Source organism: Vibrio ruber DSM 16370, from assembly GCF_900163965.1.
GTDB classification, from domain to species: Bacteria; Pseudomonadota; Gammaproteobacteria; order Enterobacterales; family Vibrionaceae; genus Vibrio; species Vibrio ruber.
Map to the genome: position 1 here is coordinate 57,672 of NZ_FULE01000039.1, position 57,671 is coordinate 115,342.

A 57,671-nucleotide genomic window follows, 5' to 3' on the forward strand; every position below is an offset into this window, starting at 1 on the left:
ACACATTGCCGACTTTCCCGCTCCAAAGCGGATCGGTGGATATCTCCACAACCGGTGTAAATGTAAGTCTGGCATGTTGCGCTGCCAAATCACGTAATTCGTCTAATGCGTAAAGCTGAAGAACATCTTTTGCCCCCCAGTAAAGAAAAATATCCCGCTGAATATTCTGGTTCAGGCAATGATCCAGTATCGAACGGACATAACTGAAACCAGTTCCACCGGCAATCAGTAATAACGGACGGGTTGTATCTTCTTTGAGCCATGCGTCACCATGGGGTGCATCGATGGTGATCTCACCATCTTGCTGCAATGCAGCCTGCATGGCATCAACGACTTCACTGGCGTAGGCATTATGTTCAGCCGCACCAATATGCAATTCAAGTTCCCCACCTTGCCGGCATGGACTACTGGCAATCGAGAACGGACGTTTGTCTCCCTCTGCCATCACCACCATCAGGTACTGACCCGCGTGGAAATCAACGGGTGATTCCGGTTGGAGAAGAATACGGTACGTATTACTGGCTAAAGGCTGAACTGAGTTAACTTTACATGTTATGGTCATTATAATTCCTCTTCCTTACTCATCCCAAGTAAGGACTAAATGAGTTTGAGCATACGCCTGACAGGAAAATATCCATCCCTGAGACTGCTCTTCTTCTGTAAGCATCGGTTCGAGTTGGTAGGAAACTTCTCCCGAAAGTTTTTTGCACAAACACATCCCACACGCACCGACCCGGCACCGATATGGGAAAGGTATTTGCTGACGAATTGCCGCATCCAACACGGTTTGACCATGTTCTACGGTAAATTCAAGGTTTTCGGGCAGTAAGCGTACCGTAAAGGTCATAAGATTCCCAACTCATCCCAGATCGCATCGATCTTGCTGACAATTTCCGGATCTTTACGGATCTCTTTACCCCACTCCCGGGTTGTCTCGCCTTCCCACTTATTGGTTGCATCCAACCCCATTTTAGAGCCGAGCCCAGAGACGGGTGAAGCAAAATCCAGAGAATCGATGGGCGTATTTTCAACCATCGTCGTATCCCGGGCAGGATCCATCCGGGTGGTAATCGCCCAAATAACATCTTTCCAGTCTCGTGCATTAATATCATCATCACAGACAATCACAAACTTGGTATACATAAATTGTCGTAAGAAAGACCAGACCCCCATCATCACGCGCTTAGCATGACCGGGATACTGCTTCTTGATCGTGACGACGGCCATCCGATAGGAACACCCTTCGGGGGGAAGGTAAAAATCGACAATTTCCGGGAACTGTTTCTGTAGAATCGGCACAAACACTTCATTTAATGCTTCCCCGAGAACTGCCGGCTCATCCGGTGGTCTCCCCGTATAGGTACTATGATAGATGGGCTGCTTTCTCATTGTCACATGAGTGACGGTAAAGACATGATGGCGCTCAACTTCATTAAAATAACCGGTATGATCGCCATAAGGCCCTTCATCAGCATACTCACCGGGATCAATATATCCTTCGAGCACAATCTCTGCGCTGGCCGGCACTTCCAGATCATTGCTAATCGATTGAACCACTTCGGTCTTGCTGCCTCTTAACAATCCGGCAAATGCATATTCGGATAATGTATCAGGTACCGGCGTCACGGCACCGAGGATGGTTGCCGGATCAGCACCGAAAGCCACCGAAACCGGAAACGGTTCTCCGGGATGCTCAACCTGCCAGTCCCGAAAATCTAATGCGCCGCCACGATGCTGAAACCACCGCATAATCACTTTATTCTTACTGAGTTTCTGTTGCCGGTAGATGCCCAGATTTTGCCGTTTTTTGGTCGGCCCTTTGGTAATTGTCAGTCCCCAGGTCAACAGCGGAGCCACATCTCCCGGCCAACAACGCATGACCGGAATTTTATCCAAATCAACATCATCACCTTGCCAGATAACTTCCTGACAGGGAGCCTTTTTCAAACGCTTCACCGGCATATTCAAGACTTGCTTAAAAACCGGAAGTTTATCTATCGCATCCTTGAAGCCTTTTGGCGGTTCTGGTTCTTTGAGATAAGCAAGCAACTGACCGATTTCACGGAGTTCACTGACATCGACGCGCCCCATCCCCATCGCGACGCGTTGCGGTGTACCAAACAGATTTGCCAGTACCGGTATGTCATAACCGACGGGATTCTCAAATAAAAGTGCAGGACCACCCGCTCTTAAAGTCCGATCGCAGATCTCGGTCATTTCATATTGAGGGTCAATCGGATGCTGAATACGTTTCAATTGACCATGCTTTTCCAAATAGTCGATAAAATCGCGTAAATCCTTAAAAATCATAAGACTTCTGCCTGAATGTGATATCAGAGGCAGTATAACAAAAACGAAACAACTCTGAATTTTCTTTTTCTATTGTATTCATGCTTTTCAGTCGTGCTGCCATAAAACAGATACATCATAAAACGATGACGCTAAAAATAGCGGACTACCTCAATACCTGACTCAGTACGCGCAGCTTCATTTGACGATTTGCTTTGACTAATTCATCCAGCCAATTGCCATACCCTGCATTGACTAACACCTGTGCAACATAGGGGGCTTCTTCCTGACTCAGCTCCTGAACCAAATACGTTTTGACCTGTTCAGGCATTGGATTAAGACGAATCAGAGCCTCAATTGCCAGTGCCCTCAAACTCGGGTTCTTACTCGCCGCCATCACTTGCTGCACAGAAAAATCATCCTGTAAACCAGACAAGCGGGTCAATTCCGCTTCAGAGTTATTATCTGATTTCATCAACCACAATAACCGATAAATATCTTGGCTCTGACTAGTCCGAGCCAGCGCAACCATCACTCGCGTCGAAGGCAACCAGCTCCGAATACTTGCATCAACAACCTGCTTTACCAAATAATTCAGTCCCGACTCCGATAAACTCCCCAACTCCTGAATCAACAAGGATTCCCGGATATGTCCCTGACGTTTATTTTCGGATAGCCATTGTTGTAAAGACAGCTCATGCTGTTCAACTTTTAATACAAAGTCGAGGACACTTTTTTCCCGTTGCCAGGTTTTGACTAAACGGCTGGCAACTGAAGGGTAATCAAATGCTGGCGTGGAAAATTCGAACCCTTCACCTTGATTGGTAAGATAATAAACAGGTGGAATTCGACGTTGTTGCTCGACAAAACGTTCTACAGGGGCTGAAAGGATGGTTTTTTCTTGTTCGAGAGTCCGGAGTAACAAAAAGCGCACAGCTTCTTGCTGTGGCAACGCCAATCGTTGCAAGGCAAAGTTTAACGAATCAATTTTATCATCGGCAATCAGTTGTTTGAATGCTGCGACTTTGTGCTGGATCGTCGGTGCTTGTAGCAGTTGATTCCGACTTTTCTCATCCAATGATTGCGCAGAAACCGAAAAGCAAATGAAACTGAAACAGAGCAGGAGTTGCGATACCCACGTTCCCCGTGACATGTGTTAACCTCCGTGTAACATCTACTTTTCATTTTCGGTGCATCTTTGGTGAAATGCAAGAAAAAGCGCCACCGTTTCCGGTGGCGCTTTCACTATCAGAATACTCTGGTAACTGGCTTGATTACTGACGTCTCATCGCATCAAAGAACTCATCATTGGTCTTCGTCATCGCCAGTTTATCAATCAGGAATTCCATCGCATCGGTTTCTCCCATTGGGTGAACGATTTTGCGCAGAATCCACATTTTCTGTAACTCATCCGTTTTAGTCAGTAACTCTTCACGGCGCGTTCCTGAACGGTTGAAGTCAATCGCAGGGAAAACACGTTTTTCTGCAATCTTACGGTTCAGGTGTAATTCCATATTCCCTGTTCCTTTAAACTCTTCGTAGATGACTTCATCCATCTTCGACCCCGTATCAACCAACGCTGTGGCGATAATGGTCAAGCTGCCGCCTTCTTCGACATTACGAGCCGCACCGAAGAAACGCTTCGGACGATGAAGCGCATTTGCATCCACACCACCAGTCAAAACCTTGCCTGAAGAAGGAACTACTGTGTTATACGCCCGTGCCAAACGTGTAATTGAATCCAGTAAGATCACAACATCTTTCTTATGCTCAACCAGACGTTTCGCTTTCTCAATCACCATGTCGGCCACTTGAACGTGGCGAGATGCCGGTTCATCAAACGTAGAAGCAACCACTTCACCTTTGACCAAACGCTGCATTTCTGTCACTTCTTCCGGACGTTCATCAATCAACAGTACCATCAAAATACATTCAGGATGATTGTAAGCAATGCTTTGAGCAATGTTTTGCAACAGCATTGTTTTACCGGCCTTCGGTGGTGCGACAATCAATCCACGCTGCCCTTTTCCGATCGGTGATGCCAAATCCAGAACACGAGCGGTAATGTCTTCAGTCGAACCGTTACCACGCTCCATCACCATCCGCTCATTCGCATGTAATGGTGTCAGGTTTTCAAACAGAATCTTATTTCGAGCGTTATCCGGCTTATCATCATTAACTGTATTTACTTTCAGTAACGCAAAGTAACGCTCACCTTCCTTCGGAGGCCGAATCTTCCCGGCAATCGAATCACCGGTACGCAGGTTGAAGCGACGAATCTGACTCGGTGACACGTAAATATCGTCCGGACCGGCCAAATAAGAGCTGTCTGCACTACGCAAAAAACCAAAGCCGTCCTGGAGAATTTCTAATACGCCATCACCAAAGATGTCTTCACCACTTTTTGCGTGAGCTTTTAAAATAGAGAAGATAATGTCTTGTTTTCTTAAACGCGCGAGGTTTTCAAGCCCCAGGCTCTCACCCAGCTGCACGAGCTCAGACACAGGTTTGTTCTTTAATTCTGTTAAATTCATTGTGGTGGATACTTGTTTAGTCAAAATTAGGATCTGTTTAGTAGTGTTAAGATGGATTTGGCCTCAGGATTGACCAAGAAGTGAACATATGATTCATTAATGTGCGATAACCTAGCACTATTTATCAGACTAGTCTAGATTTTGTTTTATTTCCATGTGCAAAACCGTACATATCTCTATGTACGGTTTTCAGCCATTATAAATTGGCGTCTAAAAACTCTTTAAGTTGAGTTTTGGACAACGCACCAACTTTTGTAGCTGCCACATTACCGTTTTTAAACAGCAGTAATGTTGGAATACCACGGATACCGAATCTTGGGGGAGTACCCGCATTTTGATCGATATTTAATTTACCGATTGTGAGCTTACCTTCGTATTCATCAGCAATTTCATCCAAAATCGGCGCAATCATTTTGCACGGACCACACCATTCTGCCCAGAAATCGACAAGCACAGGGACTTCAGCATTGATTACACTACTTTCAAACGCGTCATCGGTGAGCTGCAAAATCTTATCACTCATCTTTAACTCCAATGTATTTTCTTGGACCAGTTGCATAACAACCAGTAATTTTGATGCTCTATTGGAATGTATTTACTTCCGTATTGCAAGCTTAAGCTGATATTCTATAGTGATGAAAAAGACGCATATCACAGAGCAAAAATTCGCCGACTTGGGATTAGACCCTCAAGTTACAGCAGGTTTGGAACAAAAAGGGTTTGCTTATTGCACCCCAATCCAAGCCTTGGCGCTGCCGGTAGTGCTCTCCGGCCGTGACATTGCAGGCCAGGCCCAAACAGGGACTGGTAAAACGCTTGCGTTTCTTACTGCAACCTTTAATCATCTGCTAACTGCACCTGCTCCAGAAGAGCGGGAGCCAACTCAGCCACGAGCAATCATTATGGCACCAACTCGTGAGTTAGCGATACAAATTTTTAACGATGCAGAACCACTCGTTCAAAGCACCGGCTTAAAAGTCGCACTGGCTTATGGCGGTGAAAGTTACGAGAAACAGCAATCCAAGTTAAAACAAGGTGTTGATATTCTTATCGGAACAACCGGTCGGATTATCGATTTCTACAAGCAAAAAGTATTCAATCTGGACCAGATTCAGGTCGTCGTCCTTGATGAAGCTGACCGAATGTTTGATCTCGGTTTTATCAAAGACATCCGTTTTTTGTTCCGTCGGATGCCGCCACCGAAGAATCGTTTGAACATGTTATTTTCCGCCACCCTCTCTTATCGGGTTCAGGAACTGGCATTTGAGCACATGAACAATCCGGAACATGTTGTCGTCGAACCGGCGCAAAAAACCGGACACCGAATTAAGGAAGAACTGTTTTACCCATCCAATGAGCACAAAATGGCTTTGTTGCAAACCCTCATTGAAGAAGAGTGGCCAGACAGAGCTATCATTTTTGCCAATACCAAACATAAGTGTGAACGGGTTTGGGGTCACCTGGCTGCCGATGGTCATCGCGTCGGACTGCTGACCGGTGATGTACCGCAGAAAAAACGGGAACGCATTCTGGAGCAATTTACGCAGGGTCAACTGGACATTTTAGTCGCAACTGATGTTGCTGCGCGAGGACTGCATATCCCGCAGGTCACTCACGTCTTTAACTATGATCTACCAGACGACAGTGAAGACTATGTCCACCGGATTGGCCGGACGGGCAGAGCCGGAGAGAGCGGTCATTCGATTAGCTTCGCCTGCGAAGAATACGCCATTAATGTCCCGGGGATAGAAACCTATATCGAACATTCCATTCCTGTTTCTGATTATGATGCATCAGCGCTATTGACTGACTTACCCAGCCCGTTAAAACTTGCGTCATCGAAAACATCGAGAAGAACGAATACTGGTGGCTCGCGGTCCGGACGTCAGAATAATGGACGGGGTAACAATTCATCCAGAAAACGTCCGCGGCAAAACAACAACCAGAGTAAAAATAGCTGAGTAAATCTATGAGCCAAGCCGTATCTTCACCCCTTTATGCTGCGATCGATCTCGGTTCAAACAGCTTTCATATGCTGATTGTCCGTCATGTTGAAGGCAGTATACAGACGATGGCCAAAATTAAACGAAAAGTGAGACTTGCAGCCGGACTCGATGAGAACAATGCACTCAGTCAGGAGGCAATGCAACGCGGTTGGGACTGCCTGAGTCTGTTCGCGGAACGATTACAGGATATTCCCAAAGAGAATATCCGCATTGTCGGCACCGCAACACTTCGGACAGCCATCAATGTCGATATATTTTTGCGTCGGGCCAATCAGATACTCGGACATCCGATCGAAACCATTTCAGGTGAAGAAGAAGCGGCCACTATTTATAAAGGGGTAGCTCATACCTCCGGCGGGAGCGGGCGTCGTTTCGTGGTTGATATCGGTGGTGCAAGTACCGAACTGATCATTGGTGAAGGTTTCGAGGCCAAAGCATTAACCAGTTTAAAAATGGGCTGTGTCACTTGGCTCGAAAAACACTTCAGAGATCGTCAGCTCTCTAAAGAAAATTTTGAGCATGCGATCGAAGACGCTAAAAAAATGCTCACGCCAATCTTGCAACAGTACCGGACAATCGGCTGGGACATCTGTGTCGGTGCCAGTGGTACAGTGCAAGCATTACAAGAGATTATGCTGGCTCAGGGAATGGATGAAGTCATTACCCTGACCAAGCTGAAGCGTTTGCAAAATCAGGCCATGCGCGCAGATCATCTCGAAGAGTTGGAAATCGAAGGACTCACGCTGGAAAGAGCGTTGGTTTTTCCAAGCGGCCTGTCGATCCTGATTGCCATATTTGAAGAGTTCCGGATCGAAGCCATGACTCTGGCGGGCGGTGCACTACGGGAAGGTCTGGTTTATGAAATGATCGACGGATTACGTCAGGATAATATCCGCGAGCGAACCATTCACAGTATCCAGAGTCGCTATCAAATCGATACGGTGTATGCCGCTCAAGTCTCTGAACTCGCCGGTAAACTATTTCACCAGTGTGGCGGTTCTGCCTGGATCATCGAACCACAGGCAGAAATACTACTCAGAGCAGCCGCACAGTTACACGAAATCGGCTTAGCGGTGGATTACAAAAAAGGCGGTGAACACAGTGCTTATCTGATCCAACACTCAGAACTGCCCGGCTTTACCCGAGCACAGCGTTATTGTCTGGGGGAGTTGGTGCGCCGCTATCGCGACAATATCACTGCCATGCCTGAACAATACGCCCTGTCGGGTACCAGTAGTAAACGCTTACTCAGGATTTTACGTCTCGCAGTGTTACTCAGCCACCGGCGTAATTCAGCACTCGAACCACATGTGAAACTGGAATCCTCGGAAGACACACTCCAGCTATCACTCAATGCTCAGTGGCTCGATGCCAATCCGCTCACCAAAGCAGAGCTTGAAATCGAAGCAAACCGGCAAACCGATATGGGATGGCCACTGGAAGTCATCGCCCACGCCTAAACAACCAGATGGTTTTTAGCTCCGGCTAAAAACCATCTCCAACCAAGCCCCGACTCACTGGTCCGTATTGAATCAACCCGCATAATCAACCCGCATTGTCGGCCTCGATATTACGTTCGGGTTTGCTGGCGCACACGATTGAGTACCGCTCGTAATTTCAATGGTTTTACCGGCTTGGGTAAAAAGCCGAACCCGTGTGACTGAATCGCATCCATCATCTCTTGGGTCCGATCAGCACTGATAATAATTCCTTCAAACTGACGGCCCAGGCGTAGACGACACTGTTGCAAAACTTCCAACCCGGTACGTCCCTGATCCAACCGGTAATCAGACAAAATAACGTCCGGTGTCCATGCATCATCCAATGCTCTCAGGCTCTCAACCAAGTTGGTTGAGGTACGGATATCGCATCCCCAGCGGGATAGCAGGTCCGACATCCCTACCAAAATATCGACTTCATTATCCACACATAACACTTTAATCTGCGACAAATCGGTCACATCACCCACCTCAGGGGCAACTTTATCGGCAACATCCCGGGGATGTGAGCGCGGCAGGGATAACGAAAAAACACTGCCATGTCCGGGCCATGAACGCATTGAGATTTCATGCCCCAACACATAAGCAATCCCTTTCGATATCGCTAATCCGAGCCCAAGCCCCTGCTCAGAACGAACCTGCCCGCCACGATTAAACTCTTCAAAAATTTCATGCTGCTTATCTGGCTCGATACCGATCCCGTTATCCCATACTTCAATCCGGATCTGCGTACCGACATGACGAATGCCGAGTACCACTTTGCCATGGGGAGCGTAGCGGAATGCATTGGTCAGGAAGTTCTGAATAATCCGTCTGAGCAATTTCGGATCCGACTGAACCACGACTGACGAAGGCACCATGGTAAAATCGATCCCTTGCTGTTGAGCAATCGCATCAAACTCCGCATTCAAATTCACCAGCACATCATGAATGGCGAAACTGTGGATATTGATATCCAGTTTCCCTGATTCGAGTCTGGAGATATCCAGCAAATCCCCGATTAATTCCTCGGCCGCCCCCAGTGCACTTGCAATATGAGCTGAAAGTCGTTGGACTTCGGCTTCCCGGGCGATCTCCGACAAAGAGGATGCAAATAGCCGGGCGGCATTGAGCGGCTGCATCAGATCATGGCTCACCGCTGCCAGAAACCGTGATTTTGAACGAGATTCGCGTTCCGCCCGTTGTGTCTCCTGCACTAACTGGCGATTCAGTTTTTCCAACTCCTGTGTTCGTTGATGGACACGCTCTTCCAGCGACTCGTTGGCCTGCTTGAGAGCATCTTCCGCTTCCCGGAATGCGGTGATATCGGTAAAACTCATGACAAACCCGCCACCGGGCATCGGATTCCCTTGCACTTCCACCACTCTCCCGTCCGGTCTGACCCGAGAGGAGGTATGCCGGGTACCTTTCTCTAAGTGTTCGACCCGCTTGCGAACATGAGTTTCCACATCTCCGGGGCCACACAACCCTTGCCGTGCATTGTGGCGAATAATATCAGCAATCGGACGGCCAACCTGAATCAAGCCCGGCGGATAAGAAAACAGCTCCAGATACCGCTGATTCCAGGCCACCAGACGTAACTGTTTATCGACCACCGCCAATCCCTGCCCGATATGTTCGATAGCACCTTGAAGCAGGCTGCGGCTGAAGTCATACAGCTCTGACGCTTCATCGACAATCGCGGCAACTTCTTCAAGGTGCATGTTTTTCCCCTGCAACGCAGAAGCAAGCACTAACTTCGCTGAGGACGCACCAAATACACCGGCCAACACCCGTTCAGCATGACGAATCAGTGTAGCTGGCGCCTGTTGATTGGGTAAATAACGCTTGTGCTGCTGAACCCAGAATTGCTCGAAAGCCGCTTTCATCCGCCCTCGCCCGACAAAACGGGCGACCAGCATTTCCAGTTCCGCGACTGACACCCGGCTCTGATAGAGCGTCATATTTTCGTTATCGGGGAATGGCGTACCGACAAATGTGGCAGACTGTAAGCGCTCACTCAGGCTCGGACGTGTGATGATAGAAATATTCCAATAACAGAGTGTATTGAGCACCACGCTGAGGATCATCCCCCAGTCAGACCTTGATATCCCTAAACCGGCAATCGCCTCCGGAGGACTAATCAGCCAAATGAGCGGGTTAGACTGCGCATCACCGGCCAATAAATGGGTCTGAACCATTAAGGTAATCAGCCAGAGTGAAAATCCGACCGCCAAACCGACATAGACGCCTTTTTTATTGCCGTCACGCCAGTAGATCCCACCGATCAACGCCGGGGCAAACTGCGCAATCGCAGCAAAAGAGAGAAATCCAATCGCAGACAGCGACGGTACGGCATCCAAAACACGATAAAATCCCCACGCACAAGCCAGTAAAACTAAAATCAAGCCGCGCCGGATTCTGAGTAACAAGCGGGAAAAATGACGATGGCCCTGATGAGAAAACCGCATCCGCCGGAGCAAAAAAGGCACCACCAAATCATTAGAAACCATAATAGTCAGTGCAATGGTTGAGACGATCACCATCCCGGTTGCTGCCGATGTTCCCCCTAAAAATGCAATCATCGCCATGAAATCAGAGTCAACCGCCTTGGGGATACTAATCACAAATGTATCCGCCAAGCTAGCATCCATCATCCCTTTGCCGACCCATGATATCGGCAGCACAAACAGCCCCATCAGAATCAGGTAAACCGGAAATATCCGCCGGGCCATATGAAGATCCTGCGGTTTTTCATTCTCAACCACCATGGTATGAAACTGGCGCGGCAGACAAATGATCGCCAGCATCGTCAACACCAGATGAATCATCAGGGTCGGCCAGTGCGGGGTAACGAACGATTCAAGCACGATATCGCTCAGTTTGAATGAAGTCTGATGCCAACCGATATAGACGATAAACAGGCCGACCCATAAGAAAGCCACCAGCTTGACCAACGATTCAAAAGCAATCGCCATCATCATCCCACGGTGGTGCTCGGTATTATCAATATGACGCGTCCCGAACAACATGGTAAACACCGCAAGTGCCACCACCACAAACCAAGAAATATGACTTTCCGTCAACTGCTCAGGGAAAGGAAAATCTGACGTCACGACATGGATTCCCATCGTCACACCACGAAGTTGCAGGGCGATATAAGGCAGAATGCCAACAACCGCAATCAGCGTTGCAGCCACAGCAAGCCCTTGAGATTTGCCATAACGTGCAGCGATAAAATCAGCAATGGAGGTAATATGTTCGCGTTTAGCAATCAACATCAGGCGGGCTAATATCCGCCAGCCAAAGACAAAGACGAGAATGGGGGCGAGATAAATCGGTAAAAATGACCAAGCATGATTAGTGGCCTGCCCGACTGTGCCGTAGAACGTCCACGAAGTACAGTACACCCCAATCGATAAGCTATAAATCCAAGGCCGGAAGCGTGCCAGCCAGTTCAGGTTTTTGTCACCATACCAAGCGATAAAGAACAGCAGTCCTAAATAAAGAAATAAAACCGGAATGACAATCCATGACTGCATGAGAACGATCCTTGTAATCAGGCCCTAATTAATGCTCGATCAAGGATAGACGTCTTGCCCGGTTAAGTCACTGATATTGACTTAATTTTGGGAACCGCCATCCACTCTCAGAGACCGGTTCCCTTGCTCAAAGCCAACCCGGGAGCCCTTTATCAGGAGGGACGCTTCGCCAGATCCATCTGACGTACAGATGGCGTCGGTTCGAGCCGGACAAACAGCGCCACAACCCCCATCAGCGCCATCACCCAGAAAACTTGAGCGCCCCAGTGCTCAAATCCCCAACCACTGATTGCCGTCATCGTCGCAATCACCGCTCCCAGAGGAATCGCATTGTACAACGACTGCAATGCGACCATTCTCTCCGGTACTGCTTGTTGAATGTAACGAATGGTCGCCAGATGTGCGACCGCGAATGTCAGGCTATGGAGTAATTGAATAAACACCAGTGCTGCAAGCTGCGTGGTGAAAGCCGTTAATCCCCAACGCACGGCAACCGCACAGGAAGAAAGCAAAAACATCGCGCGGATCGACCACAAACCGAACAGGCGACGACTGAGCGCAAAAATACAGATCTCCGCAATGACACCCAAACTCCACAGATAACCAATGATTTCTTCTGAATGTCCGACTGATTTCCAATACACGGAACTAAAACTGTAATAAGCCGCGTGGCTGCCCTGAATCAACGACACCAGCACTAAAAACTTAATCACATGTTTGTCTCTGAGCATTTCGATTAGTTTAGGACGTACCACCTCAGTTTCTGTTTGCGTCGCCGGATTAGGATTAGGCGCACGCAGGCTCATTAAAAACGTCACACTCATGCCCAATAAAGCCGTATACAGAATCCAGTCATTCCCCCAGTGCGCGACAATCCAGCCGACCACCAGCGAACCGACGATAAAGGCAACGGAGCCCCACAAACGAGTGCGGCCGTAATCGAGCATTTTCATATTGGTGTAGTAATTCGCTAACGTGTCCGACAGCGGAATGATCGGCCCGAAACAAGCATTAAACAGGACAGTTGCCAGCGCAATCCACAGCAAATGCTGTACAGCAAAAAGATGTGCAGCAATAAACCCGATTGCCAATAGCGTCAACACTCTCAGCATCGGCACATACCATTCAGCCCGGTGGACTCTCGGCGTCACCAGTAAATTGGCCAGACAGCGGGTACCGAATGCGAGCCCCATAATCAGGCCAATATCAGTTGATGCGACCCCTTCACTTTTGAGCCACAACGCCCAAAATGGCGTATAGATGCCATAGACAAAGAAAAAACCGAAATAATACTGAGAAATCCAGCGGAACGGAGAAATACTGAGCATAACGACCTACTGATGCAAAAAGTGACGGATGATGTAGCTAACCGCGCCTATTATGCTTTGAATGCCATATAAGAAAAAGGGAATATTGCTCAACACTCTGTTTCCTCGAAGCCTGATATTTCCCCCTCGCAATTCAATCCATTCAGACATCGTTGATGGCATTAGACCAAAGTCGTCTGGAGGCAAATCAGATTTCAGCCAAAATTAAATCAGATACCCTCGCCCAGAAAGGTTGCTATGCCGGATAAGTTCAATCTTCAGTCTCCCCCGTTTGATCGCCTGTCCCCGGCGCAACAACAGCAACTCCTCTCAGCGCTGGATGTCGCCTACTTTCGGTCGAGGGATACCTTGCTACGCTGCGGTGAGAGTGGACAATATCTGCATATTCTCATCAAAGGGGTGGTTGAAGAGCGCTCAGAAGATGGTCAGGAAATCTTTGCCCACTATGCAAGCGAAGATATTTTTGATGTCAGATCCCTGCTGGAAGGAACGGTCAAGCATCAATACGTCGCACTGGAAGATACACTGGTCTATCAATTACCCAAGTCGGTTTTTGTCGATTTTTATCATCAGAATGGTGAATTTGCCGCGTATTTCGACAGTAATCTCTCCACCCGTCAGGCACTGCTCGAAAATGCCCAACAGCAACAGAACCTCGCAGAGTTTATTCTGACCAAAGTGGATCGGGCGATTTATCATCCGCCGCTCATCGTCACTCCGGCACAAACCATCGCTGATGTCACCAAGCTGCTCAAAAACAACAATAGCGATGCGGCATTGGTGCAACTCCCAGAAAATGACGCGCGACTCACGCAAACCACCCATGCACATCCGTATGCGATTGTCACCCGGACGGACATGCTCCATGCTGTGACATTAGATGCTCAGCCGGTCAACACGCCGGTCGGTCAAATCGCCACCTTCCCGGTCTTGCATGTCAATGACGGGGAATTTCTGTTTAATGCGATGGTGATGATGATCCGCAACCGGATCAAGCGGATTATGGTATGTGACGGCAACCAAGCCGTAGGCATGCTGGATATGACCCAGATTCTCAGCACCTTTTCCACCCACTCCCACGTGCTGACCCTGAGCATTGCCAGAGCCTCAAGTATTGAAGAGCTGACCATCGCATCTAACCAGCAACACAAATTGGTCGAAAACCTCGTCAGCAACGGCATCAGAACCCGTTTTATGATGGAACTGATTGCAGCCGTCAATGAACAGATTATTGAAAAAGCGTTTGAACTCACGGTGCCACCGGTGATGCAACAACAGTGCTGCCTGCTGGTCTTAGGTTCAGAGGGACGCGGAGAACAGATTCTTAAAACCGATCAGGACAACGCGTTAATCATCAAAGATGATACCGACTGGCCGGATTGTCAGCGTGTGATGGACAAACTGACCCATACACTTCTCCAACTCGGCTATCCGGTCTGCCCGGGTAAAGTGATGGTCAACAATCCACAATGGGTCAAAACACAGAAGGGCTGGCAAGCGTCACTCTCCCAATGGGTGGAGCAGGCTAAACCCGAGCAAATTATGAATATTGCCATTATGGCGGATGCTCAGGCCGTCGCCGGCAATCGCGCACTGTTAAACCCGATTCGCCAACACCTGTCCGAACTGATGGCTGATCAAGAGCTGATCCTTTCCGCCTTCACCCGTCCTGCGCTCAATTTCTCCCTGCCGCTGACGCTATTCGGCAACGTTAAATCCTCCAAATCAGGACTGGATATCAAACAAGGGGGGATTTTTCCGATTGTCCACGGCATCCGGGCCTTGAGCCTTGAGTACCGCATTGCAGAGCAAAACACCTTTAAGCGGATCGAAACACTCACCCAAAAACATGTACTGGAACAACAGACCGCAGATAATCTGAGTGAGGCGCTGAAACTGTTTTTTAAACTCCGGCTCCGGCAACAGCTTGAACAACCGGAGCGCCATAACCATCTGGATATGAAATCGCTCGACAGCACCGAACGAGACTTATTGCGTCACAGCTTGCATATCGTTAAAAAGTTCAAGCAGTGGTTGTCGTACCACTATCAAATCAGAGAATAAGTCCATGAACCGAATTACACGCCGCTACTGGTACTACAAACTCAAAGATTCTCCTTACCGGAGCCTGTTTTTAGCACCGGATCATCAGGAATTCGTCTCACTGGATTGCGAGACAACCAGTCTCAATCCGCAACAGGCAGAGCTGGTTTCCATTGCCGCGACCAAAATTATCGGTAATCGTATTCTGACCAGCCAGTCCTTTGAAGTGAAACTGTGTGCGCCCAGAACGCTGAATGCCGATTCAGTCCGGATTCACCAGATCCGTCATCAGGATCTCAGTGATGGTCTGACCGAAGCACAAGCGCTGGCCCAGTTATTGGATTTTATCGGTAACCGACCTCTGGTTGGTTACCACATCCGTTACGATAAAACCATTCTTGATATCGCCTGTCGCAAACATCTGGGCTTTCCGCTGCCCAATCGTCTGATTGAAGTGAGTCAGCTCTATCATGAACAACTGGAAAAAATGCTGCCCAATGCCTATTGCGACCTCAGTCTGGAAGCGATTTGCCATCATTTAGATCTGCCACTGCAAAATAAACATGACGCCTTACAAGATGCGCTCTCTGCGGCGTTGGTGTTTGTCCGTTTGACTCAAGGTGATCTGCCCGCTTTCTCTTCCGCCTGAAGGTTGACGTTTTCCGCCGTAACCGCTCAGAACAGACAGCATCACCGCACATGTGACACCTTGAATCACAATGATTTTTTACTCACAGATCTCATTTAGCCTAAAGTCTAATTGTGCAATCTAGGTATCTGAACAAGAGTTATTACACCTAGGTAACCGCAAAGCACTCCGACAGGGTGAGTTCGAGTTCATTTGGGTACAAGAATTTCAGATCCTCCGGAAATCTTTATCACAAGCCCAATCAATTATGATGAACCGGAGCGGTCCCTGCATTCAAAAGGAGAAGAAGTTATGAGTGATGTTCATGTTTATCCGGTCAAGAACAATATTAAAGAACATACCCACGCGGATAACGACACTTACTTATCAATGTACCAACGCTCAGTGAGCGACCCGGAAGGATTCTGGGCAGAACACGGACAGATCGTTGATTGGATCACCCCCTACACCAAAGTCAAGCACACCTCATTTGATACCGGCCATGTGGATATCCGCTGGTTTGAAGACGGAACCCTGAATGTCTCAGCCAACTGTATTGACCGGCACCTTGCAGCACACGGGGATGACGTAGCAATCATCTGGGAAGGCGATAACCCAAATGACGATAAGACCCTCACTTTCAATCAACTCCATCAGGAAGTCTGTCGCTTTGCCAATGTGCTCAAAGATCAAGGTGTTCGCAAGGGCGACGTCGTTTGCCTGTATATGCCGATGGTGCCGGAAGCTGCGGTCGCGATGCTGGCTTGTACCCGTATCGGTGCGGTACATACGGTGGTCTTCGGCGGGTTCTCTCCGGAAGCACTTGCGGGACGCATCATCGACTCCGATGCAAAAATGGTGATTACCGCAGATGAAGGCATCCGAGGCGGACGGGCAGTCCCCCTGAAAAAAAATGTCGATGAAGCCCTCACTAACCCGGACGTCAAAACCATCAGCAAAGTGGTTGTTCTTAAACGCACCGGTGGCAATATCGACTGGCATGATCACCGGGATATCTGGTGGCACGAAGCCACTGCCAAAGCATCTGACCACTGTCCGCCAGAAGCGATGAAAGCAGAAGACCCGCTGTTTATCCTCTACACCTCCGGCTCAACCGGGAAACCCAAAGGCGTATTGCATACCACGGGCGGCTATCTGGTTTATGCCGCCATGACCTTTAAATATGTCTTCGACTATCAGCCCGGAGAAGTTTTCTGGTGTACTGCTGATGTCGGCTGGATTACCGGCCACACCTATCTGGTTTACGGCCCGCTGGCCAACGGCGCAAAAACTATTTTATTTGAAGGCGTCCCGAACTATCCGGATACCAGCCGGATGAGTCAGGTGGTCGATAAACATCAGGTAAATATTCTCTACACAGCACCGACAGCGATCCGGGCTCTGATGGCCAAAGGTAATGAAGCCATCGAAGGCACCTCACGCGACAGTTTGCGTATCATGGGTTCGGTAGGCGAACCGATTAATCCGGAAGCGTGGGAATGGTATTACCGAACCATCGGTAATGAAAAGTCTCCGATTGTCGATACTTGGTGGCAGACAGAAACCGGCGGTATTCTGATTACCCCGCTTCCCGGTGCGACAGAATTAAAACCGGGCTCTGCCACCCGACCATTTTTCGGTGTTCAGCCGGCACTGGTCGATAATGTCGGTAATCTCATTGACGGTGCAGCCGAAGGAAATCTGGTGATTCTTGACTCCTGGCCCGGCCAAATGCGCACAGTCTACGGTGATCATGACCGGTTTGAGCAGACCTATTTCTCTACTTTCAAAGGAATGTATTTCACCGGTGACGGTGCCCGCCGTGATGAAGACGGCTATTACTGGATTACCGGACGGGTCGATGATGTCCTCAATGTCTCCGGCCACCGCATGGGGACTGCGGAAGTCGAATCCGCACTGGTGGCATTCGATAAAATTGCAGAAGCGGCTGTCGTCGGGATTCCGCACGACATCAAAGGTCAGGCAATTTATGCCTATATCACACTCAATGATGGCATCTATCCCTCTTCTGAACTGCATAAAGAAGTCAAAGATTGGGTGCGTAAAGAGATTGGTCCGATTGCGACACCGGATGTACTGCACTGGACTGATGCGCTGCCTAAAACCCGTTCCGGGAAAATCATGCGTCGGATTCTGCGTAAGATTGCCACCGGAGACACCAGCAATCTGGGCGATACATCAACACTCGCTGACCCAAGTGTGGTTGATAAGCTAATCGCAGAAAAAGCAGCACTCAGCTAACACCAAACGAGTGTTTGTCAACCGTGAAGCCATCCAAGCGATGGCTTCACTTCTTTAAGCCCATCAACAGCATATCATCGGGCTGGCTCATCTGTTTCTTGATTATTTTCTGAACCCAAATCACACTTTATAAATTCAACCTCTCTTGAACAATCATTACAGCTTCATTTGCCGCTGAACATAAGCGGGACGGCTGATTCTGCTATTGCCATTCCTCCGGATACGACACATCTCTGACCCGACATATTCCGTCATTGTTGACTGTTTTAACCAAACCATTTCAGATCTTCATGGTCATAAGACAATAACGATATCATTATCAATTTTCCGCAAAGCACGTAACACTTGGGCTCGACACCATCTTTCATCATCCGAAACGGTGATTAGACCAGTAATTTGCTGCCATTTGTGTTGAATTAGCTATAATCGGAAGCTATTCACTCTTTTTTGATATTCTCGAAAAAAAATTGTGTGAAAAAACCTAAAATATGGGAATATGTAAATAAGACCTCATTATTGAGTAAGATGACGACACAATGACGACAAAATTACGCATTCTTGTGCTAAACGGTCCTAACCTGAATTTACTGGGTCTGCGTGAACCGGCACATTATGGTTCTCAAACGCTGCCTCAGATTATTGACCGGCTCCGTCAACAGGCTGATCAAGCGGGTGTTGAACTAGAGCATCTGCAATCGAATCGTGAATATGAACTGATTGAAGCCATTCATCAGGCATATGAAAACATTGACTTCATCATTATCAACCCGGCTGCATTCACCCACACCAGCGTGGCACTGCGGGATGCATTGCTGGGAGTCAATATTCCCTTTATTGAGGTACATCTTTCTAACGTTCATGCCCGGGAACCTTTCCGTCATCACTCTTATCTGTCAGACAAGGCAGAGGGTGTGATTTGCGGTTTAGGGGCTCAAGGCTATGAATTTGCGTTGTCGGCAGCCATTACGAAACTGCAGGCAAAATAAACACTCGACATCCCGCGGCAGTTGTTCGGGTTGTCTTATTCACAAGATCAAAGAGAAAAGACAATGGATATTCGTAAAATAAAAAAACTTATCGAATTAGTTGAAGAGTCAGGCATTGCTGAGCTGGAAATTTCTGAAGGTGAAGAATCCGTACGCATCAGCCGTCACAGTGCACCACCGGCACCAGTTCAATATGCACAATATGCACCTGCGCCAGTTGCTGCACCGGCACCTGCTGCAGCGCCGGTAGCAGAAGCCGCCAGTGCACCGGCAGAAGCACCGCAACCAACAGGTCATCAAGTGCTTTCACCAATGGTTGGTACTTTCTACAGCTCTCCAAGCCCGGAGTCAGCCCCATTCGTAAAAGTTGGCCAGAAAGTCGCTGTCGGCGAACCACTGTGTATCGTTGAAGCCATGAAAATGATGAACCAAATCGAATCCGATAAAGCTGGTGTCGTCAAAGCAATCCTCGTTGAGAACGGTCAGCCTGTCGAGTTCGATCAGCCTCTCGTTATCATTGAATAATTGAGGTCAGATTTATGCTAGATAAAGTTGTCATCGCGAACCGGGGTGAAATTGCACTCCGTATTCTTCGCGCCTGTAAAGAGCTCGGGATCAAAACGGTCGCTGTTCATTCCACAGCAGACCGAGACCTCAAACATGTCTTACTTGCCGATGAATCCATTTGTATCGGACCGGCACGTAGCATTGATAGCTACTTAAATATTCCACGCATTATCTCAGCAGCAGAAATCACGGGGGCAGTTGCCATTCACCCGGGCTACGGCTTCCTGTCTGAAAATGCAGATTTTGCAGAGCAAGTTGAAAAATCAGGCTTCATTTTCGTCGGACCGAAAGCAGAAACCATCCGCCTGATGGGGGATAAAGTTTCTGCAATCTCCTCCATGAAGAAAGCTGGCGTGCCTTGTGTACCGGGTTCAGACGGCCCGCTCGGGGACGATGTTGAGAAGAATAAATCCATCGCGAAACGTATCGGTTATCCGGTGATCATTAAAGCCTCCGGCGGTGGTGGCGGTCGTGGTATGCGTGTCGTTCGCAGTGAAGCAGAACTGATTCAGTCCATCACCATGACTCGTACCGAAGCCAAAGCAGCATTCAACAACGATATGGTTTACATGGAGAAATTCCTGGAAAACCCACGTCACGTTGAAGTTCAGGTCATTGCCGATGGTCAGGGGGGTGCAATCCACTTAGGTGAGCGTGACTGTTCAATGCAACGTCGTCACCAGAAAGTGGTTGAAGAAGCACCGGCACCGGGTATTACTGAAGAAATGCGTAAATATATCGGTGAACGCTGTACACGTGCCTGTATTGAAATCGGCTATCGTGGCGCAGGTACATTTGAATTCCTCTATGAAAACGGTGAATTTTATTTCATTGAAATGAACACCCGGATTCAGGTCGAGCACCCTGTTACCGAAATGGTCACCGGTGTGGATCTGATCAAAGAGCAGTTGCGTGTTGCGGCAGGTCAGCCATTGTCATTCACACAAGATGATATCAAGCTACGCGGTCATGCAATTGAATGTCGTATCAATGCCGAAGATCCGGAACGTTTTCTCCCGTCACCGGGTAAAATAGAGCGCTTCCACTCTGCCGGTGGAATGGGAATTCGCTGGGAATCGCATATCTACTCAGGTTATACCGTACCGGCGTACTATGATTCGATGATCGGTAAGCTGATTGCTTACGGTGAAAACCGTGACGTTGCGATCGCGCGGATGAAAAATGCCCTCAATGAAATGATTGTGGAAGGGATCAAAACCAACATCCCACTTCAACTGAAAATCATGAATGATGAGAACTTCCAGCATGGTGGTGCCAACATCCACTATCTGGAGAAAAAACTCGGCATCAATCACTAATCCGTTTGGCAGATGAACAAAAGTCTAAGCCTCCCTTCGGGGAGGTTTTTTGTTCAGGGCGAGCCCTATTCAAAACATGAATATCTGCTACACTCTCGGCCATTCAACCCACGGAAAGAGTCAATCACATGCCTTGGATTCAAATAAAACTCAATGCCAACAACGACAACGCCGAAACTATCGGTGATATGTTGATGGAAGACACAGGCGCGTTATCCGTCACATTTCTGGACGCGAAAGACACCCCCGTCTTTGAACCCCTGCCGGGAGAAACTCGCCTCTGGGGAGATACCGATGTGCTCGCGCTCTATGATGCAGAAGCGGATACCGATACCATCGTGGCACAAATCAAAGCCAGTCAACTGCTGCCTGAGAGCTTCTCTTATAAAGTCGAACAGATTGAAGACAAAGACTGGGAACGGGAATGGATGGATAATTTTCACCCGATGAAATTCGGCAGCCGTCTGTGGATCTGTCCGAGCTGGAAAGAGATCCCAGACCCGGATGCGGTCAATGTGATGCTTGATCCCGGCTTGGCCTTCGGCACCGGTACGCACCCGACAACCGCCTTATGTTTAGAATGGCTGGAAGGGTTGGATCTCAGCGGAAAAACCGTGATTGATTTCGGCTGCGGCTCCGGCATTCTGGCGATTGCTGCCATCAAGCTAGGCGCGAAGCAAGTGATTGGTGTCGATATTGACCCACAAGCCTTACTCGCTTCCAAAGATAACGCTCAGCGCAATGGTGTTGAAAACCAGCTAGAGGTCTACCTGCCACAGAATCAACCCGACAACCTTAGCGCTGATATCGTGGTGGCAAACATTCTGGCCGGCCCGCTCAAAGAGCTTTCTCCGGTGATTCAGTCTCTGGTTCGCCCGGGCGGACAACTGGCGATGTCCGGCGTGTTAGAGACACAGGCCGAAGACGTTGCCAATTTCTATCGCAACCAGTTTGATATCGACCCCATTATTGAGAATAACGAATGGTGCCGAATTTCTGGTCGAAAAAAATAACCACCGCGAATGTGACTGACTAATTGACTGAAAAATCGACGATTTACAAAAACAAATTGTAAATGCTCAAATATTAGTCTTTTCACGCCGCAAAAAAATGCGTAAAATGCGCGCCCTTGCTGCCTTATAACTGTAATGACGTGTTAAAAATCGGAAACCACCAACTCAAGAACAGTCTGATCGTTGCTCCTATGGCTGGCGTCACCGACAGACCTTTTCGCGAGTTATGTCTTCGCTATGGTGCCGGCATGGCTGTCAGTGAAATGATGTCATCCAATCCGGCATTGTGGAAAACGTCAAAGTCGAAACAGCGCATGGTCCATGAGGGCGAATCCGGGATTCGTTCGGTTCAAATCGCAGGTTCCGACCCACAGTTAATGGCAGAAGCTGCGCAATTCAGCGTTGAGAACGGTGCGCAAATCATCGATATCAACATGGGTTGCCCGGCAAAGAAAGTGAATAAGAAGTTGGCAGGTTCCGCCCTGTTACGCTACCCAGATTTAATTGAGGATATCCTCACCACGGTAGTTCAGGCCGTTCGTGTGCCTGTGACGCTAAAAACACGAACCGGTTGGGATACAGCGCATAAGAACTGTGTTCACATCGCAAAGCTGGCCGAAGATTGCGGCATTCAGGCACTGGCGCTTCACGGCAGAACCAGAGCCTGCCTTTATCGCGGCATGGCAGAATATGACAGCATTAGAGCGGTAAAAAAGGCCATCTCGATTCCGGTGATCGCCAATGGTGACATCGACAGTCCGGAAAAGGCTAAATATGTACTGGAGTACACCGGTGCAGACGCATTAATGATTGGTCGCCCGGCACAAGGACGACCATGGATTTTTCAGGAAATCCAACATTTTTTGGAAACCGGCACCACAATGCCCGCGCTTCCGGTTAAGGAAGTCAAAAGCATTTTGCTTGGTCATGTACAAGCGCTCCATCAGTTTTACGGAGCGTATCTGGGGCCACGAATCGCACGGAAACATGTGGGGTGGTATCTCAAAGAGCATGAACAGGCAAGTGGGTTTCGACGGACCTTCAATGCCATAGAAGCAGCCCCGCTGCAGCTGGAAGCACTCGAAGGTTATTTTGATAACGTTGCATCATAAAATTAAGAGAAGAGCTAGACCGAATATGTTCGAACAAAATCTGACTTCAGAAGCTTTAACCGTTACTACCGTTACTTCACAAGACCAAATCACTCAGAAGCCTCTGCGTGACTCCGTTAAAGCATCTCTTAAAAACTATCTTTCCCAGTTAAATGGCCAAGAAGTAAGTGAATTATACGAATTAGTTCTAGCTGAAGTTGAGCAGCCGCTGCTCGATACAATCATGCAGTACACTCGCGGTAACCAAACCCGCGCAGCAACCATGATGGGTATCAACCGCGGAACACTTCGCAAGAAACTGAAAAAGTACGGCATGAACTAATCACTGTTCATTAACCATTTGAATTTAAAGCCCGAAGTAGAGAAATCCGCTTCGGGTTTTTGTTTGGGTAGAATACGGCTGATTACCAAGAATTAGGTTTGCGGAGGCGGTTACATCTACACACCGAATTTCTTAATCCGTGCAGCCAGAAACAGAAAAATAAAGCTTTAAAACCAAAGACAGTTCAACCACACCATCAGTCTGAACACCTTTGATTCAGTACTCACACGACCACATATAAATGGGTAGGTCATACAATACTTTGTGAACCGAGTACCGATATCAAACGAGGTCATACTATGGTATTGCTTCGCTTTGCCTGATGAGAACTGTTCACCGATGAACGGGATGTTTTTAATATTCCCAAGAGACACTTTCATCGATTGATACGTGCAAGGTATGCCCCAAAGAATAAAATAGCTGCCAAGTATCACGATAAGCCAGTCAAATACGCTATTCATAAATTAAAAATCTTCAATCTCTGCACTATCAATTTTTCCCTTTTTCAGTGCAGCAAGTGCGTTATCTGATACAACAAGTCGATAATCGTCAGCAATACCGAAATCATCCTTTCCAGCAATGCCGAGAACCTTCAACCAATAAAATTTTGGCAATTTTATCTGTGGATACAATGCCTCAAATTGCTCTGATGTAGATATGACCACCTCGTCGAGCACGTAACCATTTAGCTCTGATGATTCAATCACTTCAGCCAGAAATGATGTAACGATATAGCACGGAAAAGTTTCCAATAAATCATCACCTAACCAGCCATCAAATCGATAGTGTAATTTTGATACTTCTGGTGGGTGTACCGCTGTATCTACAGTAGATTGTTCTCCAAATCCACCACTAACTTCTGGTTCAATATAAAAGTACATGTTCTGCTCCTAAATCAATCTCTAACGGGTGGAACAAACTGAGTACCGAATTTATTATCGATCTCGGTTGCTTTATCAAGTAATTGTTGCTGAGTCGGGTTGGGATTCTGTCGATAAAATCGGTTCCACTCTTTTCTAATCTGGCTTAAGTGAACATCTGAATTGATCACTTTTGGAATACCTCGTAGATTTTCAAGAGAATGCATCTCTGAATCACTGACTAATCCCGGATAGCGCTTTTGTACTTGTTGTTCTACGGCATGATGGACAACAACATTTCCTTTAGTCTCTGGATAGGCATTAAAGAAAGTTCGTTTGTAGTCAGTTGACGTAGAACTGCCAAACCGTGCGGATAAGTTTTTGATTTTATTCTGATACACAACATACAACGGCTGGATACCACTTTCTACCGGAAAGGTCAGAATATAGTCCTTTGTATCCGCGTCATGAATTGGGGTGGTGTATGGTTCATTTGCCCTAGCTAATTCAGCCTCACCATGCTCTGGATGTATCCAGATATGATAACTGTCTAAGGCTGGGATTGGCGACGTGGTGAGATGACTGTCTTTGTCTTCTGGATACATTGGCACCCATTCAAGCGTGTGTCCGGTTTCCAACTCAACCACAAACTTATCACCAGCCTGATCGACATGGCGCACAGGGATGTCAGCCCCTTTTACATGATAGCCGTAAATCTGCCCAGACTCGTTGAAACCTAAACGGATATTAGTATTGACAACCGCCATATTACGCAAGTCTTCATCACTGTATAAAGTTCCGTCTGCCACTTTAGTCGGCATAAACAACGCAAGCACAGCCGTCGCTGGAGAGAGACCAACCTTGGTAACCTTCAGTGCCAAGTCACTCAAGGATTTTAATGCTGAGCCACCAACTTCGACAAATGTGGCCTCCCCAGCTATCGCAGTTGTGTTATTCATTGCAACGGAACTATAAGCGGTAATCTGACCAATGTTAGCAAGTGACTCTTTCTCCGTACCGATATCACAAGTACCGCAGGAGACAAGCGATGATTTGGCAAACACCTGTTTTGTTTTAGGCGCTGATTTGGCTGGCGTTTTTTTAAACGCATCTTGCCATGATGACGAAGGTAGTTGGATTTTTTCCAACGCTTGAAAACGCTCCTGACGCTGTTTTTCAAGCCGCTCTTTGAGCGAAAGTTTCACTATCTCACGTTCAACATAAGGCTTAAAAGAAACCGACGCATTCACACTCCCGGAATAGGATGAACCAATGCCATGATTCACCAGCTCAACTCTGGCTGTATAAGCTCTATTAGCCAACAAGTCGATATTAGATTCAATCGCAGGATTGACCCGCCAGTATTGATTGCCCCACTCATCCCGATCCCGGTTCAATAAGGGAATTAATGGAATATCAGTAAGCAATACCTGATGACCTGTGCGAAGCTGTTCGAGAAAGGCTGGAAATGATACCCCGGAAGGAATTACGGATTTCACATCGGATTCTCGCAGGGATGCAAAATCTCCTTCAACCTGAGCGAATTCATAAGCCATCAGGTTGTAGACTTGGATAGTTTTGTAACTCATTGACGTTGTTTGTTTTTGCTGAATTATTATTAAAATGAGCGCGTATTATACAGTGGCAACAAGTGAGATGAAGTTGTAGATATGAAACTAGGGGATTAATTTGATTTTGGTTCCATTATAGAATCATTATCCTGCCCATATAGTCAGTACGGCACGACTGACTCGTTTATGGACATTTCTGTGTTATAGGATCTCCTAAATTAGGAGGAAATGAATTAGCGTAGATATTGCTAACTTCAAATTAACTCAATGTCGGTGGTTTGAATCGAAGAGAAGACATTTCATAGTGTTTGATCTCTCCACTATTTCGACAATAATATGCCTGATAGAATTTAAAATCATAATGGTCATTATCTTTAACCTTACTCTCTATCACCTTTATTATTTGAATCTTATCTTTATCAGATGTATTGATTCCGAAAATAATTCCTTTCAAAGATTTAAAATCATATTGGAGAGTTGTATCTGATAATGAGTAACTTCCAAGCATATTACATATCAATAATCTATGTTCATTTTCATATTTCCAGTCATTGGTTTTTTTTGTAACTGATTTGTAGAAATTATTCCAATGCTGCTCTCTCCAATCATCGGTGTATTTCTGAGCTAAAGGACTAGCTACCCCATTCCACGAAAACCAGTTTTTGTAGACAGCTGGTTGTGGAAGCTGAGCAATAGAGTCAAAGAAGTTGATTGATTCATATTTATGCTCATATTCAATTGGGTAAAACTTGAACGGCGATTTGCCTTTAATAGCTCCCTCTCTCCCCCACCCATGAATCGCGCCATCGAGCAGGAGATTACTATTTCCATGGCTATCGACTTCAGCTGTGAAAACCATACAAACACCCGTATGGTTCTTTCCATAATTTCCCCACACAGATGAATTAGTACATTCGCTCATAAAGCATGCTGTAAACCAATCAGGGAACATCAACTGTTCTAGCTTTTGAATATATAAACTAGCAAATGCAGCAGTAAATAAACTCCTACGAAATTCAGACATACCACTCTGAAAAGCAAGTGCTACATTATCTTGCTCAAAAAAGAAAGTGTTTGAGTTTTGAAACGCATTCACTTTATCTTTTCCATGTTCACTTTCTAACTTTTTAAGGTCAGAAAAATACCCGTCACTGATTTTATTAAGGAATGAGAAGTCTATATTTTTAAATGGGTTATCGGTGACGGCAGATTTTTCTTCTAGTCTTTCATAGATGCAATTCAGTGCGAATGGATGAATTGCCCTTAAGTAACTTTTTAACTCATTTTCCCCAACTTTATCTCTGTGAGATGATATCCCTCTTATAAGGTTTCTCAGGCAATCATGCCCAATAAACTTCTCTGAAACTGCTGAAAACTCTTCTTGGAAATTCTCGTGCAGATCATCGACTGTCACACATGCATCAAAGTGTCTTTCCAAGCCAAAATCATCTCCAATTATATAAAATTCAATGCACAATTTCATCAGACACAGAAGGTAGTGGTTAAAGAGATTCGTCCATAGAATTTTATCACCTTGCCAGTAAATATCCTTGAACCCTTCAACTGGGTCATTCAACAACGCTGGAGGGGCAAAAAAGATAGATTGCTTTTCAAGCTCACGATGGTCTCCGAAAAGATTTTCAATAGCTCGAAAACGATAAAATGTCGCAGTTGGCATAAAGGATATATTCTCAGGTATGCAGATCAAAGAATTATAAAAATACCACTAGTTGCAGATGTGTGAAAGTGCATAATGGTTGTATATGCCCTGTTAAAAGAAGCATATTCATGATAGTTCAGCCATTAGCTTATGTATGGAAAATAATCTTCAGCAAAACCAGTTACTCAGCATGCGTAGCTTATAAAGGGGCAAAACCGTTTTACACACTCCGCTTTTCTCCCCCAAATACACTTATTCACAGAACTCCAAGTTAAAAGAATGTGCCAAGCTGGACTCGATCCGCCATGAAAAGACACGGGTGATCAATTCACGTCCGGCGGTTATAACGCCTTTCAAAGCCCTTATGAGTTCATTTTCACAGTATAGACTGTTTTTTACGGTTCCGATCTCTTGGTCAACAGGCGCGAGATAACGCGATACTCAGGGCTGATGCGGCAGAAGCAAAACTAAAACAACTACGAAATAATACTGACAAATAATTTAAACAATGGAATAGGCGGACATCGGGGGTCTCTACAGAACCAACCCGAAGCCGCCTTTCAGATTTATTGGTACCTCACCTCATAAATTCCCGACACCGCCGTCAACAAGCAGTTCAGACCCGAGCATATAAGAAGACTCATCAGAGGCGAGGAAAACTGCTGCTTTTGCCAGTTCAAGTGGTGTTCCTAAGCGCTTCAATGGCACCAACTCTTTAACTTGATCGATCAGAGCCGCCTGTTCATCTTCCGGTAAGCCAAATTTGTCAAACGCCTCTGTCAATGTGGGCCCCGGACTCAGTGTATTCACACGAATTCCCAGATGTTTCAGCTCTCCCGATAATGTCCGGGCAAGCGAGATAAGCCCGGCTTTACTGGCAGCATAAACGCTACTTTGCGGTAATCCGATTTGTGCTGAAACGCTTCCGCATAAAATGATCGAAGCTGAATCAGACAATAACGGCAATAATGCCCGGATGAGAAAGAAAGGCCCTTTTAAATTGGTGTTCATAACCCGATCAAAAACCGCTTCATCCCATTCATCGAATGGCTTGTGTGTCACATCTCCGGCATTGATATAAATCACATCGAGTCTCGGGAACTGTCGTTTGATTTCATCCGCTAAAGCTTGCTGCTGTTGTATATCGGCAGAATCACTTTGAAGCGTAATGGCACTGTCACCCAAATGGCTTTTTGCACTTTCCAAACTGGCTTCATTCCGCCCCGTGATGGCAACGCGAGCGCCTTCTAAACAGAACTGCTTTGCCGTTTCCAAACCAATCCCGGCAGAGCCTCCGGTGATCAACGCATATTTATTTTGGAGTCTTGGTGTCATGATGTCCTCGATTGTATTTACCTTCATTCAAGGGCATTATGACGACCATAGTTTCAATTAAATAGTAGGTACCAAATGGATACTAAGGAAAAAGATTTAAATAACGCTGCAAATCGCGAGTCATCCTGCCCTATGGTTGATTTTGTAAATATTGTTTCAGGGAAGTGGGCGATCCCAATTCTCTATCGGCTGATTGTGACGAACGATATCATACGGTTTGGGGCGTTACAGAGAGCAATCGGCCCAATCACCCAAAAGGAATTAACCAAGCAACTGAGGTCATTTGAAAATCTGGGGCTCGTGACGCGGACTGTCTATCCGGAAATGCCGCCCAGAGTCGAGTATTGTGTAACGGATTTGGGGAGAACCCTGAAGCCGACTTTAGATTCTTTAGCTCACTGGATGACAGAACACAGAGAACAGCTGTTTCAGACATCCAATCAAGAGCCACTCTGATGTTTAACCTGCATTCATCGCGTAGATACGGTCTGACCAATAGCAATAACCACGTATCGAACAGGTCGCTCACCTCTCCCCAACCTCAGCCAGCCGCGCGGCTTAATCGATCCCAGATATCGGCCCACTCAGGTAAACGAGGCGGCGCCTCGACTAGCAGTTGCTCGGCTCCCGTCTGATCTAAACGATGCAATGCGGCATAAAGCGCCTTGCGATAGTCATGGTGATTACCGGCAACGACGATGCGATGGGGGCAATCGAGCTGACGGAGTGGCGGTGAATAAACTAAAATACCGGTGGTCTGCGGTGCCGCTTGCAACAGGGTTGCCAGAGACTCGGTCGGGCAGATGATAACTTTGGCATTGGGTTGATAATGCACTTTCTGATTGCCCGACACGGATTCGGTGTGGCTGTGCGGCACACTGACCGGAAGCGGCAAATAAGGCTGGAGATCTGCGGCGGATAACGGCCCGCAACGTAAAATTTCAGCCTGATGCTCACCAACCCGCAAGATGGTCGATTCAGTCCCGATGTCGCAGTTTCCCCCATCAAGAACGGCTGCGATTTTGCCGTCCAAGCCGAGGATCACCTGTTCCGCACTGGTCGGGCTCAGCTTTTGATAAGGATTGGCCGACGGGGCTGCAACCGCCATATCGAACTGCTGTAACAACGACAGTAACACCGGGTGATTGGGCATTCTGACCCCAATGGTCGGCAGCCCGCCGGTGATCACATCGGAGACCGAAGGATGGCGTTCAAAAATCAGCGTCAGCGGGCCGGGCCAGAAAGCATCAGCCAACGGTGCCACCCAATCCGGCACATGTTTGACCCACCGTTCAAGTTGCTCCAAATGACCGATATGAGTAATCAGCGGATGATTTCTCGGCCGCTGTTTGGCGGTAAAAATCTGCACAACTGCCTCCGCGTTACTCGCATCAGCCGCCAGTCCGTAAACGGTTTCGGTCGGCACAGCGACCAGTTCACCGGCCTTTAAAAGTTCTCCGGCACGCTGTAGCGCTGCCGGAATTTGTGCGTTGAGGATCTCTGTTTTCATGTCCGGTCTCTCACAGTCCATACACCATTATCGAAGAAAGCGAGTTGGTGTTGGTCAAACCGGGCAAGATAAAGCCACTGGTTATCCACCAGTTGTTTGACCATCGGATGGCGGCTCATCACCGACTCAATCGCTGCTTCCGGCGCATCGATCACCACCGTTAAGCGCAACGGCTCATGTCGCCACTGTTGACCATCGTGCAGCGACTGACGAGACAGGCCGATGCGCAAATCTCCGCCGTTGCCCTCAAATACACCCAGTCTCCCTGCAACCACGTTATGTAAGGTTTTATTCCCGGAACCATAGCGGTGATGATCCACCGTTGAAGCGTAATACTGCATGTTAATCCAGTTGGTGACGATCATCGGTGCGGTCATAATCTGCGCCAGCCCGCTTGCATCCGGATCTTGCTCATAGTGGTATTCATGGAGAAAGGTTCGTCCGTCGAGTTTGATACCACGAGTCCTTTGTCTCGGAGCAACAATAAACGCCGCGTTATTGACCAGCCCCCATTCAGGCCGCGTCTGAGCCCAGTCATTAGCGCGTCGGTTGATCCGATTTTCAATCGAGTGCAACGATTGATGCGTTAATCCTAACTGCGGTGCCCGTTCCATCCGCGCTGCAAGGGAGGGTGCGTCCAGTTGGGTTTGTAATGTTGCCAGCGTGCGTTGTATCTGCTCGTCAAAAACATCGGTATCGTACAGCGACAGCGCTTCTGTGGTGGTGTTGTGTAATCCGGCCACAAAGCGGGTTGAACCAGGTATTTGAATACCACGTTGCGCTAAACCTTCACGCACGTTCGATAGGTTCAGCAATTGCGCTAAAGCCCGGACATTCACCTCCCCGGTTTGACCACAACACGCACCGCAGTCCAGACCGGCACGGTGTGGGTTATTGGCGCTTTCGCTGCCATGGCCGATCAACAGAACAATCGGTGCAAACTCAGTGGTCAGCCCCATCCCTTTCAATATGTTTTCCGCCAGCGTCACTTGCTGCTTTGGCGCTGCGAGCAATATCGGGCGCAGCTGCTTGGCATTAGCGGTCGACAGCCCCGGTGCTTTAGCCGAGTGCCCGTGAAGCGGCAGAGCCCGTTTAATCAGTTTACCGACATAACCTACCCCCAACGCCTCAACCAGTGTGAAGGTGGAGGCCGGCATGGTATTGAACCACGACCAACCCGATTCGCGCTGCAATGCCGCCTGTCTTTGCCCGGCCAGCTTCGCATCTTGTTCACCACAGCCGACACTCTCGCCTATGGTCAATGACGGAGCCAGCAATCCGGGCAGCTGCGGACGTTTTATCTCGGTGCCAAGCGGGGTAAAACTGACCGGCAAACCGAAAAATCCTGCAAATCCAAGGGTGTGAATATCCTCCCCTTGTGCTTCCAAATGACGCCGAATCACTTCGGAACGCACATCAATACAGAATGCCGCCTGAACTTTCGGGGCATGTGCGCGCATCAGGGTTGGCCGGGTGACGGCTTGGCTAAGCTGACGCTGATAGCTGATTTCATGCGCCCGTTGCCAAATCAGCCGTCGGTTGATGGCCTCTGGCTGATATTGCTGAAAATGCTGGTGCCAACGGTGCTGCCAACGCTGCCAGACTGAGCCGGAATGGCGTGCCTGATCATCCACCAGCCACTCCCAGCTTAAGCGAATTGCCAGTAAATCAATCAGCGTCTCGTCATTTTGTTGCGATAACTGCGCCTGCCACTTGAGATAAGCACACCATGCCGCCCAGCCACTGACCCGGTAAATCACCGCTTGCAAATAGTCTTGCCACTGTTCAGGGGCAATATCCAGCAGTGTTAACACCTGACGGATCTGCTCACGCGGGGTGGTCGCCATCTCTGTAGCCCGATGAGGAATATGAGCCGCTTTCATCAGTAACGCAACGCTGTGATCGTGACACAGGGTATCACGCCAGCTTTGATACAATCCCACCTCACTATGCGGGTGCCAGTCGGCCTGATCCTGATCGAAATAAGCGGCACAAAACTGAGCAATCTGATGGGTGATGGTATCGCACCACGCAGGCTCGTGGTTCAGGTGGCGCTGGCTGTCAAGCATATCGCACAGCAAAGGTGCCGGCGTCGGAGGAAGATCATCGCCTTGCAATGCAGCGGTTGCTGCTGCAACGTCCCAACCTTCGGCCAACTTGAATGATGCCAGCGCTTGCGTCAGATCCGCATGAGTAATGGTGCCGTTTTCCCAGCGCTCGCGGTAATAGTCCAACGGCATTGCCATCGGTGAGCCCGCAAACTGGGCAAGATGATGTGCCACCTCCGAGAAAGAACGGTCAATCCATGACCAATATGGGTTCACAGCAATCATCCGATCCAGCGGCCAGTTGGGCGCAATACTGTCGCACGCCGTCTCAATCGCTGCATTGAGCGTATCAGTTATCATAGGTTCGTGTTCATCACCAAGTAATGCTGTCATACGGGTTCTCCGACGATGGAATGCTTGCGGTTGACCTGCGTCTGAGCTTGTTCAAGCGTCAGTTTTACCGGCCAGACTTTGAAGGTGAAACGGGTAAACGTCTCATCGAGATAAAATCCGTTGTAGACCCAGGGATAAAGGCGTTTCACTATGCGGCTGTGCGGATAACAACGAATCCCGATCTGACCGAGGTATAATAAAGCGAAGACCACCACGACAAACCCGAGCAATCCAATTTGTTCGGGACCGGCCTGTGGCGCAACATGCGCAAATACGCTGTGCCATAACAGGTACAGATGTAAGACCAAGCTGCTGCGCAGCACACCGCTCACCATCCCCGCTCGTGCCGTATTGCCTGCACACCAAAACAGCGGTGCACAGCCCAAGATCAGAATCACGCTGGCAGAAAGCGGTAACGACAAACCCGGCAGCCACTGCTGCCATAACATCGGGATGCCGATAACCACCGCAGCCGAGAGTAATACCGACCCGAAAACACCGTGAATGCGGACCGCTTGCGGGAAGTAATCCCGGTACACCGTCTGGGCAACCACCTCTCCCGCACTGAGAAAGCTATATGCTTTGTAAACGGAGTGGGCAATCAGATGGAGCAGTGCCAGTTCGTACAGTCCAAGGCCGATTTCCATCAGCATGAATCCCATTTGCGCGCATGTTGACCATGCCAGACGCACCTTGATACTGATGCGTGTCATCATCACCCAGCCGGCCAGTAAAGCCGTGGTACTACCGACAATCACCAACATTGACTGTGCCAACGGGGCAAGATTCAGCAGCGCTGCCAGTGAAATCAGCACGAAGCCGCCCATGTTCACCACCCCGGCATGAAGTAAAGCTGACACTGGTGTCGGTGCCTCCATCACCTGAATTAACCAGCCATGCAAGGGTAATTGCGCGGTTTTGAGAATCGCAGCAACAGCAAATAAGCAAGCCGCAATATTTAATTCCGGCGGGAGTGTCGTCATCTGCCCAAGTTGTTGGTTGAGTATCGGCAGCGAGAAGCTCCCCAGCGTTTGATAAATCAAGACTAGTGCGGTGATTAAACAGACATCGGCCATACGGCTGACCAGAAACTTTTTATGTGCCACGATTTTTGCCGCTTTACGATCCCGGTAGTGTGTGAGCAAAAAATGCAGACTGAGACTACTTGCACTCCATGCCAGCATCATCAATAACAGATTGTCACTTTGCACCAGTAAGGCGACCGAGCCGAGTGTAAATAACATCGCCCGCACAAAGCGACGCTGGCCGGAGTCTCCTTCGAGGTAACGGGAGGCATAATCAATAATCACCCACCCGAGTAACGTAATCAGTAACTCCATCAGGGTCGATAAAGCCGGCGGTAACGTTTGAGTCAGCAACCCTGAGCCCAAAGTCACACCGATACTCGTGAGCAATGCAAGGCGTGACGTAATACGGGCAACCGCCCAATGATGCGTACGGGTAATAAAGCAGCCCAAGAAACCAAGTCCGTACAGGGCGGCAATGCAATAGCCGCCCAGTGTCGAATCTATCAAACCATCTCTCCTGAAAATATTCATCGAATGGCGCGTATTGTTGCAGCAAGCGAAATGAGATGTAAAATAGATAGATATTGATAAAACGTTCTTTTTAAGTGAACAATAGAATGAGAAACCTCAACTTTCATCACCTGCACTACTTCTGGACTGTCGCCAAAGAGGGACATCTGACCCGCGCTGCACAAAAACTCAACGTCTCTCAATCAGCCCTCTCCTCGCAGATCAAACAGCTCGAAGGACAACTCGGTCATCACTTATTTCATCGCCAAGGGCGCACACTATTACTGACTGATGTGGGACATCTGGTGCTGGAATATGCAGAAAGTATTTTTAATCTCGGCAGTGAGTTACTGTCGATGATGGAAAGTGGTGAACACCAACACGTTCAACAGCTCAGAATCGGTGCGGTAGCAACGCTTTCGCGGAATTTTCAGGAGAACTTTCTGCATCCGATACTGGGGCAGGACAACGTCAAACTGGCTCTGTGCTCTTCCAATTTTGATGATCTGCTTGAGCAGCTTCGCGTGCACAAGCTGGATTTAATTCTCTCCAACCGTCCTGTGGCGTCCGACTCGACGACACCGTGGCGCTGTAAGTTGATTGCCCAGCAAGGCGTCTGTCTGGTCGGGCCGAATATGCCTGAGTTCGAGGCATTACGCTTTCCACAAGATCTGATGCACACCAAATTACTGTTACCGGGGCCGGACAGTGAGATCCGAACTCAGTTTGATTTGTATTGCGAGCAACATGGGTTGTCAGTCACCCCTTATGCAGAAGTTGATGATATGGCGATGTTGCGACTGCTGACCCGGGATGCCGGAGCTGTCGCGGTGATTCCCGAAGTCGTGGTACAGGATGAAATTCAGGCCGGTACTCTGAAAAGCTATGCCACCTTAGATTCTGTCATCGAAAGCTTTTATGCCATTACGGCCAAACGCCATGTGGAACTGCCGATCCTGAAAAAGTTATTTAAAATTCTTTAACACACAACCAGTGATATCGCGATGAGATGAAGAGGTTGAATCAACTTAAATGTATCAAAGTGAATCAGTTCGCTACCCGCTTAACAAAAAAGTAATTTATTTACATTTACATAACAATTTTCTGATATACCTAAATTGGAACACTATTTCTATCCAAGAGGAATTGTTGTTATGTTTTTCAGCCTACGCCAAACCAAAATAAGAACACGCCTGTATCTGCTACTCTTCGCAAATATTTTATTAATCATAATGTTATTTACCAAAATCTTAATAGAATATAAGCATGATCTCATGGAAGATAAGCAAATTAAGACACAACATTTAATTGAAAGCACCTATAGCCTGCTCTCTTACTATCACCAATTAGAAACTGAGGGAACGCTGACCCGTCAAGTTGCACAACAACAAGCACAGCAAGCCATCAAACATCTTCGCTATGGCAAAAATGATTACTTCTGGATCAACGACCTCACTCCCACAATGATCATGCATCCCTTTAAGCCGCAGCTGGATGGCAAAAACCTTTCTCAAGTCAAAGATCCGACCGGAAAAGCGCTCTTTTTAGAGATGGTGCAAGTTGCCAAGAATCAAGGCGGTGGCGTAGTTCATTATATGTGGCCCAAACCCGGTTCAGAGACCGATGTAGCAAAGGTATCTTACATAAAACTATTCAAACCTTGGGGATGGATCATCGGTTCAGGGATTTATGTGGATGATGTCGAACAACTGGTTGCAGAGAGAACAACAATGGCCTTGTGGTCTGGATTGTTAATTGTGTTGATCCTGAGCGTATTATCAGCATTGATCATCCGCAGTATCACGCGCCCCTGCGATACAACCCGTCAAGCCCTGGATGATATTTCCCAGGGAGAAGGTGATTTAACCCGCCAGCTCCCCGTCAATGGTAAAGACGAATTCTCTCAGATTGCCGCAGCATTCAACCGGTTTACGATTAAAATTCGTGACGCGATCCAAAACATCACTCCGATTTCGAGTCACCTCACCCATTCCGCAACCGAACTCAACACCGTTGCCGAACAGTCGATCGAGAAGTCAGAACAGCAGTTACAAGCCGCAAATTCAGTGGCCTCGGCGATGAATCAGTTACAATCCAGCACACAAGATATGGCAACCGCTGCCGATGAAGCCGCTCGCGCAGCACAAATTGCCAGTCAAAAGAGCCAAGACAGCCGTCAGGTACTAATCAGTGCTACCCAATATATGACCTCGCTGTCTGAGATCCTGACTGAAACCGAGCACAATACCCAACATTTGACGAAAGATGCAGATAACGTCGGTGAAGTATTGAACGTCATTCGGGGGGTCGCAGAACAGACCAATCTGCTGGCACTCAATGCCGCGATTGAAGCCGCTCGCGCAGGTGAACAAGGGCGAGGATTTGCCGTTGTCGCTGACGAAGTGCGAACCCTTGCAACCCGAACGCAAAAAAGTACCGATGAAATTGAAACGATCATTACCGCCTTGCAACAACGTGCGAGTCAATTAAGTGCCTCCATGGAGCAGACCAAACAGCAGTCACTCGAAACACAACAAGAAACGCGTAAGGCACAAGAGATGCTCAATGACATCAATGAGCAAATCCATACCATTCAGGCACTCAACGAAAATATTGCAGCAGCCTGTCAGCAGCAATCTTCGGCAAGTCAGGATATCAGTCATAACATAACCGATTTAGCCGAGCACAGCCGACAAATCACCGAAAGTGCACAGGATATTGGCAACACCAGTCAGAGACTGCTGCAAGACAGCCAATCCTTAAGTCAGAGTTTTAGTGTTTTCAGAACCTGAGCCATTCGCGGCGGTCAAGGGGCAAAACATTCGGTATTGAATCGGCCAATCATCACTGAAACCGAGTACAATTGATACGCTGATGGTCTGTTCCGATATCTCGCACCAAAAATGTCTCTGCAACTGATTAGCATACATTTGATACAAGTACAAAACCGGATAACATAAATATGATTCAATACTTGGGGTCTAAACCAGTCACTTATTCAGGATGACCATGAACGATAAAACTCTGCTCCCCTTCTATTTAATGCAGAATGTGATTCAACATTATGCTTGGGGCAGTACACAATCCATCCACAAACTATTTAATATCCCAAATCCGGAAAATTGCCCTCAGGCTGAAATCTGGATGGGGGCTCATCCGGGTGGGTGCTCTCAGCTTATCGACGGTAATCAACAGGACTCGCTTGCTGAGTTCATTCTGCGTCATCCAGATGCATGTTTATCCGCCCAAATTCATCAGACTTATGGGGAGCTGCCGTTTTTATTTAAAGTGCTCGCGGCAGACAAAGCGCTTTCAATTCAGGTGCATCCATGTAAAGCCGATGCGGAGATAGGATATGCCCGCGAAAATCAGCAGCACATCCCACTCAATGCGCCCGAACGCAACTATAAAGATCCGAACCACAAACCAGAGCTGGTGTATGCTTTAACCCCTTATCATGCGCTCAATGGGTTCCGTCCGTTAGATGACATTATTCAGACGCTGACCAAAATGAATCTGCAGCCGATTGAACCGTTGGTCAAGCAACTGCAAGCGGACACAAGCACAACCGGATTTCAGTCATTCTTTATTCGTTTACTGTCATTGTCCGGGGAACAGAAAACACAGGCAATTGCGGCATTACTGGATTACGCAGCACAACATCAACAAGATGATCCGCTCGCTCAGTTGGTTCTCGATTTGGCACAAGATTATCCCGAAGACATTGGGTTGTTCTCTGCACTTTTGCTCCATTATGTGATTTTACAACCGGGCGAAGCGATGTATCTGGATGCCAAAACCCCTCACGCCTATCTAAAAGGCACAGGTTTAGAAGTGATGGCCAGTTCAGATAATGTACTCCGCGCAGGGCTGACCCCCAAACACATTGATGTTGAAGAACTGGCGAAATGCACGTCCTTCGCTCCCAAACCGCAAGAAACACTGCTGATTGCACCGGAAAAATCTGCGGATGTCTGTCATTATCCGGTTCCGGTCAATGACTTTAAATTCTCAATTTATCCGGCGCCGAGTGATATCACCCTCACTACCACCAGCGCAGAAATCGTTTTTGCAATCGATACAGATGTTCACTTACAGCATGAAAGTGGTCTGACGCTGACGCTGCACAAAGGTCAGTCGGCGTTTATTCCGGCCGCTGCCCGCAGCTATCGGATCAACGCATCCGGTCGGGTTGCAAGAGTGTATAACTAGCCCCAAACATGTCTTAATCGCATCATCTCTGGCATCAGTCTGATGCCAGATCCCCCAGAGCCATCAGTAAAAAATCAACGAATTGAGAATTATTTTGCTCATGCCAAACGATTGCGCGAGCTTTTTAGTGATTAATTCGCTAGAATGTGCGCCACAAAATTTGACATCTATTTCGTTCAATCAACTCTGTGAATTTGAGGAAGAAGGAAGCATGAATAACGCTCGACCTATTCGCCGTGCGCTTATCAGCGTATCAGACAAAACTGGTATTGTAGAGTTTGCCAAAGCACTGGCTGACCGTGGCGTTGACATTCTGTCAACCGGTGGCACCGCCCGCCTTTTAGCTGAACAAGGAATTTCTGTGACTGAAGTTTCCGACTACACCGGATTTCCTGAAATGATGGATGGTCGTGTCAAAACCCTTCATCCCAAAGTTCATGGCGGTGTATTAGGCCGTCGGGGACAAGATGACGATGTCATGGCTCAGCACGGTATTCAGCCCATCGATATGGTGGTTGTTAACTTGTATCCATTTGCCGCCACTGTAGCTAAAGCAGACTGTTCGCTGGCTGACGCAGTTGAAAACATTGACATCGGCGGCCCGACAATGGTGCGTTCGGCAGCGAAAAACCATAAAGATGTCACCATTATCGTCAATGCCGCTGATTATCAGCGCGTGATCACTGAGATGGATACAAACAGCAATTCACTCACGCTGGAAACACGCTTTGATCTTGCGATTGCAGCTTTCGAGCATACCGCTGCTTACGACGGTATGATCGCCAACTACTTCGGTAAAATGGTTCCTTCTTATGGTGAAAACAAAGAAGGTGACGCCGATTCGAAATTCCCTCGGACATTCAACATGCAGTTCGAGAAAAAGCAAGACATGCGTTACGGTGAGAACAGTCACCAATCTGCGGCTTTTTATGTTGAAAGTCATCCTGAAGAAGCGTCTGTTGCGACGGCTCGCCAGATTCAGGGCAAAGCGCTCTCCTACAACAATATTGCCGATACGGATGCAGCATTGGAATGTGTCAAAGAGTTCTCCGAACCGGCTTGTGTGATCGTCAAACACGCCAACCCTTGTGGTGTTGCTTTAGGAGATTCAATTCTCGAAGCCTACAATCGAGCGTATCAGACCGACCCGACCTCTGCTTTTGGCGGTATTATCGCATTCAACCGTGAACTGGATGCAGCCACGGCTCAAGCGATTGTCGAGCGTCAGTTTGTTGAGGTGATTATTGCCCCGACCGTGGCTGATGATGCCATCGAAGTTGTAGCAGCGAAGAAAAATGTCCGCTTGCTGGTCTGTGGACAATGGCAGGATAAAACCACCGGTTATGATTTCAAACGCGTCAATGGCGGTTTACTGGTTCAGGATCGCGATCAGGGTATGGTCAACATTGATGATTTGAAAATCGTCTCAAAACGTCAGCCTTCCGCAGCAGAGCTAAAAGATGCGCTGTTCTGCTGGAAAGTTGCTAAGTATGTCAAATCGAATGCGATTGTTTACGCAAAAGGTGACATGACGATCGGTGTTGGTGCCGGACAAATGAGTCGCGTTTACTCAGCGAAAATTGCCGGTATTAAAGCCGCGGATGAGAATCTGAAAGTCGAAGGTACAGTGATGGCTTCCGATGCATTTTTCCCGTTCCGTGACGGTATCGATGCCGCTGCTGAAGCGGGTGTTACTTGTGTAATTCAGCCGGGTGGCTCGATGCGCGATGATGAAGTCATTGCTGCTGCCGATGAACACGGTATGGCGATGATCTTCACGGGTATGCGTCATTTCAGACACTAAATCAGACAGTCAATCCGATTCAGTGCCCGCGCTCAGGGTACTGAATCACATATTCTAAACGTGCTGCCTTTAATTGAGGCAAACAACTTGAACACAGGAATTCATCGTTATGAACGTACTTGTTATCGGTTCTGGTGGACGTGAACATGCACTCTCCTGGAAAGTCGCGCAAAATCCACAGGTCGAAACGGTCTTTGTCGCTCCCGGTAATGCCGGAACGGCACTGGAAACAAAAGTAAAAAATGTCAGTATCGATGTCGAAGATATTGATGGCTTGGTTGCTTTCGCGCAACAAAATGCGATCGACTTAACCATTGTTGGTCCTGAAGCTCCGTTAGTCATTGGTGTTGTTGATGCCTTCCGTGCTGCCGACCTGCCGATTTTCGGTCCGACGAAAGGCGCGGCACAGCTTGAAGGCTCAAAAGCCTTCACCAAAGATTTTCTGGCACGCCATCAGATTCCGACCGCAGATTATGCTAACTTCACCGAAATCGAGCCAGCACTAGACTATGTCCGGGAAAAAGGTGCGCCAATTGTCGTCAAAGCAGATGGTCTTGCCGCAGGAAAAGGCGTGATCGTTGCCATGACGCTGCAAGAAGCTGAAGATGCGATCAAAGATATGCTGGCCGGTAATGCATTCGGTAATGCAGGCAGCCGGGTGGTGATCGAAGAATTCCTCGAAGGTGAAGAAGCCAGTTTCATTGTCATGGTTGACGGTAAGAATGTCTTGCCGATGGCGACCAGTCAGGATCATAAACGGGTGGGCGATCAAGATACCGGGCCAAACACCGGTGGTATGGGGGCGTACTCTCCGGCTCCGGTCGTCACTCAAGAGATTCATAACCGCATCATGGAACAGGTTATCTATCCCACAGTAGAAGGCATGGCAGCAGAAGGCTATCCGTACACCGGATTTTTGTACGCCGGGCTGATGATCGACGGCCAAGGAAACCCTAAAGTGATTGAGTACAACTGCCGCTTTGGAGATCCGGAAACCCAGCCGATCATGATGCGTCTTCAGTCAGATTTAGTTGAACTCTGCCAGAGTGCAATTGCCGGTAAACTTGATCAGGCCGAATCCAAATGGGATTCTCGCGCATCAATTGGCATTGTTTTAGCTGCGGGTGGCTATCCCGGAGATTACAACAAAGGTGATATCATTTCAGGCTTGCCGCAAACCGACACAGAAGGTGAAAAAGTCTTCCATGCCGGCACAAGCGAAAAAGATGGTCAGGTAGTCACCAATGGCGGACGCGTCCTGTGTGCAACCGCACTAGGGAATACAGTCTCTGAGGCGCAGCAACGCGCTTATGCATTAGCCAAGCAAATCCAATGGGATGGTGTTTTCTACCGCAGTGACATCGGCTACCGGGCCATTGCCCGAGAGCAGCAGTAATTGCATCCATATCAAGAGAATCATTCAGCCGCTGTCAATATCAGATAGTGCTGACATTCGTTGATTCATCTTGCAATGATAACCACCGCCCCAAAGCGGTGGTTTTTTATGTCTGAATAAAAAAATCGGCCTGTCAAACAGGCCGGTTGGCAATGTCAATCATCTAGCGGTGACTAAACAGTAAAGCGGTCTACCAGCGATTTCAGCTCTTGCGTCTGGTCGCGCAAATCACGACTTCCTTTACGGTTTTCATCGGTCACGCCAGCCACTTGTAAGCTTTGCTCGGAGATAATCACAACGCGTTCAGAAATATTCTGACCCACCTGACTCTGCTCTTCAGTTGCCGTCGCAATCAATGTATTCATATCCATGATCATACTGACAGAATCGAGGATCTCTGCCAGTGCATCGCTTGCCTGGTGTGCTTTTGCCACAGTATCTTCGCTTTGAGAACGGCTATCTAACATCGACTGAACTGCTTCTTGAGTCGCCTTTTTCAACTGTTCAATGATGTGATGAATATCGCCGGTACTCTGTTGTGTCCGGCTGGCAAGTTTTCTCACTTCATCGGCTACCACCGCAAATCCACGCCCTTGTTCTCCTGCCCGGGCCGCTTCAATTGCGGCATTGAGTGCCAGTAAGTTGGTCTGCTCAGCAATATCCTGAATCACATCCAATGATGATGAGATATTGCTGACGTTACTTTCGAGCTTATCCATCACCATATTGGCTGATTCTAGTTTTCCGGCTAATACGGCGACAGAATCAACCGCCGAACCGACCGTTGCCATTGCTTCTTTTGCTTTACCATCAGCAGACTGTGCAGCCGCCGCAGCGCTCGAGGCATTCTGAGAAATATCATGAGCCGTCGCAGTCATTTCTGTCACGGCTGTCGCGACCTGTTCCGTTTCTTCCCGTTGCGTGTTCGATAACCGATCGACTTGATTAGAACGCTCAAGCATTCGTCCGGTTTCATGACTAATCTCATCACTGTTGGCTCGCAACTGGCGGATGATATTTTGGAGATTTTCGACGAAGCGGTTAAAGTTCTGACTCAACGAAGCATATTCAGGAATATGATAAGCTTCCATACGAGCCGTCAAATCGGCATCACCATTGGCAAAACGGGCAATCGACTGATCAAATCTTTGTAATGGCCCCAAAATGCCGCGACTAAACAAGATCGTGAACACAGACACAAGACATAACATACCGATCCCGACAGACGCCATCCACATAAAACTCCGCTTCATTTCACGCTCAGACTTTGCCGCCATCTGCGCGGTGATTGCTTCAACGTCGTCAATATAAAAACCAATCCCGATGATCATGTCCCACTGAGGCTCATAGAGAGAATAACTCAGCTTTTCAGAGGCGACTTTTTCTCCGGGTTTCGGGAAAAAATAGCTCGAAAATCCACCACCGTTTTTGCCCTGTTCAATCAAATTCTGAATCAGAAAGTTACCTTTACTATCTTGCATATCCCAGAAATTTTTACCAATCCCCTTCCCGGTGTCTCCCAGGAAAAAGCGGTTACCTTTGCTGTCGTATCCAAACACATAACCACTGTCACCAAAACGAATCTGGGAAAGTTTCTTAACGACATCTTGTCGGTCAGCATTGCTTTCTTTCAATGACGTCAAAGAAGAATCAATAATATCAATGTACGCTTTCAGTTCAGCACGTTTCTGCTCGGAAAGGCGTTTATGAATTAACTGCTGCTGGGTGTGATTCAGGTTAGAAATTTGTTGATAGGAGATAAAAATCATCCCAAAACTAATTAATAACAAAGGGAGTAGAGATAGTGCATAAACGCGCGATTTAATAGTCAATTTTGACATAATGCTTTCCTCAGTATTCTCGCTGACAAAAGCCGACGACGTTGGATGTTATTTTTTATATGGATGATACTACACCACATGAATAGAGCATATGAATATTTATTAACCGCTTCCTCCCTTCTTTTATATAAAAAATGTGTAACAAAAACGCCGGACAATCTGCACATTTAAGACGGAGCACGTCAAGCTTTCGTCATCTCAAACAAACAACCATTAACCTTTCTGCTATTTTTCGCTAAGGTATAGCCCCATAAACGAATACTATCTGCGATGAATCACCACTGATGAAAACCAACTTGATTACCCGTGAAGGCTATAATCGCCTGAAACAAGAACTCGATTTTCTCTGGCAACAGGAGCGCCCTGAGGTCACCAAGAAAGTGACTTGGGCAGCGAGTCTGGGTGATCGAAGTGAAAATGCGGATTATCAATATAATAAAAAGCGCCTGCGGGAGATTGACCGGCGTGTCCGTTACCTGCGTAAACGGCTGGAACAAGTCAAGATCATTGATTACTCACCACAGCAAGACGGCAAGGTCTTCTTCGGTGCGTGGGTCGAAATTGAAAATGATGAAGGTGAGATTAGATGTTTTCGCATTGTCGGCCCGGATGAGATTTACGGAGATGCTAAAAACTACATTTCTATCGATTCACCGATGGCCCGTGCGCTGCTCAAGAAAGAACCCGATGATGAATTCACCGTTGAAACGCCTCAGGGGCAAAAAGCGTGGTTCATCAACCGAATCGAATATAGACAAGATTAACGACATCGAGAGAGAAAATTACGGATGAGCCAAGCTATCTGTCATACGATTGCTTCAGAGCTGAATGTGCGCCCTGAACAAGTTATTGCCGCTGTAAACCTGATTGACGACGGCAGCACCGTCCCTTTTATCGCCCGTTACCGGAAAGAGGTCACCGGCGGACTAGATGATACTCAACTACGGACGCTGGACTCGCGGCTTTCCTATTTACGTGAAATGGATGACCGCCGTCAGACCATTTTGAAATCGATTCAAGAACAGGGAAAACTAACGGCTGAGCTGGAACAAGAGATTCTTCAGGCTGACAGTAAAACCCGTTTGGAAGATCTCTATTTGCCTTACAAACCCAAACGGCGTACCAAAGGGCAGATTGCTATTGAAGCTGGGCTGGAGCCACTCGCCGATCAACTCTGGGAACAACCGCAAACCGAGCCGGAACAAGCAGCGCAAGCTTACCTGAATCCCGATCAGGGCATCAACGACACCAAAGCGGCTTTAGATGGGGCTCGGGCAATTCTGATGGAGCGAATCGCAGAAGATGCCAATCTACTGGAAAAGCTGCGCCACTATCTGCTCAAACATGCGGTACTCATTTCGACCGTCATCGACGGAAAAGCGCAAGAAGGCGAGAAATTTAAAGATTACTTCGAGCATCAGGAGCCAATCAGTAAAGTCCCTTCCCATCGCGCACTCGCGATGTTACGTGGCCGTAACGAAGGGATTTTGTCATTAGCACTCAACGCAGATCCGGAACAAGAGGAAGGCCGTCGCGGCTCTTACTGTGAAACACTGATTGCACAGCACTACGGACTGCATCTCAGTGATGCACCGGCCGATGCGTGGCGTCAGCAAGTCATCAGTTGGGCATGGCGGATTAAAGTCTCCATGCATATGGAAACTGAACTGATGTCCGCGATGAAAGAGCGGGCAGAAATTGAAGCCATTGATGTCTTCGCTACCAATTTGAAAGATCTGCTGATGGCGGCTCCGGCCGGGCCAAGAGCAACGTTGGGTCTGGATCCCGGTTTGCGTACCGGCTGTAAAGTGGCCGTTGTCGATGCCACCGGCAAGGTACTGGCAACCACGGCTATTTATCCCCATCAGCCGCAAAAACAGTATGAAAAATCTATTGAAGTCATTGACGGACTGGTGCGCAAATTCAATGTTGATTTGATTGCCATCGGCAACGGCACCGCTTCGCGTGAAACCGACCTGTTTGCCGCAGATCTGATTAAACGCGGCAACCTGAAAGTGCAAAAGATTGTCGTCAGTGAAGCCGGAGCCTCAGTCTATTCTGCATCCGAACTGGCGGCCAAAGAATTTCCGGAGATGGATGTATCACTGCGTGGCGCGGTTTCGATTGCCCGGCGGTTACAAGATCCATTGGCAGAATTAGTGAAAATCGACCCGAAATCAATCGGGGTGGGTCAGTACCAGCATGATGTCAACCAATCACTCCTTGCGAAACGTCTGGACGCAGTGGTGGAAGACTGTGTTAACGCGGTTGGTGTTGATGTCAATACTGCCTCTCCGGCACTGCTGACCCGCGTTGCCGGGCTCTCTGCGACACTGGCGGACAACATCGTGGCTTTTCGCAATGAGCATGGTCGTTTTGAGAGCCGTACGACTTTGAAAAAAGTCCCCCGTCTCGGGCCGAAAGCGTTTGAGCAGTGTGCCGGTTTTTTGAGAATTATGGATGGTAAAAACCCGCTGGATGCTTCGGCTGTTCACCCGGAGGCTTATCCGGTGGTTTCTGCTATCGCCAAAAACAATCAACAAGATATGAAAGCGTTGATCGGTAATACCGAATTTCTCAAAGGCCTCAATGCGAGAGATTACACTGACGATCACTTTGGGCTGCCGACGGTCACCGATATTATCAAAGAACTCGACAAGCCGGGCCGCGATCCGCGGCCTGAATTTAAAACTGCCACATTTGCCGCCGATATCCACGCAATCTCCGATCTGGAACCCGGTATGGTACTTGAAGGCGTGGTCTCCAATGTTGCTAACTTCGGGGCATTTGTCGATATCGGTGTTCATCAGGACGGATTAGTTCACATCTCCGCCCTGACGGATCGGTTTGTCTCTGATCCGCGCGAAGTGGTCAAAGCCGGTGATATCGTCAAAGTCAAAGTGATGGAAGTTGATGTGGCGAGAAAAAGAATCGGCCTCTCGATGCGCCTGTCTGATGAGGTAGGTCAGGGGCAAAGCCGTTCCGCACCACGCAACCAGGCTGCACGTCCGGCGCACAAAAAACCTCGCGGTGATGCGGCGGCGCCCAATAACGCCATGGGAGGCGCTTTTGCTGCGGCTTTTGCCAAAGCGAAAAAGTAATCCATTCCCCGCAGGAAATGATGTTTCTCAGGCATTTATCCCGGCCATAAAAAAACCCTCACTTCATCATCTGAAGTGAGGGAGTTAAGCACCGCAATATGACTTCCTCGATGACGCTGAGATTTACAATATTGCAATTACCTCCGAAGGTGTGTTTGGTGCGATGGCATGGCCATAATGATATTTGATGACCGTTCGCCTTCGCGCCATTTTTCCCTCGGTTATCGCGGCATCAATGATGTGTTTCGGTAACCGGAACCGAATTGTATAACCTTTGCCCTGATCTTGGCTGTAGGTCGATAACGCTAACAATTTGAAAAGCCGTTCAAGTTCACTTTGTGCTTCTTCCTCATGGGAAGAGACAATGTCCTGTTCCTGCTCGGAATCAATCTCATAATGAGGGTGATCCGCTGCATCCCAAGACGATCGCTTGCGCTGCTTATCATCGGATTTCAACCGCCGCTCTGCGTTGGTTTTTTCCAGTTGTACGGTTGGTACGACAGGCGCCCTGACACGATTATCATGCTCTGCCTGTTCCGTCGGCACATTCACCGATGGGGCGATAAGTGGCACACTGATATTATTTGGTGACACAATCATTGCCGAAACCTCCTTCAGCATCGCCCAGCCCATTCAATGTTCAGACACCAAATGAGTTAGAACTTATATCGACTCAACCGTTTAAATATTTAACAATATATGCTGATATTTTAAACAATATGACAAAAAACTGACAATCGCCAAACTTCAACTACTGTGCGAACCTCCGAATTTGCTGACAAAACTGTTCAGTTTCGGTCATAAATGGCGCATGAGACGATTGCGTAAAAATGTGACAGTGACTATCTGGTGCTATCTCGTCCAGTTGCGCTGCAATCTGCACCGGCACCAGACCATCGAGCCGGCCGTAAAGACGCAAAACAGGGACAGCAATCTGTGCAATATGGTCACGTAAATCAACATTGGCGAGCATATGTAACCCTGCCATCAACGCTTGCGGCTGTGGTGCCGGGCGAGAAAACACCATCTGCTTGAGTTGCTTGACATCTTGTCGCGCGGTCGGGCTGCCCATTGCTTGCAGCGCCATAAAACGCTCAATAGTCAGTTGAAAATCATCAACCAGTTGCTCCGTAAAAGCAGATAAAACCTGAGGCTGAATCCCTTTCCACCCTTTTTCAGCAGCAAATTTAGGCGAACTGGCCACCGTGATCAGCCGATTCACATAATCAGCGTGATGCAACGCCATATGTGTCGCCACCAATCCCCCGAGCGACCATCCGACCCAAACCGCATCTTTCGGTGCCTGCCGGATCAGTAATTGAGCAATCTCTTCCAACGTGTCCGCATGAATGTCGGCACTATGTCCATATCCCGGCAAATCAACAACATGGACTCGAAAGTTCTGTTTGAGACTCTCAACAGTATTATGCCAAACGCCCCCATTCATCCCCCAGCCGTGGACCAGCACCAGATCTTTGCCACAACCTTCAACTTGCCAATACAAAGATGCAACCATGTTCACACTCTCTCCTACAAAACTCATACTTTTGGCGCCTTGCTCAACCATACAATATAACGTCTTTCCCAAGAACAGGAACAACAGCACATGTTATTACACGCTCTTCAACACGCTTTTCGTCGCCATATTCCCCGATTATGCGCACTCTGTGAGCTGCCGTTAACCGCATGGGAACATCACTGGTGTACCAGCTGCCTGACCTGTTTTCAATCAACATCCCGTTGTACTCGCTGTGGTCTGGCGATGCCATTTCCCACCAGCCGGTGCGGGGCTTGTCTTCAGTCTCCGCCGCTTTGGAATGCTCTCTATTGTCTCGGAGATTATGCCTATCCGTTAGCACCGATGATCCATCAAATTAAATACGGGCGGCAGTTCTGGCTCATCCCGCCCCTTGCAACACTTTTGGCACAAGTCATTCCCTCCCCTGCACCAGTCTTGCTCTCAGTTCCCCTTCACTGGCGACGTTATCTTTACCGCGGGTTTAACCAGAGTGATTTACTGGCTCATCATCTCAGCCGGGCATTAGCAGTCTCCAGTCAGACCAGGCTTTTACAGCGAATTCGTCCGACACCGCCGCAAGAAGGGCTACATAAACATGAAAGAGAACAGAACCTGAGAAGAGCGTTTACGTTACGTAGCCGCCCCTCAGCCACACATGTAGCAATCGTTGACGATGTTGTGACAACCGGCAGTACCGTCAGTCAATTATGCCAATTATTGCTTGAAGTTGGCGTCGAATACATCGATATTTATTGCTTATGCAGAACTCCTGAATATCACAATCAATAATTACCGTAAAAAGGATTGGATCTCTGATTTCTCAGGAGTAAAATGGTGAATTAATAGCCTACAAAATTACTCAGGTATTCGTCGTGTCAAATTCTATTACTATTACTGAATCCGCTCAGGAACATTTCGCAAAACTTCTCGCACAACAACCGGAAGGGACCAATATTCGGGTCTTCGTTGTCAATCCCGGTACGCAAAACGCTGAGTGTGGTGTTTCTTACTGTCCGCCTGAAGCGGTAGAAACTGCTGATACAGAAATCCCGTTTTCGGCATTCTCTGCTTATGTTGATGAATTGAGTCTCCCCTTTCTCGAAGATGCGGTGATCGACTATGTGACCGATAAAATGGGGGCTCAGCTGACACTCAAGGCACCGAATGCAAAAATGCGCAAAGTTGCGGATGACGCACCGCTGCTTGAACGGGTCGAGTATGTCATCCAGACACAAGTCAATCCTCAACTGGCCAGCCATGGTGGTCATATTCAACTGCTGGAAATTACCGATGACGGTGTTGCGATTATCCAATTCGGTGGTGGCTGCAATGGGTGTTCGATGGTCGATGTCACCCTCAAAGATGGTATCGAAAAAGAGCTGCTGGAGCAGTTTGTCGGTGAGCTGAGTGCGGTCAGAGATCTGACAGAGCATGACCGTGGAGAGCATTCATACTACTAAATGAGCCACACCCAAACGTGTCAAAAGAAGTCGATGTCAATGCATCGACTTTCTATTATGTGACTCTTGTTGGTAAAACAACTGTCAATATCGACAGACAAGTGTTTTCATCCCCATCAGTTTTTTCATATAGTTAAACTATAGATATCACGGAGGAGTATCAGCATGACGTCCAAACAGAACCCAGAGATCCTGAATATCACGACGGTTGCTCAATCGCGTCTTTTTACAGTCGAATCTCTGGATTTGCGTTTTTCCAACGGTGAACAACGCACGTATGAACGGATGCGCCCCAGTGGACGCCATGCAGTTATGATGGTGCCAGTCACTGCTCAAGGCGATATTCTGCTGGTTCGTGAATTCGCTGCGGGTACACAACGCTACGAATTGGGCTTTCCCAAGGGATTGATTGACCCCGGTGAAAATGCTGAAGAAGCCGCTGTGCGAGAACTCAAAGAAGAAGTGGGATTCGGTGCCAACCAACTGATACACCTGAAAGATCTGGTCTTGGCACCCTCTTATTTTTCCGGACAAATGTCTCTGTTTATCGCTCAGGACTTATATCCTGAACAACTTGTCGGCGATGAACCAGAACCGCTTGAAGTCATTCGGTGGCCATTATCTCAGGCTGAAGAATTGTTAACGCACCTTGATTTTTGTGAAGCCCGTAGCGTGGCAGCGCTGCTTCTCACCTTAAATTATGTGAAGCAACATCCGCTGCTCCCGGAGGTGACCCCATTATGAAGCAGGATCATTCGCACCTGTTACCAAAACTCATTGAAATTGCCCGTTCTGCCGGGCAGCTCATTCTGGATTATTACCAAACCAAGTCCTACGAAGCTTTCACAAAATCAGACCAAACGCCGGTGACAAGCGCTGATTTAGCCGCCCATAAGCTGATTACTGAAAAACTTAACGCGCTGACTCCCACCATTCCGGTACTCTCGGAAGAAGATGCCGATATCAGTCTGGAAAAACGTTCCGAATGGTCTCGTTACTGGTTGGTCGATCCACTGGATGGCACACAAGAATTCATTGCACGCAGTGGGGACTTTGCAACAATTATCGCACTGGTAGAAGACAATCAGCCTGTCATAGGGGTGGTTTATGGCCCGGTATCCGGTGTAACCTATTATGCTTGTCGTGGTAAAGGGGCTTGGAAGATCCCAGATTTATCCGACAGTTTACGGATCCATACTCACCGACATGAGTTTTCCAGTCAGTCAATTTCGATTGCCATCAGCCGCCGCCAAAATATCAACCGCATCACCAATCGTTTGAGTACAGAATGGAACTATGATTTAGTGCCGCTCGGTTCTGCTGCGTTAAAAGCTTGTCTGGTTGCTGAAGGAGCCGTTGACTGCTATTTGCGGTTGGGCCCAACCGGAGAATGGGATACTGCCGCAACGCAATGTATTGTTGAAGAAGCCGGCGGAAAGCTCCTTAGTACGAAGCTTTCACCGCTCTCTTATAATCTCAGAGAAACATTGGAAAACCCCAATTTTATCGTCATCGGAGATCCAACGCTTCCCTGGCAAGATATTCTCACCCATAAGGGCTGACGCTCCCAATGCTATCTATTTCAGGGAACATTCGTCAGGGGAACGTCCGTCAAGGATACATCAGTCAGTAACGATTTAATTGGGAAGTGTCAGTGTACCGTTTGACTGAAACGAGTAACGCCCCTGAGCATCTGTCGATGCGTAGGTTTGAATCCACTGGTTGAACATTTTAGGTAAACGCTCACCCGGTTTTACCCAACCTTGTACTTGATACTGATCCTGTGGTGTCAACACCATCGAATACTCACTTTGTAGTGCATCCGACAGTTGCTGGCCTTTCAGACTAACCCGGCCATCTTCACAAGCCAGACGGGCTGAGACTTTTTCTAACGGAACCGATTGAGAGAGCATCGATATTTGAGCATTGGTCCAAGTAATTTCACCTTCCCCCTGAGCACAAAACGGAGGCTGATATCGATAATTATCAATCACCAGTCGGAATGCGCCATCAGCGCTCACCGGAAGTGGTAAATGCATATTCTCGGCAACAAACCGGGCAGGTGCCGTCAGTGACAGATTGCGGACATAAACACCGGAAAAACCGACCCCAACCTCACCAGACCCGCGAAGTGCCGCCTCATGACGTTTGCCTAAAGCGACATTTGCCTCAATCTTACCCTTGAATATAGCCAGAGGGCGCAAGTTCCAAACCAGTGACCCCAGATCATAATTCATCCATTTGGCAGACTGAACTTCACCATGCCATATTGTTCCGCCAACCCCGCTCAACAAAAGCTCTCGCGGCTGGGGAATAAACTTTAAAGCCATATTTGCAGGTAAGTGCACCAGCACACTGACCACAAACACAAAAAACAAACCAACGACATACATAATTTTTTTCTTCACTTTATTTAACCTCGAACTAATTCCAGGCGTTTTATATCAATCATGCCATTTTTTTCAGCTCTATCGATATCCATCATCATCACCTGAATACCATACTGCTGTCTTAAAAAAGCCAACCAGTCAATAAATTGATTAAATGAGACTGGTTCCACCCAAATTTGTAAGCCATCACCTTTGGGTTGCATTCGAATTAACCGGACACCAAACTTCCCCGTCGAACCGGCGACTGCTTGGTTCATCGGCTCATTTGAAACAGGACCATCCCCACGCTTTCTTAGCTGAGTCAGGACATCTGCTTGCTCAGTGACCCAGCTATATAAATTCTTCTCTGCGGTCAATTGATTTTGAGCCAGTACACGCTGTTCCTGTATGGGACGAACGATACCACCATACAGTAGTGCCAAGACACTTAAACTGACAGTGATCAGTAACAATCGCTGCTCTCTGGAGGACAATGTCTTCCACCAAGTATAGCCACGATTCATCCATTGATTCATACCATTCACCTACTTATTCTTTAAGATGAAAGACCCTGAGACTTGGTTATTATCTCGGTTGAGCGGCCCTTGTTGTACATCAAATTTCTGAGACAGTTTCTGGCGCGTCGCTTCAAATGCCTGAAAATCAGCACCTTTCACATCAATACGAATATCGCCCCGCGCCCCATCATAGTGAATACGTTGCAGTTGTATCCCTGAGATACGACCGATGGTTTCCGCCAGTGATGTAAAGAGTGACAGTGCAGAATCCTGCCCTTCACTACCGGATAACTTGTTAATTTCACTGGTAAACTGCCCTTTCAAGTAACTCACCGTCGGGATTTTGTGCCGATCCGGAAATATCGTTCTGAAAATATGTTCACTTTCTGTCCTCAAGGCTGTGGCCTCTTGGGACATCCGACGAATATCAACCGCATGATGAATCAACATCAAAGTAATCAACGCCACCAGCGCAACCAGACAACCACGCCAGATTTGCCAATATTTCATCACAGAAGAAGACTTCTTAAATGCACCGGTCAACAATGTGATCGGGCTACTTAATGCGCCGCGGTATAGCAACAGGTCAATAGAATCAACCAGCTTCTCAGTCCAAACCTGGGAACACAGATCATTCGTTTCAGGCGCCCGGCTGTAAGAGGTAATCTCAACTACCGGGTTTTCTTCTGTGTTTTCATTCATCCGGGTAAATATGGGAAGCCATGAATTTTCAATACAGATACCACTGAATGGCCCCTGACGAATCATCCATTCATGATCGAATTGAACCGCCGTCGCATGCTCTTCTTCCGGCAATGCCAACACATCCGGCAAGACATTCTCTACTTGCAGCCCACAAGCTTCAAACTGCTCCAGAATACAGCTCAGCCAATCCCGCTCCACCGCAGCGGTATACACTTGATTTTCTTGTTTCGCCAATACGGAAAAGTGTAATGTATCCACATCCTGAGCCAGTTCATCTTCAACTAAGTACGGCAGCATTTTTTCATACTGACGAGCCCCGCCGGCCGGTAAAGAAACAGTCTTCATCACCACATCGGCACCGGAAAGTAACACGATCACCGGCCGCCCCTCTGCATGAGGTACTAACTCATCTATATTGGTCCAGGAGGCTATTTCTCCTGACTTTTCAATCGTTGTCGCATGCTCAGCACCGATCCACCAATACCCTTTGGCTTGGGGTTGCTTACTCAGCCGGACGAGCAGATATTCGCTCACGCTCTCCTCCATAGCGACGGCGAACGACCGTCACAGTTTTTCTATCTTTACTAAACATCAGACTCCGAACCCTTACTCGGGCATCATCAACCATGACCTGAGCATCTAATTCAAAATACTTGCTATCAATCCCGAGAAAAGCAGTCGCGTTTGACTTAATTGTCTCGTCAATCCCGCTCAATTCACCTTGTGCCCAAAAATCATCGAGACTCTTCCACCCGGAGTAAGGTCGATCCTCAATCAACTGTACCGCTGCGGACTGACTGAGATAAGGATAAAACATTGCCACTAAAAGGTTGGCTTGCCTGACCGCAATGGTATTGATATTCAATCGCCATTCATTGGTCGGTAACGCACATAAACTCGGCATACTTTTTAGCATGATTTTTCCACTGACGCCCTGTACTGCCCGAATCTCTGTGGCATCAGCCAATAAACTGTCAGGAGCAACATAAGCAGGCGACATCGACTCATAAAAACTGTCTTCTACCCCACTGACCGAATTAATCGAACGGTTAGTATCAATAAATTCCCAAATCGAGTTCGCAGCGATTTCTGCCTGATAATTATCAATGTCTTCCGCTTCAAACAGATGCTGTAATACCTGTACCAGATAAGGCGTTCCCGTATCAGCAGGATTCCAGTTGATCCCCGCCAACGCATTGATATTCATACAAGACTGCATGTCTTGTATATTCCCTTCGACCGTGCCGTAGTCCAACGGATATTTTCTATCTTTAACCGCCCAAGGCTGGCTCAGATTAACGGCCTCATCATTATCTTCATAACTCTCTTTTATGGCCGATTTAGCCAGCGCTTCAACACCGAGACTATACCAATAGGCCTGTTGATATCTGAGTTGGTTGCCTGAGCGGTGATACTGGGTAAACAAACGCTCTGACATCGTGGCAGCGATGGAAACCATCATTGCCAGTATCAGCAACACGAGAATCAGGGCAACGCCACGCTGTTTTTGCAACGATCTATTTGGATGCATTGGATAAACTCAGCTCACTTCCGGAAATCAGATAAATTCGTTCAATCTGCCCATAATCTTTCAGTTTTATTGTCACACTAACCGCTTCCGGCAAAACACCTTTGTCTTCCCATTGTTTCACCCACTGATGATTGTGATATAGACGAAAGCTGATTGACTCAACCTGAGTCAACAGTGGCCGAACAATGCCATCATCTCCGGCAACCGTATCGGGATAACGCCACCAGACTCTTTCCAGACGCTCGTCGATCAAACGGTATCCGACCTTAATGATATCCCCACGGGGGAACTGCATCTGAGGATTAATCCAGCCATGTCGTGTAAAAAGAATACCCACACTCTCTGAAGATAATAACCCGTCCTGCATCCACAATAACTGAGCACCGGGATCTTCTCCCTGATTGCGGAACTGGCGAGCTGCCATCTGACGAAAATCACTATCCATAATCGCCAGTGCCTTCTGGATTTCTCCCAGCCGTTGCTCACTTTCTTGACTGACCACATTACTCCGCTGCACTTGGTTCAGAACCTGATAAGCAGCAATTGTCAGACTCGCCAAAATAGCCAGTGCAACCAACACCTCGATTAAAGTGAACCCCCGGCTACGACGCTTCATTTGCAACATAACTTCTCACAATCACAATCGACGGACCGGATTTACTTTGGGAAACGCTCACATCAAAGGCTTTCAGCACATCATTACTTGTTTCAACCAAAGAGACTTTCCAATACCAAGTCGTCCCCGCCATCTCTTCCGTGCCTTCCTGATTAGATAATTTTTCCGGAGCGAGCATGATCCGCGCCATTTGATTATCAACCACCATCGCAGCAAACATCTTTTCTTCAAGCGTGTGAACTGTATTGACATGTTGGCTGACAGCTTTAATCACACTGATCGATGCCGTTGCAAATATGGCCAATGCAATCAGCACTTCCAGCAATGTCATTCCCTTAATTTGCTTCATCGTTCTGATCCGAGGGAGTCTGAATTTGCAGAATGCCGTCTTCAGAGGTTTCGACTAACCATAATGAATCTGGTGTAGAATCCGCCCAAAACTGGATAGAAAATGGCGTAATATCGCCACTAGAGAGAATAAATACCTGTGGTGGCGGAATGGGCTTCTCATCTTCGTCTTGGTCAGGAAAATCCATCTCCTCAAACAAAGATTCCTGACTAAACAGGCGCTCCGGATTATTCCAGACGCCACCACCAGATTCAAAACGGAACATCGTTCCCGCTTCAGCCGTCAACTCACCTTTGATGGGTGACTGAGCCTCAAGGTTCTTCCAGCCCTTATCCGATAACATCAGAAAAAGAAACTGATGCTTTTTTTCATCGACGTAAAGACCGTAAGTCCGCCCGCTGAAAATGGCATCTTCACTCAAAAGCTGTAATCGCTGATAAAGCCGCTCGGCCGTTTGTTGCACCTCATCCTGAGAGCGGTCGGGCAGCGACATCACAACGACCATACTGCCCAGTGAAATCACCACCAGAACCAGCATAATTTCCAGCAGTGTAAAACCACGGTGGTATTTCATGAGCAGTATTCATCCAATCCACGATTACTGGAAGTCAAGCAGGTTCCAGTTACCGATATCGCTATTATTCCCTTCGCCGCCTTCCTGACCATCAGCACCATAGCTAAAGACATCAATTTTACCCTTATCACCCGGGCTCAAATATTGATAGTCATTGCCCCATGGGTCTTGTGGTAAACGCTTGATATAGCCACCTTCACGATAATTACGTGGCTCAGGGTTCGACGGTTTGGTCACCAATGCTTCCAACCCTTGATCCGTGGTTGGATAAGCATTGTTATCTAAGCGATACATATCTAAGGCATTTTCCAGAGATACAATATCGGCAATCGCTTTTTTCTGATCGGCTTTCTCTTTATTTCCCAACAGGTTCGGGACAACAAAGCTCGCCAAAAGCCCAAGGATAACGATCACGACCATTACTTCTAACAGTGTAAAACCACCTTGTTTGCTTACTTGATTTTTTATTTTCATTCCTACTCCAACATTCACGTTTCCTAACCAATAAACAGCTCAGACTAGCGTGTCATTAAATTGTTCATTTCTAAAATCGGCATCAGGGTTGCCATGACAATAAATAAAACCAATCCGGCCATGAGTGCAATCAGCATCGGGGTAAACAGCCCCAGAGCGATATTAACCGTCGCTTCAAACTGTTCGTCCTGATTATCTGCGGCACTAATCAGCATTTTCTCCAGCTCCCCACTCTGCTCACCGCTGGCAATCATATGGAGCATCATCGGTGGAAAAAGCTGAGTCTGTTGCAAAGATTTACGAATACTCGCACCTTCTCTGACTGATTCTGCCGCTTCCTGTACCTTCTGTTTCATATACGTGTTTTCCACGACATCTTTGGCGACAAGCATGGCATCGAGAATGGGAATACTACTCGAAGAACATATCGCCAGTGTCCGTGCAAAACGGGAGGTATTCAACCCCCGGACGATTTTACCAAGCATCGGCACACTCATCAGCTTACGATGAAATTCAAAGCGGATATGTGGCCGCTTCAAAGCAGACTGAATAAATGCCCAGCCACCTAAAGTCACCAATAAAACCAACCAACCCCACTCCTGAACAAAATGGCTCATATTTAACAAAAGCTGAGTCGATGCCGGCAGAGTCTGTCCCATTTGGATAAATTGCCCGACAATTTTGGGCACAACGGCAGCCAAAAGAAAGGCTACGATCGTGATTGCAAAAACCACCAGAACAATAGGGTAAATCAACGCCTGTAATAGCTTTGAACGCATCTTCTGCCGATTTTCAGTATAACTTGCCAGCCGATTCAGAATCATGTCCAAATGCCCGGACTTCTCACCGGCAGCAATC

Annotated in this window: 49 protein-coding genes and 1 pseudogene (2 of these 50 cut by a window edge); 23 read left to right on the forward strand and 27 right to left on the reverse strand. The window is 47.8% G+C overall.

All coding sequences use genetic code 11. From position 1 onward, the window contains the following. The 6 genes and pseudogenes from fre to trxA form a co-directional block, all read right to left on the reverse strand. Positions 1-562 carry the 5' portion of an NAD(P)H-flavin reductase gene (gene fre / locus VR7878_RS14530; RefSeq protein ID WP_077336790.1) on the reverse strand. It extends 155 nt beyond the left edge of the window, so 562 of the gene's 717 nt are visible here — the first part of the coding sequence; it begins with the start codon at positions 560-562; the stop codon falls past the left edge of the window. A 15-nt stretch (positions 563-577) separates the two neighbouring features. Then, entirely contained in the window at positions 578-847 is a 270-nt protein-coding gene (locus VR7878_RS14535; RefSeq protein ID WP_077336791.1) for a 2Fe-2S iron-sulfur cluster-binding protein, read from the reverse strand. Between the two features lie 11 nt (positions 848-858). Next, positions 859-2,310: pseudogene (ubiD, locus tag VR7878_RS14540) on the reverse strand (4-hydroxy-3-polyprenylbenzoate decarboxylase); the annotation flags it as partial. A 145-nt stretch (positions 2,311-2,455) separates the two neighbouring features. Next, a complete protein-coding gene (locus tag VR7878_RS14545) occupies positions 2,456-3,442 on the reverse strand; it encodes a hypothetical protein (protein ID WP_235862893.1) in 987 nt (328 codons plus the stop codon). 121 nt (positions 3,443-3,563) lie between these two features. Then, complete coding sequence (rho, locus tag VR7878_RS14550) at positions 3,564-4,823, reverse strand: transcription termination factor Rho (protein WP_077336793.1); 1,260 nt, start codon at positions 4,821-4,823, stop codon at positions 3,564-3,566. A 196-nt stretch (positions 4,824-5,019) separates the two neighbouring features. Continuing rightward, complete coding sequence (trxA, locus tag VR7878_RS14555) at positions 5,020-5,346, reverse strand: thioredoxin TrxA (protein ID WP_059123221.1); 327 nt, start codon at positions 5,344-5,346, stop codon at positions 5,020-5,022. Positions 5,347-5,458: 112 nt separating this feature from the next. Here trxA and rhlB point away from each other — a divergent pair, with 112 nt between their 5' ends. Next, the gene (gene rhlB, locus VR7878_RS14560) at positions 5,459-6,784 is read left to right on the forward strand and encodes an ATP-dependent RNA helicase RhlB (protein WP_077336794.1); all 1,326 of its coding nucleotides are present in this window, start codon (positions 5,459-5,461) and stop codon (positions 6,782-6,784) included. Between the two features lie 8 nt (positions 6,785-6,792). Beyond that, entirely contained in the window at positions 6,793-8,289 is a 1,497-nt protein-coding gene (gppA, locus tag VR7878_RS14565) for a guanosine-5'-triphosphate,3'-diphosphate diphosphatase (protein WP_077336795.1), read from the forward strand. Positions 8,290-8,399: 110 nt separating this feature from the next. Here the strand turns inward: gppA and VR7878_RS14570 are convergent, their stop codons facing one another. Further along, the gene (locus VR7878_RS14570; RefSeq protein WP_077336796.1) at positions 8,400-11,849 is read right to left on the reverse strand and encodes a PAS domain-containing hybrid sensor histidine kinase/response regulator; all 3,450 of its coding nucleotides are present in this window, start codon (positions 11,847-11,849) and stop codon (positions 8,400-8,402) included. Between the two features lie 152 nt (positions 11,850-12,001). Further along, the gene (locus VR7878_RS14575; protein ID WP_077336797.1) at positions 12,002-13,177 is read right to left on the reverse strand and encodes a 3-phenylpropionate MFS transporter; all 1,176 of its coding nucleotides are present in this window, start codon (positions 13,175-13,177) and stop codon (positions 12,002-12,004) included. Between the two features lie 237 nt (positions 13,178-13,414). Between VR7878_RS14575 and VR7878_RS14580 the strand changes: the two genes are divergently transcribed. The 9 genes from VR7878_RS14580 to fis all read left to right on the forward strand — a co-directional run bounded on the left by VR7878_RS14580 (position 13,415) and on the right by fis (position 23,429). Beyond that, complete coding sequence (locus tag VR7878_RS14580) at positions 13,415-15,241, forward strand: DUF294 nucleotidyltransferase-like domain-containing protein (RefSeq protein ID WP_077336798.1); 1,827 nt, start codon at positions 13,415-13,417, stop codon at positions 15,239-15,241. 4 nt (positions 15,242-15,245) lie between these two features. Continuing rightward, positions 15,246-15,869 (forward strand): 3'-5' exonuclease, encoded by a 624-nt coding sequence (locus VR7878_RS14585; RefSeq protein ID WP_077336799.1) that lies wholly within the window; start codon positions 15,246-15,248, stop codon positions 15,867-15,869. Positions 15,870-16,160: 291 nt separating this feature from the next. Further along, positions 16,161-18,110 carry an acetate--CoA ligase gene (acs, locus tag VR7878_RS14590; protein WP_077336800.1) on the forward strand — a complete coding sequence of 650 codons (1,950 nt, stop codon included), beginning with the start codon at positions 16,161-16,163 and terminating at the stop codon, positions 18,108-18,110. Positions 18,111-18,646: 536 nt separating this feature from the next. Beyond that, positions 18,647-19,096 (forward strand): type II 3-dehydroquinate dehydratase, encoded by a 450-nt coding sequence (gene aroQ / locus VR7878_RS14595; protein WP_077336801.1) that lies wholly within the window; start codon positions 18,647-18,649, stop codon positions 19,094-19,096. A 63-nt stretch (positions 19,097-19,159) separates the two neighbouring features. After that, on the forward strand, positions 19,160-19,621 hold the full coding sequence (accB, locus tag VR7878_RS14600; RefSeq protein WP_077336802.1) for an acetyl-CoA carboxylase biotin carboxyl carrier protein: 462 nt from the start codon (positions 19,160-19,162) through the stop codon (positions 19,619-19,621). A 14-nt stretch (positions 19,622-19,635) separates the two neighbouring features. Continuing rightward, complete coding sequence (gene accC, locus VR7878_RS14605; RefSeq protein ID WP_077336803.1) at positions 19,636-20,982, forward strand: acetyl-CoA carboxylase biotin carboxylase subunit; 1,347 nt, start codon at positions 19,636-19,638, stop codon at positions 20,980-20,982. A gap of 128 nt (positions 20,983-21,110) precedes the next feature. Further along, the gene (gene prmA / locus VR7878_RS14610; protein WP_077336804.1) at positions 21,111-21,995 is read left to right on the forward strand and encodes a 50S ribosomal protein L11 methyltransferase; all 885 of its coding nucleotides are present in this window, start codon (positions 21,111-21,113) and stop codon (positions 21,993-21,995) included. A 140-nt stretch (positions 21,996-22,135) separates the two neighbouring features. Beyond that, the gene (gene dusB, locus VR7878_RS14615) at positions 22,136-23,107 is read left to right on the forward strand and encodes a tRNA dihydrouridine synthase DusB (RefSeq protein WP_261855943.1); all 972 of its coding nucleotides are present in this window, start codon (positions 22,136-22,138) and stop codon (positions 23,105-23,107) included. Positions 23,108-23,132: 25 nt separating this feature from the next. Then, a complete protein-coding gene (gene fis, locus VR7878_RS14620) occupies positions 23,133-23,429 on the forward strand; it encodes a DNA-binding transcriptional regulator Fis (protein WP_021021668.1) in 297 nt (98 codons plus the stop codon). Positions 23,430-23,893: 464 nt separating this feature from the next. On the opposite strand, the gene VR7878_RS14630 is transcribed toward fis, so the two are convergent. The 4 genes from VR7878_RS14630 to VR7878_RS14645 form a co-directional block, all read right to left on the reverse strand. After that, positions 23,894-24,310 (reverse strand): hypothetical protein, encoded by a 417-nt coding sequence (locus VR7878_RS14630; RefSeq protein ID WP_077336807.1) that lies wholly within the window; start codon positions 24,308-24,310, stop codon positions 23,894-23,896. Between the two features lie 14 nt (positions 24,311-24,324). Then, positions 24,325-25,878, reverse strand: coding sequence for an S-type pyocin domain-containing protein (locus tag VR7878_RS14635; protein WP_139344105.1), 1,554 nt, complete (start codon positions 25,876-25,878; stop codon positions 24,325-24,327). A 241-nt stretch (positions 25,879-26,119) separates the two neighbouring features. Further along, positions 26,120-27,538 carry a DUF2971 domain-containing protein gene (locus VR7878_RS14640; protein WP_077336809.1) on the reverse strand — a complete coding sequence of 473 codons (1,419 nt, stop codon included), beginning with the start codon at positions 27,536-27,538 and terminating at the stop codon, positions 26,120-26,122. A gap of 564 nt (positions 27,539-28,102) precedes the next feature. Beyond that, positions 28,103-28,855, reverse strand: coding sequence for an SDR family oxidoreductase (locus VR7878_RS14645; RefSeq protein ID WP_077336810.1), 753 nt, complete (start codon positions 28,853-28,855; stop codon positions 28,103-28,105). A gap of 75 nt (positions 28,856-28,930) precedes the next feature. Between VR7878_RS14645 and VR7878_RS14650 the strand changes: the two genes are divergently transcribed. Next, complete coding sequence (locus VR7878_RS14650; RefSeq protein ID WP_077336811.1) at positions 28,931-29,311, forward strand: winged helix-turn-helix transcriptional regulator; 381 nt, start codon at positions 28,931-28,933, stop codon at positions 29,309-29,311. A gap of 85 nt (positions 29,312-29,396) precedes the next feature. Here VR7878_RS14650 and VR7878_RS14655 read toward each other — a convergent pair whose 3' ends face one another. Genes VR7878_RS14655 through VR7878_RS14665 form a run of 3 tightly spaced genes read right to left on the reverse strand, consistent with a single transcriptional unit; the run spans position 29,397 to position 34,284 of the window. After that, positions 29,397-30,365: an L-threonylcarbamoyladenylate synthase gene (locus tag VR7878_RS14655; protein ID WP_077336812.1), complete on the reverse strand. Its 969-nt coding sequence runs from the start codon at positions 30,363-30,365 to the stop codon at positions 29,397-29,399. Further along, on the reverse strand, positions 30,362-32,806 hold the full coding sequence (locus VR7878_RS14660; protein ID WP_077336813.1) for a YbcC family protein: 2,445 nt from the start codon (positions 32,804-32,806) through the stop codon (positions 30,362-30,364). The genes VR7878_RS14655 and VR7878_RS14660 overlap by 4 nt, the downstream gene beginning before the upstream one ends. Continuing rightward, on the reverse strand, positions 32,803-34,284 hold the full coding sequence (locus tag VR7878_RS14665; RefSeq protein ID WP_370737092.1) for an NADH-quinone oxidoreductase subunit L: 1,482 nt from the start codon (positions 34,282-34,284) through the stop codon (positions 32,803-32,805). Before VR7878_RS14665 ends, VR7878_RS14660 begins: the two co-directional genes overlap by 4 nt. A gap of 167 nt (positions 34,285-34,451) precedes the next feature. Between VR7878_RS14665 and VR7878_RS14670 the strand changes: the two genes are divergently transcribed. The 5 genes from VR7878_RS14670 to purD all read left to right on the forward strand — a co-directional run bounded on the left by VR7878_RS14670 (position 34,452) and on the right by purD (position 41,756). After that, positions 34,452-35,327, forward strand: a complete 876-nt coding sequence (locus VR7878_RS14670; RefSeq protein WP_077336815.1) for a LysR family transcriptional regulator — start codon at positions 34,452-34,454, stop codon at positions 35,325-35,327. Positions 35,328-35,498: 171 nt separating this feature from the next. Continuing rightward, positions 35,499-37,136: a methyl-accepting chemotaxis protein gene (locus tag VR7878_RS14675; protein WP_077336816.1), complete on the forward strand. Its 1,638-nt coding sequence runs from the start codon at positions 35,499-35,501 to the stop codon at positions 37,134-37,136. A 217-nt stretch (positions 37,137-37,353) separates the two neighbouring features. Beyond that, positions 37,354-38,556, forward strand: coding sequence for a mannose-6-phosphate isomerase, class I (gene manA / locus VR7878_RS14680; protein ID WP_077336817.1), 1,203 nt, complete (start codon positions 37,354-37,356; stop codon positions 38,554-38,556). Positions 38,557-38,767: 211 nt separating this feature from the next. Then, positions 38,768-40,360 (forward strand): bifunctional phosphoribosylaminoimidazolecarboxamide formyltransferase/IMP cyclohydrolase, encoded by a 1,593-nt coding sequence (gene purH / locus VR7878_RS14685; protein WP_077336818.1) that lies wholly within the window; start codon positions 38,768-38,770, stop codon positions 40,358-40,360. Between the two features lie 109 nt (positions 40,361-40,469). Continuing rightward, the gene (gene purD, locus VR7878_RS14690) at positions 40,470-41,756 is read left to right on the forward strand and encodes a phosphoribosylamine--glycine ligase (RefSeq protein WP_077336819.1); all 1,287 of its coding nucleotides are present in this window, start codon (positions 40,470-40,472) and stop codon (positions 41,754-41,756) included. A 173-nt stretch (positions 41,757-41,929) separates the two neighbouring features. Here purD and VR7878_RS14695 read toward each other — a convergent pair whose 3' ends face one another. After that, positions 41,930-43,597, reverse strand: a complete 1,668-nt coding sequence (locus tag VR7878_RS14695; RefSeq protein ID WP_077336820.1) for a methyl-accepting chemotaxis protein — start codon at positions 43,595-43,597, stop codon at positions 41,930-41,932. Between the two features lie 284 nt (positions 43,598-43,881). On the opposite strand from VR7878_RS14695, the gene greB reads away from it, so the two are divergent. Beyond that, positions 43,882-44,361, forward strand: a complete 480-nt coding sequence (gene greB / locus VR7878_RS14700; protein WP_077336821.1) for a transcription elongation factor GreB — start codon at positions 43,882-43,884, stop codon at positions 44,359-44,361. 24 nt (positions 44,362-44,385) lie between these two features. Further along, positions 44,386-46,698: a Tex family protein gene (locus VR7878_RS14705; RefSeq protein WP_077336822.1), complete on the forward strand. Its 2,313-nt coding sequence runs from the start codon at positions 44,386-44,388 to the stop codon at positions 46,696-46,698. Between the two features lie 123 nt (positions 46,699-46,821). Here VR7878_RS14705 and VR7878_RS14710 read toward each other — a convergent pair whose 3' ends face one another. Then, on the reverse strand, positions 46,822-47,298 hold the full coding sequence (locus tag VR7878_RS14710) for an ATP-dependent Lon protease (protein ID WP_077336852.1): 477 nt from the start codon (positions 47,296-47,298) through the stop codon (positions 46,822-46,824). A gap of 151 nt (positions 47,299-47,449) precedes the next feature. Further along, complete coding sequence (gene bioH, locus VR7878_RS14715) at positions 47,450-48,214, reverse strand: pimeloyl-ACP methyl ester esterase BioH (RefSeq protein ID WP_077336853.1); 765 nt, start codon at positions 48,212-48,214, stop codon at positions 47,450-47,452. A 90-nt stretch (positions 48,215-48,304) separates the two neighbouring features. Between bioH and VR7878_RS14720 the strand changes: the two genes are divergently transcribed. From VR7878_RS14720 to cysQ, 4 genes are all read left to right on the forward strand, one after another. Continuing rightward, positions 48,305-49,006 (forward strand): phosphoribosyltransferase family protein, encoded by a 702-nt coding sequence (locus VR7878_RS14720; RefSeq protein WP_077336823.1) that lies wholly within the window; start codon positions 48,305-48,307, stop codon positions 49,004-49,006. Positions 49,007-49,089: 83 nt separating this feature from the next. Further along, a complete protein-coding gene (gene nfuA / locus VR7878_RS14725) occupies positions 49,090-49,677 on the forward strand; it encodes a Fe-S biogenesis protein NfuA (protein WP_077336824.1) in 588 nt (195 codons plus the stop codon). A gap of 165 nt (positions 49,678-49,842) precedes the next feature. Then, positions 49,843-50,421, forward strand: a complete 579-nt coding sequence (nudE, locus tag VR7878_RS14730) for an ADP compounds hydrolase NudE (RefSeq protein WP_077336825.1) — start codon at positions 49,843-49,845, stop codon at positions 50,419-50,421. Continuing rightward, positions 50,418-51,239: a 3'(2'),5'-bisphosphate nucleotidase CysQ gene (gene cysQ / locus VR7878_RS14735; RefSeq protein WP_077336826.1), complete on the forward strand. Its 822-nt coding sequence runs from the start codon at positions 50,418-50,420 to the stop codon at positions 51,237-51,239. The genes nudE and cysQ overlap by 4 nt, the downstream gene beginning before the upstream one ends. A gap of 75 nt (positions 51,240-51,314) precedes the next feature. Here cysQ and VR7878_RS14740 read toward each other — a convergent pair whose 3' ends face one another. The 9 genes in view from VR7878_RS14740 to gspF are tightly spaced (at most 44 nt apart) and all read right to left on the reverse strand, a layout consistent with a single transcriptional unit that may run on beyond the window. Continuing rightward, complete coding sequence (locus tag VR7878_RS14740; RefSeq protein ID WP_139344106.1) at positions 51,315-52,085, reverse strand: type II secretion system protein N; 771 nt, start codon at positions 52,083-52,085, stop codon at positions 51,315-51,317. 5 nt (positions 52,086-52,090) lie between these two features. Then, positions 52,091-52,582, reverse strand: coding sequence for a type II secretion system protein M (locus tag VR7878_RS14745; protein WP_139344107.1), 492 nt, complete (start codon positions 52,580-52,582; stop codon positions 52,091-52,093). 9 nt (positions 52,583-52,591) lie between these two features. Then, a complete protein-coding gene (gspL, locus tag VR7878_RS14750; protein WP_159440475.1) occupies positions 52,592-53,803 on the reverse strand; it encodes a type II secretion system protein GspL in 1,212 nt (403 codons plus the stop codon). Continuing rightward, a complete protein-coding gene (gene gspK, locus VR7878_RS14755) occupies positions 53,772-54,800 on the reverse strand; it encodes a type II secretion system minor pseudopilin GspK (protein ID WP_077336830.1) in 1,029 nt (342 codons plus the stop codon). The genes gspL and gspK overlap by 32 nt, the downstream gene beginning before the upstream one ends. After that, complete coding sequence (gene gspJ, locus VR7878_RS14760) at positions 54,787-55,425, reverse strand: type II secretion system minor pseudopilin GspJ (RefSeq protein WP_077336831.1); 639 nt, start codon at positions 55,423-55,425, stop codon at positions 54,787-54,789. The genes gspK and gspJ overlap by 14 nt, the downstream gene beginning before the upstream one ends. Beyond that, on the reverse strand, positions 55,403-55,765 hold the full coding sequence (gene gspI, locus VR7878_RS14765; protein WP_077336832.1) for a type II secretion system minor pseudopilin GspI: 363 nt from the start codon (positions 55,763-55,765) through the stop codon (positions 55,403-55,405). The genes gspJ and gspI overlap by 23 nt, the downstream gene beginning before the upstream one ends. After that, complete coding sequence (gspH, locus tag VR7878_RS14770; protein WP_077336833.1) at positions 55,752-56,339, reverse strand: type II secretion system minor pseudopilin GspH; 588 nt, start codon at positions 56,337-56,339, stop codon at positions 55,752-55,754. Before gspH ends, gspI begins: the two co-directional genes overlap by 14 nt. Positions 56,340-56,363: 24 nt before the next feature. After that, on the reverse strand, positions 56,364-56,813 hold the full coding sequence (gspG, locus tag VR7878_RS14775; protein ID WP_021021702.1) for a type II secretion system major pseudopilin GspG: 450 nt from the start codon (positions 56,811-56,813) through the stop codon (positions 56,364-56,366). 44 nt (positions 56,814-56,857) lie between these two features. After that, a protein-coding gene (gene gspF, locus VR7878_RS14780; RefSeq protein ID WP_077336834.1) for a type II secretion system inner membrane protein GspF crosses the window boundary here: on the reverse strand, positions 56,858-57,671 show its 3' portion. 410 nt of this gene lie beyond the right edge of the window; only the last 814 of its 1,224 coding nucleotides appear in the window; its start codon lies beyond the right edge, outside the window; it ends in the stop codon at positions 56,858-56,860.

Bases quoted from the DNA above. Each gene is read 5' to 3' on its own strand.
- rho (WP_077336793.1), bottom strand. From the start codon at position 4,823: ATGAATTTAACAGAATTAAAGAACAAACCTGTGTCTGAGCTCGTGCAG.
- gppA (WP_077336795.1), top strand. From the start codon at position 6,793: ATGAGCCAAGCCGTATCTTCACCCCTTTATGCTGCGATCGATCTCGGT.
- VR7878_RS14585 (WP_077336799.1), top strand. From the start codon at position 15,246: ATGAACCGAATTACACGCCGCTACTGGTACTACAAACTCAAAGATTCT.
- VR7878_RS14570 (WP_077336796.1), bottom strand. From the start codon at position 11,849: ATGCAGTCATGGATTGTCATTCCGGTTTTATTTCTTTATTTAGGACTG.
- bioH (WP_077336853.1), bottom strand. From the start codon at position 48,214: ATGGTTGCATCTTTGTATTGGCAAGTTGAAGGTTGTGGCAAAGATCTG.
- rhlB (WP_077336794.1), top strand. From the start codon at position 5,459: ATGAAAAAGACGCATATCACAGAGCAAAAATTCGCCGACTTGGGATTA.
- VR7878_RS14745 (WP_139344107.1), bottom strand. From the start codon at position 52,582: ATGAATCAATGGATGAATCGTGGCTATACTTGGTGGAAGACATTGTCC.
- manA (WP_077336817.1), top strand. From the start codon at position 37,354: ATGAACGATAAAACTCTGCTCCCCTTCTATTTAATGCAGAATGTGATT.
- VR7878_RS14575 (WP_077336797.1), bottom strand. From the start codon at position 13,177: ATGCTCAGTATTTCTCCGTTCCGCTGGATTTCTCAGTATTATTTCGGT.
- fis (WP_021021668.1), top strand. From the start codon at position 23,133: ATGTTCGAACAAAATCTGACTTCAGAAGCTTTAACCGTTACTACCGTT.
- VR7878_RS14630 (WP_077336807.1), bottom strand. From the start codon at position 24,310: ATGTACTTTTATATTGAACCAGAAGTTAGTGGTGGATTTGGAGAACAA.
- VR7878_RS14675 (WP_077336816.1), top strand. From the start codon at position 35,499: ATGTTTTTCAGCCTACGCCAAACCAAAATAAGAACACGCCTGTATCTG.
- VR7878_RS14545 (WP_235862893.1), bottom strand. From the start codon at position 3,442: ATGTCACGGGGAACGTGGGTATCGCAACTCCTGCTCTGTTTCAGTTTC.
- prmA (WP_077336804.1), top strand. From the start codon at position 21,111: ATGCCTTGGATTCAAATAAAACTCAATGCCAACAACGACAACGCCGAA.
- purH (WP_077336818.1), top strand. From the start codon at position 38,768: ATGAATAACGCTCGACCTATTCGCCGTGCGCTTATCAGCGTATCAGAC.
- accC (WP_077336803.1), top strand. From the start codon at position 19,636: ATGCTAGATAAAGTTGTCATCGCGAACCGGGGTGAAATTGCACTCCGT.
- VR7878_RS14695 (WP_077336820.1), bottom strand. From the start codon at position 43,597: ATGTCAAAATTGACTATTAAATCGCGCGTTTATGCACTATCTCTACTC.
- VR7878_RS14710 (WP_077336852.1), bottom strand. From the start codon at position 47,298: ATGATTGTGTCACCAAATAATATCAGTGTGCCACTTATCGCCCCATCG.
- VR7878_RS14650 (WP_077336811.1), top strand. From the start codon at position 28,931: ATGGATACTAAGGAAAAAGATTTAAATAACGCTGCAAATCGCGAGTCA.
- VR7878_RS14660 (WP_077336813.1), bottom strand. From the start codon at position 32,806: ATGACAGCATTACTTGGTGATGAACACGAACCTATGATAACTGATACG.
- cysQ (WP_077336826.1), top strand. From the start codon at position 50,418: ATGAAGCAGGATCATTCGCACCTGTTACCAAAACTCATTGAAATTGCC.
- VR7878_RS14635 (WP_139344105.1), bottom strand. From the start codon at position 25,878: ATGAGTTACAAAACTATCCAAGTCTACAACCTGATGGCTTATGAATTC.
- VR7878_RS14705 (WP_077336822.1), top strand. From the start codon at position 44,386: ATGAGCCAAGCTATCTGTCATACGATTGCTTCAGAGCTGAATGTGCGC.
- VR7878_RS14720 (WP_077336823.1), top strand. From the start codon at position 48,305: ATGTTATTACACGCTCTTCAACACGCTTTTCGTCGCCATATTCCCCGA.
- gspI (WP_077336832.1), bottom strand. From the start codon at position 55,765: ATGAAGCAAATTAAGGGAATGACATTGCTGGAAGTGCTGATTGCATTG.
- gspG (WP_021021702.1), bottom strand. From the start codon at position 56,813: ATGAAAATAAAAAATCAAGTAAGCAAACAAGGTGGTTTTACACTGTTA.
- VR7878_RS14670 (WP_077336815.1), top strand. From the start codon at position 34,452: ATGAGAAACCTCAACTTTCATCACCTGCACTACTTCTGGACTGTCGCC.
- accB (WP_077336802.1), top strand. From the start codon at position 19,160: ATGGATATTCGTAAAATAAAAAAACTTATCGAATTAGTTGAAGAGTCA.
- VR7878_RS14580 (WP_077336798.1), top strand. From the start codon at position 13,415: ATGCCGGATAAGTTCAATCTTCAGTCTCCCCCGTTTGATCGCCTGTCC.
- VR7878_RS14655 (WP_077336812.1), bottom strand. From the start codon at position 30,365: ATGAAAACAGAGATCCTCAACGCACAAATTCCGGCAGCGCTACAGCGT.
- gspK (WP_077336830.1), bottom strand. From the start codon at position 54,800: ATGCATCCAAATAGATCGTTGCAAAAACAGCGTGGCGTTGCCCTGATT.
- aroQ (WP_077336801.1), top strand. From the start codon at position 18,647: ATGACGACAAAATTACGCATTCTTGTGCTAAACGGTCCTAACCTGAAT.
- trxA (WP_059123221.1), bottom strand. From the start codon at position 5,346: ATGAGTGATAAGATTTTGCAGCTCACCGATGACGCGTTTGAAAGTAGT.
- gspJ (WP_077336831.1), bottom strand. From the start codon at position 55,425: ATGTTGCAAATGAAGCGTCGTAGCCGGGGGTTCACTTTAATCGAGGTG.
- gspH (WP_077336833.1), bottom strand. From the start codon at position 56,339: ATGAAATACCACCGTGGTTTTACACTGCTGGAAATTATGCTGGTTCTG.
- nudE (WP_077336825.1), top strand. From the start codon at position 49,843: ATGACGTCCAAACAGAACCCAGAGATCCTGAATATCACGACGGTTGCT.
- purD (WP_077336819.1), top strand. From the start codon at position 40,470: ATGAACGTACTTGTTATCGGTTCTGGTGGACGTGAACATGCACTCTCC.
- acs (WP_077336800.1), top strand. From the start codon at position 16,161: ATGAGTGATGTTCATGTTTATCCGGTCAAGAACAATATTAAAGAACAT.
- VR7878_RS14645 (WP_077336810.1), bottom strand. From the start codon at position 28,855: ATGACACCAAGACTCCAAAATAAATATGCGTTGATCACCGGAGGCTCT.
- greB (WP_077336821.1), top strand. From the start codon at position 43,882: ATGAAAACCAACTTGATTACCCGTGAAGGCTATAATCGCCTGAAACAA.
- VR7878_RS14535 (WP_077336791.1), bottom strand. From the start codon at position 847: ATGACCTTTACGGTACGCTTACTGCCCGAAAACCTTGAATTTACCGTA.
- VR7878_RS14640 (WP_077336809.1), bottom strand. From the start codon at position 27,538: ATGCCAACTGCGACATTTTATCGTTTTCGAGCTATTGAAAATCTTTTC.